The following is a 56,385-nucleotide window of genomic DNA, read 5'->3' as shown; positions in this document are numbered from 1 at the left end:
GCGATCAGCACCCAGCGCATGTCATAATCAGCAAACAGCCCGAAATTGACCCCCCGGTTCCAGGCCATGCGGAATTCGATGAAAGGCGGCCAGACCTCGATATATCCGGTGGGTTCGTTGATCAGGCCAAGCCAGTGAACGACGAAATATTTGCTGATCTGATCGATCAGAAAGACCCAGAATCCGGTCCAGAACATCAGGCGCATCGTGGTCCCCTTAATGCCGGAAATGGCGCATGCCGGTAAAGACCATGGCGATGCCGGCCTCATCCGCAGCCGCGATCACCTCGTCATCGCGCATCGACCCACCCGGCTGGATCACGCAAGTGGCCCCGGCGGCAGCGGCTTCCATCAAGCCGTCGGCGAATGGAAAGAAAGCGTCAGATGCCACGGCAGAGCCGATGGTCAGCGGCGCAGGCAGCCCCATCGCCTCGGCCATACGCTCGGCCTTTTTCGCCGCGATCAGGGCCGAGTCCAGACGCGACATCTGGCCTGCGCCGACACCCACGGTCGCGGCATCCTTCACATAGACAATCGCGTTGGATTTGACGTGTTTGGCGACTTTCCACGCGAACAGCAGGTCTTTCATCTGCGCCTCGGTCGGGGCTACCTTGGTCACGACCTTCAGATCGTCCAGACCGACATGGCCGGTGTCCTTGTCCTGCACCAACATGCCCCCCGCGACCTGCCGATAGGTGGTAATCGGTGCCTTCACATCCGGCAGGCCATCGGTGGTCAACAGGCGCAGGTTTTTCTTGCCCGCGAACACCGCCTTAGCCGCATCAGACGCACCGGGGGCAATCACGACTTCGGTGAAAATCTCGACAATCGCCTTGGCTGTCGCTTCATCGAGCGGTTGGTTCAGCGCGACGATCCCGCCAAAAGCGCTGGTGCGGTCGCAGTCAAAAGCATTCTGATAGGCCTCCAGTAATGTCGCACCCCGCGCCACACCGCAGGGGTTGGCATGTTTGATGATCGCGACGGCAGGGCCATCGGCCGGATCAAATTCCGCCACCAGTTCAAAGGCGGCATCGGTGTCGTTGATATTGTTATAGGACAATTCCTTGCCCTGATGCTGCAAAGCTGTCGCCACACCGGGGCGACCCGTGCCATCGGTATAAAACGTGGCCTTCTGATGGCTGTTTTCACCGTAACGCATCGTCTGCTTATAGGTGCCGCTGAATGACCGGCGGCGCGGGGTGTCTGCATTGATCGCCCCGGCCATCCATGTGCTGACCGCCGTGTCATAGGCCGCCGTGCGGGCATAGGCCGTCTGCGCCAACCGCTGCCGCAAGGCCAGCGTGGTCTGGCCATCATTGGCATCCATCTCGGCCAGCAACGCCTCATAATCCTGCACATCGGTCACGACCGAGACAAAGGCGTGATTCTTGGCGGCAGAGCGGATCATCGCAGGACCGCCGATATCGATATTCTCGATACAGGTGTCGAAATCGGCACCCTTGGCGACAGTCTCCTCGAACGGATACAAATTCACCACCAGCAGATCGATCGGCCCGATATTATGTTCCACCATCGCATCGCGGTGGCTTTCCAGATCGCGCCGCGCCAGCAAGCCGCCATGCACCACCGGATGCAGCGTCTTGACGCGGCCATCCATCATTTCGGGAAAGCCGGTGAAATCGGACACATCGCGCACCTCCAGCCCCGCCTCGCGCAAAGCCTTGGCAGTGCCGCCGGTAGATAACAACTCGACCCCGCGTGCGGCCAAGGCCTGCCCCAGGTCGATCAACCCGGTCTTGTCGGAAACAGAAAGCAGCGCGCGGCGCAGGGGGGCTTGGTCGGTCATCGCATTCCTCTAGGTCTGATCAGCTACGTCAAGCGGGTCCGCCCGGGCCAGATCACGCACCGCAAGCGGTGTATTCTCTGCCTTCGCCAGCGACCACCTGACGCGTGTCGCATAGGCCAAAGCGCTGCCGGATAAAACCACCTGTTGCGCGGCACGCGGCTTTAATTGACCGTTTTCAAGATAAACTGATGGGCTGACCGCCAGTTGCGCTGCCCCGTCATGCTGGAAAATCCAGATTTCCCCGGATTTCAGCCATAAGGTGACTGCCGTATGATCCAGCGTCGTTGCACAGGTGACGTCCGGATGCAGATGAAACCGGATCGCGAAACCGACACCGGCGCGCAGCGTCCGGTCAAAGACGCGGTCAAACTGCGCTTCATCCGCAGGGCCAAGCGTGGTCAGCAGATCCTCGCCCGTCAGACCGCGCCCATCGGCGGACAGATGCAGCAGTCGCGCATGGGTCAAGCCATGGCTGCGCTGATAACCGTTATGCGACAATTCAAGGCTGCGGCCTGTGTGATCCGCTGTCGCTTCGGCGCGCACAAGGCTTGGCACATCGCTCAGCCATTCGTCGGGTGTCTGGCCCAGATGGGACGATGACACACTTTCAAGGCCCAGTGTCGAATGGCTCGGCGTGGCGCGGCTGGCGCGCCGCCAATCATCACCGAATTGCGCGCCAGACCCGCAATTTACAATCAGGGGGCGACGGCCCGACGTCAATTCCAGCCCCAAGGTGCTGGCATGCGCATCGACAGAGGCACGCCCGACCGGCGGCGCAGCGGCATCGACAATCAGGCTGCTGCGCGCGGCAGTCAGCCGGACAAATCCCATTGCCATCGGGTGCGTCGCCGGGGTCTTGACCCCGGAAATGGACAGTGCTGCGTCAAGCGCGCCATCTGCCCCGCGCCCGCCGCCATGGAACCGGGGCAAACCGCCATCCGCATGGCGCAAGCCGCGCAAGACCGGCACGATACGGGCGATCGTTTCAGATATTTCGGCTGGCACGGTCCGCCCGGCCTCTGTCAATATGTGCTCACTATTGGTCAGATCCGTCAGAATGGCGAGCAAGGCAGCTGGGTTGCGCGACGGGACACAGCCCGTGGCGTCAATCTGCCGTTGACAGGTGGCGGCCAAGGCTTTGACCGCCGGATCAACCGGCCCTGCCATGCCGTCCAGTATCACGCCCGCATGGATCACACCTGCCAAAGTGGCGATGCTGTCTCGGTCGCGCGGCCAGCGCCGCCCGAGGAACAGCGCCTGCCGTGCAAGGCTTTGCATGAAAGCGGCAACTGCGCGTTTGCTCTGCCCGCGCAGCAAAAGGTCACTATGGCTGATCCAGGCGGACAGCCGCTGGGCCGTGACCGGCACCTGCCAGCCGGGGCCGTCGCCCGCGCCATAGCGTACGACCCAGTCAAAGACCCAGCTCTGCGCCTTGATCTGCGCAGGGCCAGTGCCAAGGGCGGCCAGATCATCCAGCCAGCCGCAGCCATGCAGCTCTGCCGTGGTCGCAGGATCATTTGCGCCGAGATCCCAGATTGACAGGCCAGGATCGCTGAACCGGCGACCAGCAAATAAAAACTCGCCCGCAATCAGCTGCTGCCCCTTGACCACCAGCCCGATTCCACGCGGCTCGGGCGGCATGGTAAAAGCGGTGGTCACAGTGGCACGCCCCGCACGACGTGCATGGCGGCGGTCGAAATACGCGGCCAGACGGTCCTGCCATGTCGTGGAATGTGCCATTGGTTGCGGCCTTGGGGTTGTGCCGGGTCGGCCCGGATTCCCGCGGACCATAGAAAAGCGCGCCCGCCCTGTCACGCGGCCTTTGTCAGCACGGCGATATAGAACCCGTCCATGCCACCCAGATCGGCCCAGTAATCAGGACGCAGGCGCAGCCCGCCTTCCTCAGTGATCCATGCCGGATCAAGGCCGGGCAGGGTGACGGGGGTGACGGTCAGCCCGTCATGGCGGGCGAGCGCCTCTTCCACCTGCACTTCGCCTTCATCGGGCAGCAGCGAACAAGTGCAATAGACCAGCCGCCCACCGGGGCGCAGCAGGGTCAGGGCGTGATCGATCAATGCCTCTTGTTGGTCGATCAAGGCGCCAAATTCCGACCCATCCTTGGCATAGGGCAGATCAGGATGCCGCCGGATCGTGCCGGTCGCCGAACAAGGCGCGTCCAGCAGCACCGCGTCAAAGCCACCCTCATGATAGTCAAAAGCATCGCTGACGATTGTCTTTGCCGTCAGCCCGGTCCGCGCCAGATTCTCGCCCAGCTTGACCATCCGTTTTTCGGACAGATCAACAGCCGTGACATCGGCCCCGCCAGCGGCCAGTTGCAAGGTCTTGCCACCCGGTGCGGCACATAGGTCCAGCACCCGCAGCCCTGTCACATCGCCCAGCAATTTCACCGGCAGCGCAGCAGCCGCATCTTGCACCCACCACGCCCCGGCATCATAGCCGGACAAGCCCGAAACCTGCCCCGCCTGCGCCAACCGGACCGAGCCTGTCGGCAGCACGACACCGCCCAAAGCATCTGCCAAAGCCTGCGGATCGCCCTTGGCGGTCAGATCGAGCGGCGCGCCAGCGAAATGCGCGGCCTCCATCCCTTCCACCGCGTCACGTCCCCAGGCGGCGACCAAAGGCTGGCGCAACCAGCCGGGTGTCAGCGGCACAGCGCGTTTATCCCAACCAGCGGGACCTTCATCGGCAATCCGGCGCAGCACGGCATTGGTCAGACCCTTCATCGTCTGGCTGCGCTTATGGCGCGCGACCAGTTCGACATAGGCATTCACAACGCCATGCGCGGCCTCGCCCTGCACCAATTCGATGACACCCAGCCGCAGCGCGTTCATCACATGATCGGTGGGCGGCTTTTTCAGATAGGGTTTCAGCATCCGGTCCGCCCGGTCCAGCCCGCGCAACGCATCCGTGGCCAGCCGCTGCGCGCGGGCGCGGTCATCCGGCGCAAGCTGCGCCAGCGCACCGCCTGCGATCAATTCGGCCATCAGGCGGCCTTCGGTCGTGATCTGCATCAGCAGATGATGGGCGCTGCGGCGCGGCAGCAAGCCGGATTGGTCCATGGGGTCACTCTTGAAGCTGGGTGGGGGTGGCGTATATTAATCCATGACCGCCGACAAGGAGAGCGCCATGCAAGATGATCACCCCAAAGATCTGCCGCCCGCCGCCCAGCGCGCCTTGGCCGAAGCTGCGGCACGGCGCAAGATCGCCAAGCCCGATCTGCCGCCCGAACTGGGCGGGCGCGACGGGCCTGAACCCGTGCGTTTCGGCGATTGGGAGAAAAAAGGCATCGCCATCGACTTCTAAGGCATGCCTCTGTCGCCCCCATTCAACTTTATGTTGCGCCGATATCACGTTGCTTAGCTTATGTTTTCATCGCTGTTGCGGTGAGCGGAAACTTCGGCTGTATTCGTGAAAAAAGTAGTGATCGGGCAGTGTAATGTTTCAACGTATGGTGGCCGCCGCGGCCTGCCTCTCCCTGATGGGATGCGGGTTGCCGCGTGGCGCAGGTTTCCAATCAGAGGTTTTGGCCGCGGCCAATACAAATATCGCGGCACGCGGTGAAACGCCTGCCTATGACTTTGCTATATATCCGGTGAATAGCGAGACATTGCCGATGCTGCGCAGCTGGCCCAGCCGGAACCTGCCTGCAACAAACTGGCTGACCGCCACTGAACAGCCTGCTTCCTTGCTGATCGCCCCCGGCGATCTGGTGCAACTGACAATCTGGGATGCCGAAGAAAACTCGCTGCTAGCAGGGGTCGGCCAACGCGCAACCGCCTTGCAAGAAGTGCAGGTCAGCGCCGGTGGCCAGATATTTGTGCCGTATATCGGCGATTTGCGTGTGGCCGGGATGTCTGCCGAAGCGGCACGCGCGCAGATCGAAGAACAACTGGTGCCCACGATCCCTTCGGCTCAGGTGCAATTGTTCGTTCAGCCCGGGCGCAACAATTCCGCCAATATCACCGGCGGCGTCGGCGCTTTGGGTCTGTATGAAATCCCTGACCGCAATTTCCGGATTCTGGACCTGCTGTCCAAGGCGGGCGGTGCCACTCCGACTTTTAACAACCCGCAGGTGCGGCTGACACGGGGCGGTCAGGTTTACAGCGTCCCGCTGCAACGCCTGCTGGACGAACCGCAGCTGGATATCGCCATGCGCGGTGGCGACCGGGTGCAGGTTGTGCCAGATGACCGCAGTTTCCTAGCCTTGGGTGCGACAGGGTCACAAGCCGTGGTCGATTTTACCACATCGGAACTATCGGCCTTGCAAGCGATGGCATTGCTCGGCGGGGTGTCTGCGGCCTCGGCCAACCCAAAGGGCGTATTGATCCTGCGCGAATATGACTGGGCCGAGGTGCGCGACGGTATCTCCGGCCCGCCGCAGCAACGGATCGTCTTCACGATGGATCTGACCACGGCAGATGGATTGTTTTCGGCGGGCAAATTCCTCGTCCAGGATGGCGATCTGGTCTATGGCACGGAAAGCCCATTGGGTGTCGCTCTGTCAGCCTTCCGCGTGGCAACGACATTACAATCGGTCGTAAATTAAGGTCAGAACAGCGCGATATCGTCACCGAAACTTGCATAATCGGTGACGCCTTCGACCCAGAGAATATCCCCGTTTCCGAAATCGAAGGTAACGCGCGATCCGTCCCAACTGCCATAGACAAACATCAGATCCGCGACAGAGGTCATGCCGGTCCAGACCTCTGCCCCGAAAACCAGCCGGTCGATGCCCTGCTCGTAGTCGACGATCACATCATGACCGCCCGCGAAGACAAAAGTATCGGCCCCGGCACCGCCGAACATGACATCATTGCCCGCGCCTCCCCGCAGCCAATCGTCGCCATCACCGCCGATCAGCAGATCGTCACCGTTACCACCGTCCAGCCGGTTGTTCCCATTGCCCGCAATCAGCAGATCATCGCCATTGCCACCGTCCATCCGGTCGTCACCATCACCACCGATCAAAATATCATGGCCATCGCCGCCACGCAGATGGTTGTTGCCGCCACCACCCAGGATGTAATCCGCCCCTGAACCTCCGACCAGCGTATCATCGCCCGCGCGCCCCAGCAGCAGATCATCGCCGCTCTGGCTGATCAGCATGTCATCGCGATCCGTCCCGATCAGTGCCCGGTCGTCGCCTGCAACCGGCACCGGCCTGCCGTGAAGGGCGCTACGCACATCCGCCAGATTCTCGGCCGCCAGCGCGCGGGTGATGGTCTGCATCGACACCAAACCGCCCTGATCGGGCGACGGCTCTGGTTCCGGCGGCAGCAGGGACGGCGGCGGCGTCGGCGGGCCGGGGGACCCCGGCACCAAAGCCACCGGCAGGCGCATACCGCCCAGCACATCGGCATTGGACAACATCCGGTAATCGATTGCTGCGCCATCGGCGCTATGGATCAGCAATTCCTCATCACCATAGACGATCCGAAATCCGGTCGGCGTGATATTCATGGTCAGCTGGGTGATGTCGCGCAACATCGGCCAGTTGGACAGATCAAGTCGGTCCTTGCCGAGTTCAAAATCGGTGATCATATCCGGCGCGCCATCAGGTGTCAGAATGAACAGATCCGCCCCCGCGCCGCCGGTCAGCATATCCGACCCCGGCCCGTCGCGCAGGATGTCATCGCCATCACCACCGCTGATCACGCTGTTCGTCCTACCCGCCATCAGAATGTCATTGCCCGCAGTGCCGGTGACGATATGACCCGCCACTGCCGGGGTGATGGTCGCACCGACAGGGCCGGGATCAAACCGCAATTGCGTGATCCCTGCTTCGCTGCTGCTGGCAACAAAGATATCGACGCCCGCGTCACGCCCGCGCGCGACGATGGCGCTGATGTTATCCAATCCGATGCTGGTGGTGTCCTCAAGATGCGCGAGCGCCTGCAATTGCCCGCCGGGCAGCAGCAGAAAGACAGAGATTCCGTCATCGGCCCCGCCCGCGATCACATAGCTGCGCCCGGATTCGGTCACGACATCAAGGGCAGTGACCCCGGCAAAACGCGTCTCGCGGGTGTCGAGCAGATGGTCGCGGATGATCAGATTGCCTGCAGGACCCACCTCCATCACGCTGAGGCTGCTGCTGCCAGCGGCGGCCAGGACCAGATAGGTAACGCCGTCCACCACGGCTGTCTTCAGCGCTGTCGGCGTGGCAATCCACAGCCCGTCCTCGGGCCCGACCCCGGCCACCTGTGCCAGCGTCCCATCTGGGCTGACCTGCCAGGCGGTCAGCGTATTGGCGCTGCTGTCGGCGGTAAAGACAAACCCGTCAGCGGCCGCCAGCGCGCTGATGGGGCCGCTGGTCGTTGTAGTCTGGCCGTGCTGCAAAAACTGCCCGGTGCCATCGAAATGCAGCGCCGCGATGCCGCCCGCCGTGGCAAAACCGCCATAAACGATTTGTACGCCACCCTCCTGCTGCCATGTGATCCCATGTTGAAACCCGGCTGGCACCGGCACATCGCCCGTCACCCGCACCCGTCCGTGGATCAGGCCGACCTGCTGGAACGTGCCGTCAGGCCCGCCGCCGATCAGCAGCACCGGATCTGTACCGGTCGCAAGCGTTGCAATCGTTGCCGTGACGCCCGGTGCAAGGGGGCCGTTCAGCACAAGGCCCGCACCGGGATTGATCTCGGGCCCGGCAATGGCCCAGCTTTGCACGGCGCCATCGAATTGTGTCAGACTGACCAGAGTCTCGGTTCCGCCGATCCGGACAATCTCCAGATCGGTGATCCGCGATCTAGCGGAATCGCGTGAACTGGTCAGATATCTGACCGGAAAAAATGCTGTCATCGTTCAATCCCCCCCAGGACCGATGCGGTGAGGGTCGAAAACAGCGCCGTCCGTCGCGCGGCGAAAATGCGGCGGGCTTGTGGCTCTTGCTGAAAAATTGCTTCAAACCTGTTGCTTTGCCTTGCAAGAACCTGGGCATTTGCGGCACCAAAGACACAACCATAAGGGGAGTTTAATGCCAGCAAAATTCGGCACCAGCGGGCTGCGCGGCCTTGTGACCGATCTGACCCGGGGCCTGATCGCGGATCATGTCAGGGCCTTTGCCGCCAGTTGCGATATGGGGGCGGGGCTGTTTATCGGCCGCGATCTGCGCGCTTCATCGCCAAAGATTGCGGCGGTCGTGGCGCAGGCCGGGCAGGCGGCAGGGCTTGCGGTCACAGATTGCGGCGCGGTGCCGACCCCGGCACTGGCCTTGGCCGCGATGCAGGCCGGGGCGGCGGCGATCATGGTAACCGGCAGCCATATCCCTGCGGACCGTAACGGGTTGAAATTCTACACACCAAAGGGCGAGATCACCAAAAACCAGGAGGCAGCGATCCTTATGGCTTTGGGGCAGGATTGGCCCGATCTGGCCGGTCCTAGTCCCCAGTCGCAGGACATCAGCACCCTCTATCATGCCCGCTATCTGACAGGATTCGGCCCGATCCTGCAGGGTCAACGCCTTGGCCTTTACGCCCATAGCGCCGTGGGGCGCGATCTGATGGCGGATCTGCTGACCGCATTGGGGGCCGAACTGGTCATGCTGGGCAGATCTGACAGGTTCACCCCGGTCGATACAGAAGCGGTCGACACAGCCACGCGCAAAACGCTCTCCGCCTGGGCCAAGGCCCATCAGCTTCGCGCCATCCTGTCCACCGATGGCGATGGCGACCGGCCTTTGATGACGGATGAACGCGGGCAATTGATCGCGGGCGATGTCATGGGCCAGATCACCGCCGCCTGTCTGGGTGCGTGCCATGTCGTGACGCCCGTCTCATCCAATACCGGGGCCGAGGCGCTGGGCGCCTTCGCAGAGGTCCTGCGCACCAGAATCGGATCACCGCATGTGATCGCCGGGATGCAGGCCATCAGCGGGCAGGTTGCCGGATATGAAGCGAATGGCGGCTTCCTGCTGGGTTTTGACGCCACCGGACCCGCAGGCCCGCTGCCCGCGCTGATGACCCGCGATGCGGTACTGCCGATGCTGGCGCTGCTGGCCGCCAGCGGCGACAGGCCGATGTCACAGCTGATCGCCGCGCAACCCGCGCGGTTCACCGCCAGCGACAGGCTGGTCGATGTGCCCACAGAGATGGCGCAAACACTGATCGCGGCGCTGACCGACGATGCGACCCTCTTTCTGGCCAACCTCAGCGCCCGCGCTGTGGCGATGAACCTGACAGATGGTCTGCGCCTGACCTGCCATGACGGGCGGATCGTGCATCTGCGCCCCTCTGGCAATGCGCCCGAACTGCGGATTTATGTCGAGGCGGAGAGCCCCGATCTGGCCGCATCCACGCTGCAGGCTGGCCTGAATGCGCTGCGCCATCGCATCTTCCGAGCATAAATATCCCCGTCGGAGACTGCGGCGCAGCCGCAAAGGGGCGCTGCCCCTCGCCCCGGATCAAGTCCGGGGCTCACCCCGGAGTATTTCCAGAAAAAAGAAGAGGCAGGCCGCGCCTTATGCGTCGTAGCCTTTGGGATTGGCCGATTGCCAGGCCCAGGTGCTCGCGGTCATTGCGTCAAGATCATGCGTCGCGCGCCAGCCCAGTTCCGCCTGCGCGCGGGCCGGGTTTGCCTGCATCGCCGCGATGTCCCCGGCGCGGCGCGGCGCTTGCTGTGTGGCGATCTGCTGGCCAGAGGCGCGTTCAAACGCGCGGACCATGTCGATCACGCTATAGCTTTGCCCGGTGCCGATATTGAACGGCCGCGCGCCGGGGGACGCGGCGGCATAGCCCAATGCGGCGACATGCGCGCGGGCCAGATCGACGACATGGATATAATCGCGCAGCCCGGTGCCATCGGGCGTGTCGTAATCATCGCCAAAGATCGTCAGCGCCGGACGCAGCCCAACTGCGACCTGCGCGATATAGGGCATCAGATTATTGGGAATATCCTTTGGGTCCTCACCGATCCGGGCCGAGCCATGCGCGCCGACCGGGTTGAAATAGCGCAGGATCACCGCACTGCGGCCCGCATCGGCTGCGGCCCAGTCGGTCAGCACCTGTTCCGCCATCAGCTTGGTGCGACCATAGACCGATGTGGGCCGTGTCGGATGCGCCTCGTCATAGGGCAGATAATCCGGTTCGCCGTAAACCGTGGCGGACGATGAAAAGATGATCTTGCCGCATCCCGCCCGGTCCATCGCATGCAGCAAGGCCAGCGTGCCGCTGACATTGACGTCATAATAGGCAAGCGGTTTTTGCTGGCTTTCCCCCACGGCCTTGAGCCCCGCGAAATGCACCACCGCTTCGGGCGCGAAATCGCGCATGATCTGGTCGAGAATCGCGGGGTCGCGCACATCGCCGCGATAATCGCGAACCTGCCCATTGGACAGCGCGCGGACCCGGCGCAAGACTTCGGGCGTGGCATTGGTGTAATTGTCGAGCACGCAAACCTCATGCCCCTCGGCCATCAGTTCGATCAATGTATGGCTGCCGATATATCCGGCCCCGCCAGTGACAAGCACGCGCATGGGATTTGTCCTTTGTTCCGCTTCTAGGCGCGGGCATAGACATCCTCATAGCGGATAATATCGTCCTCGCCCAGATAGCCGCCGGTTTGCACCTCGATCAGGACCATCGGCATTTTCCCCGGATTTTCAAGGCGGTGTTTGCTGCCCAGCGGGATATAGATCGATTCGTTTTCGGTCAGCAGGCGGATCTGATCACCGCAGGTCACCTGTGCTGTGCCTTGCACGACGATCCAATGTTCGGAGCGGTGGTGATGCGCCTGCAAGGACAGCGCGGCACCCGCATCCACCACGATGCGTTTGACCTGAAACCGCTCGCCTTTGGCAAGGCTTTCAAACCAGCCCCAAGGCCGGTGATCCTTGGGAAAAGCCGCAGCCTGATAGGAATTCGAGGTTTTCAGCAAAGCCACCGCCTGTTTCACATCCTGCGCGCGGCTTTTATGGCTGATCAGCACCGCATCGGGCGTGGCGATGGCGATGATATCGTGCAACCCGATCCCCATGATCACCTGCCCGTCATTTTCGGACCGCAGCAATGTCTCGCTGCAATCCATCGCATAGGCCGGGCCGGACAGGGCCTGCCCAGCGCTCTGCGTCTCGCGCCAGACGGCGGCCCAATCGCCCAGATCGGACCAGCGCCCGGCATAGGGCGCGACGCTCAGGTTCTCGGCGGCTTCCATCACCGCATAGTCAATCGACAGCGCAGGCGCGCGGGACCAATGTTTTGCCGCAAGCCGCACAAAGCCCAGATCAACACTCGCCTCATCCACCGCCGCCTGCACCGGCGCGACCATATCGGGCGCATGGGCCCTGTAGGCCGCCAGAATGCTGCGCGCGCTGAACAAAAACAGCCCCGCGTTCCACAGATAGCGCCCTGCGGCCAGCATCCGTGCCGCGTCCGGTGCACAGGGCTTTTCGATGAAACCCAACAGCGGCAGGATCGCCTGCCCCGGTTCTGGCGCCTGCGCGAGTTCCAGATAACCATAGCCGGTTTCCGCCCGATCCGGCGTGATGCCAAAGGTCACCAATTGCCCCGCCTGTGCCGCCGGGATCGCCGCAGCAACACTGCGCGCGAAAAGCGCCGCATCCGGGATCACATGATCAGACGGCGCAATCAGCAAAAGCGCATCCGGGTCGCTTTGCGCCAGATGCAGCGCGGCGGCCAGCACCGCAGGGCCGGTGTCGCGTGCGCCCGGTTCGATCAGGATCGCTTGGGGCGCAATGCCCGCCGCCTGCGCCTGTTGGCGCGCGATAAAGCGGAACTGATCCGCCGTCACGATCAGCGGGGCTGTGAAATCACCGCCCGACAACCGCCGCAGGCTGGCTTGAAACAGGCTTTCATCGCCGGTCAGGCTGGCGAATTGCTTGGGGTAGCTTTGCCGCGACAAGGGCCAGAGCCTTGTGCCCGACCCGCCGCAAAGAATAACCGGGATCACTTTTGTCATATGCCGCCCCTATGCGCAGCGCAGGGCAAGGCCCGCGCGATGTTGTGACAGATACCAATCAAACGTCTGGCGCAGCCCGTTCGGCAAAGCGATCTGGGGCCGCCAGCCCAGCCGCTGCATCCGCGCGGTATCGAGCAATTTGCGCGGCGTGCCACCCGGTTTGCTGGTGTCGTAAAGGATCTGCCCCCGAAACCCGGTCATCTCCGCGATCATCTGCGCCAGATCGCGGATGCTGATATCCTGCCCCCAGCCGATATTCAGATGGCTTCGCGTCGGCGTCGTTTCTGCCCGGTAAGCCACCGGGTCCAGCCGCATCACGAACAGCAGCGCTGCGGCCAGATCATCGACATGCAGAAATTCGCGCCGTGGCGCACCAGACCCCCAGATCGTCACCGCCTTCGCGCCGCTTTGCACCGCCTGATGAAACCGCGAAAGCAAAGCCGGCAGCACATGCGCATGAGCGGGGTGAAAATTATCGCCCGGTCCATAAAGGTTCGTTGGCATCAAAGACCGGTAATCATGGCCATGCTGAAGATTATAGCTTTCACACAGCTTGATCGCCGCGATCTTGGCGATGGCATAGGGCGCATTGGTCGGCTCCAAAGGGCCGGTGAGCAAAGCCTCCTCCGCCATCGGCTGGGCCGCATCGCGCGGATAGATGCAGGATGACCCAAGCTGCACCAGATGCCGCACGCCCGCGTCATGGGCGGCGTGGATCACATGGGTCGCGATCAGCAGATTATCGGTGATGAAATCCGCAGGCTGGGTCGCATTGGCCATGATCCCGCCGACCTTGGCGGCGGCAAGCACCACAGCATCCGGGCGCTGTGCCTGCATAAACGCGCGGACCTGCGCCTGATCGGTCAGGTCCAGATCGCACCGGTCGGCCGTGATCACCTGATGCACGCCTTCCGCCCGCAACAACCGCAGGATCGCCGACCCGACCATGCCCCCATGCCCGGCGATGAAAATCCGCATCCTCACGCCTGCAACGCCATGGGCAGATCCAGCCCGTAATCGCGCAGCACCGCATGGCGGCGCGCGGCGCGGTAATCCTCTGCCACCATCTCGGCGCACATCTCGCGGGCGGATGTTGTCGGCGTCCAGCCCAGCTGCGCCTTGGCCTTGGCCGGATTGCCCAGCAATGTCGCGACCTCTGCCGGGCGATAATAGCGCGGATCAATCCGCATTACTGTATCGCCGACGCGCACCTTGGGGGCCATGTCGCTGCGCACGGCGGTGACCACGGCCTTTTCCGCGACACCGCGCCCTTTGAACGCCAGGTCCAGCCCCAGTTCGGCGGCGGTCCAGACGATAAAATCACGCACCGAATGCTGCACGCCGGTGGCGATCACATAATCCTCTGGCTTATCTTGTTGCAGCATCAGCCATTGCATGCGGACATAATCGCGCGCATGGCCCCAGTCGCGCAAAGCGTCGATATTGCCCATATAAAGACAATCCTCGAACCCCAGTGCGATATTGGTTAACCCCCGCGTAATCTTGCGGGTGACAAAAGTCTCACCTCGCCTTGGGCTTTCGTGATTGAACAGAATGCCGTTGCAGGCAAAGATCCCGTAAGCCTCCCGGTAATTCACGCAGATCCAATAGGCGTATAGCTTTGCCACCGCATAGGGACTGCGGGGATGAAACGGCGTCAGTTCCGTCTGCGGCGATTGCGTGACCTGCCCGTAAAGTTCCGAAGTCGAGGCCTGATAGAACCGCGTCTTGCCTTCCAGCCCCAGAAACCGGATCGCCTCTAACAATCGCAATGTGCCCATCGCATCCACATCGGTGGTATATTCTGGCGCTTCAAAGCTGACCGCGACATGGCTTTGCGCGCCAAGGTTGTAAATCTCATCCGGCTGGACCTGTGCGATGATCCGGGTCAGATTGGCGCTGTCGGTCAGATCGCCGTAATGCAGCTTGAATCGCGCCTGATCCTTCTGCGGGTCCTGATAAAGGTGATCGACACGGGCCGTGTTGAACAGCGACGCGCGGCGCTTGATGCCATGCACCTCATAGCCTTGGGTCAGCAGGAATTCCGCCAGATAGGACCCGTCCTGCCCTGTGATCCCGGTGATCAGCGCGCGTTTGGTCATCTTTTATCCTGTCTGGCTGAACCATGCCTACCTGTTTTCGCTGATTATCCTTAAAGTTTGATTAACGACCGGCACGGTGCCTCAAGGCGATCTTAACCGCGCTGGGGTAGGGTGAGGCATCCCCAATTGAGCAAAGGTGCTTTTCCATGTCCGACCAATCCCCCAACCTGTCCTTGCCCTTCATCATGCCTGCCCAGGCGCAAAAGCATGTCACCCATAACGAGGCGATCGAATTGCTCGACCTGATCGTGCAACTGACGCTGGTGTCAGTCACGCAGACAGCACCACCCCCCGACCCGGCGGAAGGTGCCGCATGGGCCGTGCCTGCGGGGGCTGTCGGCGCCTGGGCCGGGCAGGCCGGGCTGATCGCGACATGGCGTGGCGGGGGGTGGCTTTTCGTCGCAGCGCGCGACGGTTGGACCGCTTTTGTCACGGATGCCGCCGCCCTGCACATCCGGATGGATGGCAAATGGTCCGCAAAAGGCCACCCGCCGGATTTGCAGAACCTGCCCGCAGTCGGCGTGAATGCCACGGCTGATGCGACGAACCGGCTGTCCCTGCGCGCCCCCGCAACGTTGTTTGACAACGAAGGGGCCGGGCATCAGATCAAGATCAACAAGGCCGCAGCGGGCGATACCGGGTCCCTGCTGTTCCAGACCGGCTATAGCGGCCGGGCCGAGATGGGCTTGGCCGGCAGCGATGATTTCACCATAAAAACCTCGCCCGATGGCACCTTATGGCGGCAGGCGCTGACGATTGCCGCCGCGACCGGACAGGTGCAGCTGTCGGGTGCCCTGCGGCTGACGCCGATCAGCCGACCGGCAACCGGGCAGGCGGGCGATCTTTACTTTGATTCTGCAACTGCAAAGCTTTGCTGTTTTGACGGGACGCTCTGGCATGACCTCTTCTAGCGGGAACCGTCAGGTCAGGGGCCGCGACCCACAGTCCGGACGGCATTTCGGCACTTATTTAACAGATAGATGACGGAAATTCAACCAAACCGCGGCAGGCAGGCCATATCGACGCAGGATCGGTGGATTCTTGCAGCATGGCGCTTGCGACACCATAGCACCTCTGCTATCTCGCGCAGGATTTTGACGCTTTCGTGTAAACGAAGGCCTAATGAGCTGCCCCTTTGCTGCCCACCTTCGGGCGTCGTAAAGCTGGGCCCAAGACATCGGAAGGGTGGACGTGTCCGAAACTGCTGGTATCTCCACAGGCATTGCTGCGCGCTATGCGACAGCCGTGTTTGACCTTGCCAAAGACGGCAAGGCCATCGACGCATTGCAAGACGACGTCGCGGCGCTGCAAGCCGCGATTGAAACAAGCGCCGATCTGCGCACTTTGCTGACATCGCCGCTCTATAACCGCGACGAACAAAGCGCGGCGATCACTGCCATTGCCAAACAGATGAACCTGTCAGCGACAACCAGCAATGTGCTGGCGCTGCTGGCCGCCAAACGCCGCCTGTTCGTGCTGCCGCATCTGCTGGCCGTGCTGCAGGACCGTCTGGCCGCAGAACGCGGTGAAGTGACCGCCGAGGTCACGACCGCAAAGTCGCTGACCAAGACCCAGACCGACAAACTGGCCGCGACGCTGAAGGCGCAGGCTGGCAAGACCGTAATTATCAAGCAAACCGTCGATGAAAGCATCATCGGCGGTCTTATCGTAAAAATGGGCTCCCGGATGATCGACACCTCGATCGCTTCCAAGCTCAATGCACTCCAGAACACTATGAAAGAGGTCGGATAATGGCGATCCAAGCGTCGGAAATCTCTGCGATCCTGAAGGACCAGATCAAGAACTTCGGTCAAGAAGCTGAAGTGGCCGAAGTGGGCCGTGTGCTCAGCGTCGGCGACGGGATCGCCCGCGTTTACGGGCTGGACAATGTGCAGGCCGGTGAAATGGTCGAATTCCCCGGTGGTATCCGCGGGATGGCACTGAACCTCGAAACCGACAATGTCGGCGTCGTGATCTTCGGCACCGACCGCGCGATCAAGGAAGGCGACCTTGTCAAGCGCACGAAATCCATCGTGGACGTGCCCGTGGGTGACGAATTGCTGGGCCGCGTCGTGGATGGTCTGGGCAACCCGCTGGACGGCAAAGGCCCGGTCAACACGACCAAGCGCGCCATCGCCGACAGCAAGGCCCCCGGCATCATCCCGCGCAAATCGGTGCATGAGCCGATGGCGACAGGTCTGAAATCCGTCGATGCGATGATCCCGATTGGCCGTGGCCAGCGCGAATTGATCATCGGTGACCGCCAGACCGGTAAAACCGCTGTGGCACTGGATACGATCCTGAACCAGAAATCGTATAACGACGCCGCCACCAACGAATATGACAAGCTTTACTGCATCTATGTCGCGATTGGCCAGAAACGCTCCACCGTCGCACAGCTGGTGAAAAAGCTCGAAGAATCCGGCGCGATTGAATACACCATCGTCGTCGCTGCGACCGCCTCCGACCCCGCACCAATGCAGTTCCTTGCACCCTACGCTGCAACTGCGATGGCCGAACATTTCCGCGACAATGGTCGTCACGCGCTGATTATCTATGACGATCTGTCCAAACAGGCCGTGGCCTACCGCCAGATGTCGCTGCTGCTGCGCCGCCCACCAGGACGTGAAGCTTACCCAGGCGACGTGTTCTACCTGCACTCACGCCTGCTGGAACGTTCCGCGAAACTGAACGAAGATAACGGGGCAGGCTCGCTGACCGCGCTGCCGATTATTGAGACCCAAGGCGGCGACGTGTCGGCCTTTATCCCGACCAACGTGATTTCGATCACCGACGGCCAGATATTCCTTGAAACCGACCTATTCTATCAGGGTATCCGCCCTGCGGTAAACACCGGTCTGTCGGTGTCGCGGGTTGGCTCCTCTGCCCAGACCAATGCGATGAAATCCGTCGCCGGTCCGGTCAAACTGGAACTGGCGCAGTACCGCGAAATGGCGGCCTTCGCCCAATTCGGCTCTGATCTGGATGCCGCGACCCAGCAATTGCTGAACCGTGGCGCGCGCCTGACCGAATTGATGAAGCAGCCGCAATATTCGCCGCTGACCAATGCGGAAATCGTCTGCGTGATCTATGCTGGCACCAAAGGCTATCTCGACAAGATCGCCGTCAAGGATGTTGGCCGGTTCGAGGCTGGTCTGCTGCAATATCTGCGCAGCACTGGCAAAGACGTGCTGGACATGATCACCCGCGAAGATCCCAAGATCAAAGGTGATGCAGAAGCCAAGATCAAAGCCGCTTTGGACGCCTACGCCGCCGATTTCGCGTGAACCTAAGATAAGGAGACGAGAACGTGCCTAATCTTAAGGACCTGAAAAACCGGATCGCGTCGGTCAAATCGACCCGCAAGATCACCAAGGCCATGCAAATGGTCGCGGCCGCAAAACTGCGCCGCGCCCAGGACGCAGCCGAGGCATCGCGCCCCTATACCGAACGTTTCAACGCCGTGATGGCGCAATTGGCGGCATCGGTGGGCGGGGCAGAAGGTGCGCCGAAATTGCTGTCCGGCACGGGCAGCGATCAGGTGCATCTGCTGGTCGTGATGACAGCCGAACGCGGGCTTTGCGGTGGTTTCAACAGCAACATTTCCCGGCTGGCGAAAATCCGTGCGCAGAAACTGCAATCCGAAGGCAAGACCGTCAAGATCCTGACCGTCGGCAAGAAAGGCCGCGATTCGCTGAAACGCGATTTCGGCAGCCTGTTTGTCGGCCATGTCGATCTGTCTGGCGTGAAACGGCTGGGCTATGTCAACGCGCAGGAAATTGCGCGCGATGTGCTGGCACGCTTTGACGCGGGCGAATTCGATGTCGCGACGATTTTCTTCGCACGCTTTGAAAACGTCGTGTCGCAGCATCCGACCGCCCAGCAGATCATCCCTGCCAAATTCGATCAGGCCGCTGATGCGGATGTGACGCTTTACGATTACGAACCCGGAGAGGAAGAAATCCTTGCCGATCTGTTGCCGCGCGGTGTGGCAACGGCGATTTTCAGCGCCCTGCTGGAAAATGCTGCCTCGGAACAGGGCGCGCGGATGTCCGCCATGGACAACGCCACCCGCAACGCAGGCGAGATGATCGACAAGCTGACCATCCAATACAACCGTTCGCGTCAGGCCGTCATCACGAATGAGCTGATTGAAATCATTTCGGGCGCGGAAGCGCTCTAGACCCCGGAGAAAACAACTATGGCAAATGCAAAAGGCAAGATCACGCAGGTCATCGGCGCGGTCGTTGACGTGCAGTTCACCGATCACCTGCCGGAAATTCTGAACGCGCTGATCACCGACAACAACGGCAAAAAGCTGGTGCTGGAAGTGGCGCAGCACCTTGGCGAAAACACCGTCCGCGCCATCGCGATGGACAGCACCGAAGGTCTGGTGCGCGGTCAGGAAGTCATTGACCAAGACGGCACGATCACCGTGCCCGTGGGCGATGCGACCCTTGGCCGGATCATGAACGTGGTCGGTGAACCGATCGACGAAAAAGGCCCGATTGGCGAGACCGAGCGCCGCTCGATCCACGCCGATGCGCCACCTTTTGAAGCACAATCCACCGCATCCGAAGTGCTGGTCACAGGCATCAAGGTTATCGACCTGCTGGCCCCCTACGCCAAAGGCGGCAAGATCGGCCTGTTCGGCGGTGCCGGTGTCGGCAAGACCGTTCTAATTCAGGAACTGATCAACAACATCGCCAAGGTGCACTCTGGCTATTCCGTGTTCGCGGGCGTCGGTGAACGGACCCGTGAAGGTAATGACCTTTACTACGAATTCATCGAATCCGGCGTTATCAACGCCGACGATCTGACCAAATCCAAAGTGGCGCTGGTCTATGGCCAGATGAACGAACCACCGGGTGCGCGTATGCGTGTGGCCCTGTCCGGCCTGACCATGGCGGAATCCTTCCGTGACCAATCGGGTTCTGACGTGTTGTTCTTCGTCGACAACATCTTCCGCTTTACCCAAGCCGGTTCGGAAGTGTCGGCACTGTTGGGCCGTATCCCGTCTGCCGTGGGCTATCAGCCGACGCTGGCGACTGACATGGGCCAGATGCAGGAACGGATCACCTCGACCAAGACCGGGTCAATCACATCGGTGCAGGCGATCTATGTGCCCGCCGACGACTTGACCGACCCTGCACCTGCGACATCCTTTGCGCACCTTGACGCGACAACCAACCTCAACCGTGCAATTTCCGAAAAAGGGATTTACCCGGCTGTTGACCCGCTCGATTCCACATCGCGTCTGCTGGACCCGAAAATCGTGGGTGACGAGCATTACAAGGTCGCCACCGATGTGCAGCAGATCCTGCAGCGCTACAAATCCTTGCAGGATATCATCGCAATCCTTGGCATGGACGAATTGTCTGAAGAGGACAAACTGACCGTGGCCCGCGCGCGCAAGATCGAACGCTTCCTGTCGCAGCCTTTCGACGTGGCCGAGGTGTTCACCGGGTCGCCCGGCGTTCAGGTGCCATTGGAAGACACGATTGCATCGTTCAAGGCTGTTGTCGCCGGCGAATATGACCACCTGCCCGAAGGCGCGTTCCTGATGGTCGGTGGCATCGAAGACGTGAAGGCCAAGGCCGCGAAAATGGCTGCGGCCGCCGCTTAAGGAGAGCTGCCGATATGGCAAATCTACAATTCGATCTCGTCTCGCCCGAGCGCCGCTTGGCCTCGGTCGTGGCGACCGAGGTGCGCATTCCCGCTGTCGAAGGTGACATGACAGCCATGGCGAACCATGTGCCCACGATCACAACCCTGCGCCCCGGCCTGTTGGCCGTGGTGCATGCGGGCGGGACTGACGAATATGTCGTGTCCGGCGGCTTTGCCGAAATCAACGCGGAATCGGTATCGGTTTTGGCTGAACAGGCCCTTCCCCGCGGGGAAGTTTCTCAGGAGATATTCGATCAGATGGTCGCCGATGCGCAGAATGCCCTGACCGCAGCACAGGCCGACACCGATGGTGACGGCAGCCGCGCGGTGGATGCTGCGAAAGTGCTGACCGATACACTCGCGATTGGCACGGCCATCGGGTTGACCGCAAAGGTCTGATCCGACCAGACAAACAAATAGGCCCCGGTTGTGACACCGGGGCCTTTTGCGTTTCAGCCGGTCCTATTCGGCGGCATAAAGCCCTTCGTAGATCGGACCCAGCGTCTTGTGATCGAACAGCGACGACACGGATGTGCCATTGGCGGTGTTCAGGATCGCCTGCGCGAACATCGGTGCGGTCGGCACGATGCGGATATTGGCGCAGCCCCGCACGGCGGCATTGGGCGCAATCGTGTCGGTGATCACGAGGCTTTTCATCACCGATTTGGAAATCCGGTCCACCGCCGGGCCGGACAGCACGCCGTGGGTGATATAGGAATGCACCTCTTTCGCGCCGTTTTCCATCAGGACTTCGGCGGCTTTGCAGAGCGTGCCCGCAGTATCGACGATATCATCGACAATCACGCAGACCTTGTCTTTCACCTCACCGATCACGGTCATTTCGGCCACTTCGCCGGGTTTGCCACGCCGTTTATCGACGATGGACAAAGGCGCGTCGATCCGCTGCGCCAGATCGCGGGCGCGGGCCACACCACCGACATCGGGGGAGACGATCATCACATCCTCCATCCGGTCGCGGAAATGGTGCTTCGCATCCAAAGCGTAGATCGGCGAGGCATAGAGGTTATCGACCGGAATATCGAAAAAACCCTGAATTTGCGTTGCATGCAAATCCAGGGTCAGGACACGTTCGATACCGGCTTCGACCAGCATATTGGCCACCAGTTTGGCGGTGATCGGCGTGCGCGCCTTGGACCGGCGATCCTGCCGCGCATAGCCGAAATAGGGGATCACGGCGGTGATGCGCGCGGCGGATGACCGGCGCAGCGCATCGGCAATGATCAGTAATTCCATCAGATTGTCATTGGCGGGGTTCGAGGTGGGCTGGATGATGAACATATCCTCGCCCCGGACGTTCTCAAACACTTCGACGAAGATTTCGCCATCGTTGAACCGTTCGACCCTTGCGTCGACAAGGCTGACGTCGCGGCCCCGGTGCATCGACATCCGGCGGGCGATGGCGGTGGCCAAAGGCAGATTGGCATTCCCGGATATCAGCTTGGGTTCCATAATTGTCGGCATGGGGGTGGGTCCTTTGGCAGCTGGGGACATGACGCCGGTGTAACAGATTCGCGGCGTTGACACCGCCTAGCACAGGCTTACCGTCGCGCCTAGATTTGCCAGACCGAAGGATGACCAAAATGCCGCATATTGATTACTACTTCGCGACGATGTCGCCCTATACCTACCTCTGCGGCCTGCGCCCGCAAGAGATTGCCCGCAGCCATGGCGCAACGCTTGCCTATCGCCCGTTGGATATCATGGCGCTGTTTGCCCGCACCGGCGGCCTGCCGCCCAAGGACCGGCACCCCAACCGGCAGGCATACCGTCTGCAGGATCTGCAGCGCCGCGCGGCTGTGGCGGGTTTCCCTTTGAACGTGAAGCCTGCCTTCTGGCCAACCAATCCGGCGCCATCGTCCTTTGCGATCATCGCAGCACAGAACAGCGGTGCCGATGTCGGCGACCTGGTTCATGCGATCACCCGCGCCTGCTGGGCGGAGGAGCGTGATATCAGTCAGGATGATGTGATCCGCGATTGTCTGCAATCGGTCGGCCTCGACCCTGCGCTGGTGGATCGCGATATGATGACCAGTGCGGATACCTATGCGCAGAATCTGGAACATGCGGTGCTGGCGGGGGCCTTTGGCGCGCCGTTCTTCATCACCGACTCCGATGCAAGGTTCTGGGGCGAGGATCGTTTGACCGATCTGGACCTGCATCTGTCCGGCAAGATCTGATGCATCAGGTGAGCGTGGGCCATGGCGCGCCGGTCGTCATGGTTCATTGCATGTTGGGGCGGCATGACAGCCTGCTGCCCTTGGTTGGCGCGATTGGCGGGCGTGCGACTTTGTTCGATCTGCCCGGCCATGGCCGCAGCCCGGATTGGGATGGCGCGCCCTATCAGGCGCAAGCCGCGGCGATGGCGGCAGATTGTTGCGATGGGCCGACCCACGTGATCGGGCATTCCTTTGGCGCGACGGTCGCCCTGCGGCTGGCGGTGGAACGTCCTGATTTGGTGAACCGGCTGACGCTGATTGAGCCGGTCTATTTCGCCGCCGCCCGTGGGACCGTGGAACATGACGCGCATGTGGCGGGGTTCCGGCCCTTTGTTGCGTCGATGGAGGCGGGGCGGCATGAAGACGCCGCCGCGCTGTTTAACGACCTTTGGGGCGCGCAGCCGTGGGGCAAAATCCCGCCACGCACGCAGGTCTATCTGGTGGACCGCATTCCTTTGGTCGCGGCCAGTGGACCTGAGATTGAGGACGATCCGGCAGACATCACCTCTGCCCCGCTGGATATTCCGGTGGCGCTGATCAGGGGCGCGGACAGCCCGCCGGTGATCGGTGCGATTCATGCGGGGCTGATGCGGCATATGACGCAAGCCACGGATCATGTGGTGCCCGGGGCAGGGCATATGCTACCCCTGACCCATACAGATCAGGTTGCGGCGATTATCCGTGCAGCAGGGTCAGGAATTGGCTAACGCCATCTGCCGTCATCGACCAATCGGTGACAAGGCGGGCGGTCAGCATTTCATCCGGATCGCCTGCGTCAGGATCGCCGGACATCACGTAATAGACCGCACCTGATGCCAGCATCCGTTGGTGTTCGCGGCGTGGCATGTCGAAGAAGATGATATTGGCCTGTGGGTCGAACAGCATCTGCGCCGCATTATGGACGCGTAACCCTTCCGCCAGTTGCGCTGTGCGGGCATTGGCCTTGCGTGCCAGATCCAGCCAGAGATCATCGGCAAGATAGGCCTGCATCTGGGCGGACAGATAGCGGTGTTTCGACAACAGATGCCCGCCGCGTTTGCGCCGGTATTCGAATTCCTGCGCCAGTTTCGGGTCGAAGATCACACAAGCCTCGACCCCGACAGCGCCGTTCTTGGTGCCGCCAAAACTGACCGCGTCGATGCCGGATTTCCAAGTCATCTCGGCAGGTGTGCAATCCAGTGCGACCAGCGCATTGGCGAAACGTGCGCCGTCCAGATGGGTGGCGAGGTTGAATTCACGCGCGACCTCGGTCAGCGATTTGATCTCATCCAGCGTATAGAGGGTGCCTTTTTCCGTCACCTGTGTCAGTGACACAGGCCCCCTTTGTGGCCCATGCACACCGCGGGTTTCTTCGCCGCTGATCTTGCTGCGCAGGGCGGCGGCGGTCATTTTGCCTGCCTCGGCGGGGACGAGGGTCAGCTTGGCTTGGGTGTAGAATTCGGGCGCGTTGCATTCGTCTTCGTGGATATGCGCGACATCGGTGCAGAAAATCGTTTGCCACGGCTGGCACATTGTCGCGAGTAGCAGCGAATTGGCAGAGGTGCCGTTGATCACCAGAAAGACGGCGGCATCCGGTGCCTCGAACACATCGCGGATTTGCTGGCGGACCTCTGCCATGATCGGATCAGCGCCATAGCCCATGGCATAGCCAGCATTGGCTTTCACCAAAGCGTCCATGATCGCGGGATGGGCGGGGCCGGCGTTGTCAGAGGCGAAATACATTTAAAGTGGTTCCTCGATTATGTAATCTTCCCAATCGTCTTCGTCGATCTCGAATTCCGGGACGGTCATGCCTTGGACGGACACGCCCGCGCGGTGCACGGATTGCGGATCGCCCGACACCAGCGGGTGCCAGTGAAACAGATCGCGGCCTTCGGCGACGAGGCGATAGGCGCAGGTCTGCGGCAGCCAATACATATTCTCAGCCAAGGTCTTGGGCGTCAGGACGATACATTCGGGGACGAATTGATGCCGGATCGCGTAATTGGCGCAAAGGCAGCTTTCATTGTCCAGCAACCGGCAGGCGACGCGGGTCATCGCGACCTCGCCGGTGTCTTCATCCTCCAGCTTGTTCAGGCAGCATTTGCCGCAGCCGTCACACAGCGCCTCCCATTCGCGCTTGTTCAGCTTGTCCATGGGTTTGTTGGCCCAGAAGCGGGGGGGCAGGCCGTCGCGGGCGATCGGGTCAGACATGGGTCAGGATGTCCCGCGCCGTGGCGCAATCGGCGTCCATCTGGGTGATCAGCGCGTCGAGGCTGTCGAATTTCAATTCGGGCCGCAGGTAATCGACCAAAGCGACGGAAAGATGCGCGCCGTAAAGGTCGCCTTTGAAATCAAAGATAAAAGTTTCGCAATTCGGGACGTTTTCACCGAACATCGGGCGGACACCGATGGAGGCGGCACCGATATATTGCCCGCGATGCGCGCCGTCGAGCACGTTGACCTTGACCGCATAGACTCCGAATTTCGGCGGATGCAGCCCGGTGATCGACATATTAGCGGTGGGATAGCCCAGTTCGCGCCCGCGCTGGTCGCCGCGGATGACTGCGCCCTCGATCCGGTGCCAATGGCCCAGCATCGCGGCGGCGTCGCGGGGGCGGCCATCGGTCAAGGCGGCGCGGATCGCGGTGGAGGAAATGTTGTCGCCCGCGATGGCCATCAATGGGGCAATTGTGACGCCGAAACCCATTTCTGCGCCGAAGGCCTGCAGATCGGCGACGGTGCCTTTGCGGTCCTTGCCGAAGCAGAAATCAGCGCCGACGACGACGTGGACCAGCCCCAGTTGGTCATGGATGACCTTTTGCGCGAATGCGCGGGGTGTCAGGCTGGCAAGGGCTTCGTTGAAGGGGACTTCATACAGTTTATCCACGCCCAGTTTTGCCAGACGGTTGGCGCGCGCTTCGGCATTCATCAGGCGGAAAGGGCCGGTGTCGCGGCCAAAATAGCTGCGCGGATGCGGCTCAAAGGTCATGATTCCAAGCGGTGCGCCAATCGCCGTGGCGGCCTCGCGCGCAAGGTCAATCACCGCGCGGTGGCCCAGATGCACACCGTCGAAATTGCCGATGGCGGCGGCGGCGCCACGGTCGGCTGGGTCAATGAAAACGCTGTCGCGGATGATCTGCATGGGCTTGCGTAACCTGCCCGTCCGGGGGGTGCAAGATCAGTCGAACTTGCGTGACGGGGCCAGCACGACGGCATCGCCGGTCAGCACCTTTTTGTCATTCACGATGCAGCGGGTGTTCATCGTCACGCGGCGGCGGGAATGGTCGATCTCGGTCACTTCAACCTCTGCCAACACCAGATCGCCGGGGCGGACGGGGGCGAGGAATTTCAGGCTTTGCCCCAGATAGACCGTTCCGTGGCCGGGCAATTGTTCGCCGATCACGGCAGAAACCAGCCCCGCCGTCAGCATCCCATGCGCGATGCGCCCGCCAAAGATCGTGTCCTGCGCGTAATCTTCGTCCAGATGGACAGGGTTACGGTCGGTCGATACCTCGGCGAACATCTCGATATCGCGGTCGGTGATCACCTTGGACAGGGACCGGACCATGCCGATTTCGATATCTTCGATACAGATCGTGCCGCGCGGTGCATTGTCCAACATTTCCAGCCCTTCAGGTAACAAAAAATCAGGTATCGGAGTTATATTGAAATTTAATTACTTTGCGGGCGCAGAAAAATCAAGGGGTTTAGCGTAAAAACCCAATCGCATAGGTCGCGGTGGTCTGCGCCTTGGTCAGGAATTGCTCCAGCGCCGCAGGCTCGGGTTGGTCTGTGGTGCGTGTTTCAGCCGCAGCCAGACCGCCGGTGATGAACAGAACATCGATCTGTTCCTGCACGCCACCCAGCACATCGGTGTTCACCCCGTCGCCGATGGCGATGATCCGAGGATCTTCGGGCAGATCGTCCAGCTTTTCCATGCGGCGCCGTGCCAGATCATAGATCGGCGGATGCGGTTTGCCGAAATAGAGGCTTTCGCCGCCCATTTCAGTATAAAGTGCGGCCAAAGCCCCGGCGCACCATTCCCGCACCTCGCCCCGGTCCACGACGATATCGGGATTGGCGCAGAGCAGTTTGAGGCCCTTTTGCTTGGCATAAAGGAAATCGGCACGGTTCACGGCGATATCGGCCAAGGGGTCGAAGGGGCCGCAGCAGACGATGCCTTCGGCCTGATCCAATGGCACGGTCTGGATGTTCACCGGGTTGTCGATAACCCGCAGCGGCGTGAAGAATTCGTCATCGCGCGGGCTTTCGCCCATGAAATAGACCTTTTCCCCGACGATGCCGCGAAACATCGCCGCGCGCGCACTGTCGCCTGACGTGGCGATGGCATCCCAGCAATCCTCGGAAACGCCCATGTCGAAAATCTGCCGCGCGACCGATTCCCAAGGGCGGGGGGAATTGGTGACAAGCACCACCTTACCCCCCTGCGCGCGGAAGGATTGCATGGCGGCGACGGCCTCGGGGAAGGCCGCGATCCCGTTGTGCATACAGCCCCAGAGATCGACAAAGGCCACGTCATATTGATCCGCAATCGCGGCGAAATTGTCGATGATCTGGGTCATGTCAGGCTTTCAGAGTTTCAGGCCGGGAATGATCTGCAATTTGCGGCTCATCACGCCGGGCAGGACGACGCTGTCGCCGGTGACGGTCGCGTCAAAGGATTTTTCCGCCAGCGTTTTGGTCAGGTCGTTGGGGATCAGCATGGTGGCTTCTTCGTTCAGGATATCGACGATGAAGAGCAGGACCTGATCGACGCCATCTTCGGCAGCCACGGCGGGCATGGCGGCCATCAGCGCCTCTTTCCGGTCGAGGACCACTTTGGGCGATGTGGTTTCCAGAACAGAGACGCGGAATTTGGTGTCGCCGACGGCATATTCCTTGCTGTCCATGCGCAGAAGTTCCGCGTCAGAGAAGGCGGAAACATCGGATTTTGCGGCGAACATTTCATCCGCATAGGCATTCAGGTCCAGACCGAGGTCCTTGGCCAATGTTTCGGCCAGTTCCTTGTCCACCGGCGTTGTGGTGGGCGAGCGGAAGGCAAGCGTGTCGGACAGGATGCAGGACAGCATCAGACCCTTGATCGCTTCGGGCATATGCCCCGCATGTTCGCCCATCATCTGATGCATGATCGTCGCGGTGCAAGCGAGCGGGCGGATGGTGATGTTGATCGGGGTTTTGGTTTCCAGACCGCCGACCAGTTTGTGGTGGTCAATGATTGCCACGATATCGGCACTGTTGATCCCGGCGGGCAGTTCGGCGGGGTTGTTGGTGTCAACGATCACGCATTTCTGGTCAGCGGCGACATCGCTGATGACTTCTGGCAGATCGAAACCCCAGCGTTTGGCGGCGAAGGCAGCCTCTGTATTGGGCTGGCCGAGCAGGACCGCCTTGGCGCTGATACCGGTATGGTTCAGGAACCATTCCCAGATCAGTGGTGATCCGGTGCTGTCGGTATCGGGGGATTTGTGGCCAAAAACGAGCGTTGTCATATAAGCGACTTTCATTGGATGCAGATTTGGCCCGTATATAGAAGCCATGGCAGGCCCTGTCACCCCATGCAATCTTTGTTATATTCGCGTTTCATGACACCAGCGCAGGTTTCCGCCATGCCCCTAACCCCCGAACCCCGCCTGCGCGAAGCGGATATGTATCCGCCCATCAAAGCCTATCTGCAACGGCAGGGCTATGATGTGAAAGGTGAGGTGGGTGCGGCAGATATCGTCGCCCGGCGCGGCGATGATCTGCTGGTGGTGGAGCTGAAACTGGGGTTTTCGCTGACCTTGTTGCAGCAGGCGGTGGACAGGCTGGCGCTGACCGATCTGGTCTATGTCGCCGTGCCTGCGGGTGGCAGGGCCAAGGCGATGGCGGCGAATGTGAAACTGGCCCGTAGGATCGGGTTTGGCGTGATCACTGTCCGGTTGCGTGACGGGTTTGTCGAGGTTTTGGCCGATCCCGGCCCCTATGCGGCGAAACAATCCAAGCCCAAACGCGCGCGGCTGTTGCGCGCGTTTGAGCGGTTGCAGGGTGATCCCAATGCGGGCGGTGCCACGCGTCACGGCATTGTCACCGGCTACCGACAGGACGCCCTGCGCTGCGCGCGGTTTCTGGCGGTGCATGGTCCGTCGCAAGGCGCGAAGGTGAAACAATGGGCCGAGGTGCCGCAGGCAACGCGGATCATGGCGGATGATCATTATGGCTGGTTTTGCCGGGTGGCGCGCGGGGTGTATGATTTGACCCCGGCGGGTCGGAAAGGGTTGGCGGATTTCGGGGATGAGGGTGCGGGATAGAAAAGATTTTAGCCTCCGGCGGGGATATTTATGCTCGGAAGATGCGGTTCAGTAGCGTCTTTGCAGCTCCCAACCGTCATTTTCCAGAAACTGCAGCACGCCTTCTTCGCCGATCAGATGGGCTGCGCCAAAGGCGGCGACGATGGTGTCGTGGTCCGTCATCGCCTCGGCGATCACGGGCATCCAGTCGCGGTTGCGTTGGTAAAGTAGCGCCTCGGCCATATCTGCAAAGGCTGTGGCACCCAGTTCCGGGTCAAGGCCGGGGGTGTCGCTGGCCGCGATCCGGGACATTTCCCACAGCTGCCCGATCTGACCGCTGAAATAGCTGTCGAGCATGGCGACAAACATCTGTTCCTGCATGTCCGGGCTGATCAGGCTGAGCCGCAGCATGTCGATCTGATCGTCCATGGAGAGGGTCTGAAAGATGTCGAACAATGTGGTCATCGGTTCGAGCGCCTGCATCGGCACATCATTTTCCTGCGCCAATGTGCTGATCATCCCGTCCAGCCCGTCAACCCCGCTGGTCAGCCCTGCCATTGCGCAGGGCGGGATGGCGAGGATGATCGACAGATACCAAGGCTGCATCTGTGCTGCCATGAAACCCGGCACGCCGCGATCGGTGGAGGCGGCAGAAAGCAGCGCCCATGTGTCGTTGTCGAGCAGCTCGGGCAGGGTCGGCCCGTTGGTGATCAGGACCATATCGGGCTGATCGGCCAGCAATATTTCCAACGCGCGCTGGTCGTCGGGGGTCGCTTCGAGCAGGACCAGATCGGCGGCGCTGATGTCCTGACTGATCATATCGTAGACGGGCACCAGCCGCGGGTCAAAGATATGCATCGTGCCGACAAGCGTGATCGCCTGTCCATCACGGGTGGCGTCCCAGATCAGCCCTTCGGCAAAGGGCATGTCGGCAGTCGCCTGGTCAAGCTCTGCCCGCTGGTCGTCGCGCAACAGGTCAAGATAGCTTGTGCCGGTGCATTGCGCCGCGGCATGGCTGGCGGTCAGAAACAGGGCGGCAGTGGTCATCGCGCGCAGCAGCATCGGCATATCCTTTGGGTCTGGTGATGCGACCTTACGCGCTGACAGAGCGGGGTCAATTGTCACGCAGGCGATGATGCGCGCTATTCAGACCAGCAGTTCCGCCATCGCATCGGGATCGACAATCTCGATCCGCTGGCGCGCGGCGCTGATCACGCCCTGGCGTGACAGGCGGCTGATCGAGCGGCTGACCATTTCCCGGCTTGTCCCGATGTAGCCGGCAATTTCGGCATGGGTCGGGGCAGGGTCCAGCATCGTGCCGGGCGAGGCTGCACCTTGTCCCGCAGCCAGACGCAGGATGTAGGCGCAGACTCTTTGTTCGACGCTTAGCGTGGCCATTTCGACATTGCGTTCGGTCAGGGACCTGATCCGTGCCGCCAGCCCGCCCGCCACCTTGCGGCGGATCGCTGGTACCGCGTCAAACAGTGCCAGAAAGGTGGTGCGCTGCATCGCCAGCAGGGTCGCATCGGTCTTTGCCAGAACCGCGAGCGAGCGTGGCAACCCGTCGATTGCGGCAAGCTCGCCAAAATATTCGCCGGTAGAAAAGCGCGAAATCACGATCTCGCGCCCGTCGGGGGTGTGCAGCACCGCAAGCAGGCGGCCCGAAAGCAGGAAGTACAGACCAAAGGACCGGTCCTGCTGGTCAAAGATCGTCTGCCATGCCTGCACACGCTGTTCTGTCACGGCCAGCGGGATATTCGCGAGATCAGTTGAGGACAGGCCATCGAACAGCGGCAGCTGATATGACAAAAGCTGTTCTGGAGTCATATGGGGACCATCGTGCGGCACGCCATTGGCGTGTCATGTCGCACGCCTTTGGCGGGTAAGGGCTGGGGTAGCCAGTGCATATGGTGGGGGTCTCCTCCGTGCAACTATAGACAGGATACGCGGAGTTCCAAGTCAGCATCCTCCAATCCATCCTCGGACTGTAGCGGGTTGGCCGGTTGACGTGACCAGGGCGCGGCGACGTTGACTGACAAAACCGGCGGATTGCCGGCCCGGGCGGTCAGGCCGATCTGGCCGTGCAGGGTCATCCCCGGAGGGGCCGGATGGGTCTGTTGCAGCAAGGCTGCATAGCCCCGCATGCGACGGCCACCGCAGGCCATGACTCGCTGAAAAGATTTGTCATCATTGCCAAAAAGCTCTTTCGCGGCAAGAAAGACAGTCAGTTCTGGCGGCTGACCCGGCGTCTTGGCGGCAAAGCTGAAGCCGAGGTTGGTCGCCGGAAATGGGTCTTTTGTGCCTATCTCTGCCAACCCGTCAATCGCCATCGCGAGCCAGTCGGGGGCCACACCCGAAATATCCGCCAGTGGCGGCAGATGGTGCCTTGTCGCGCCAAAGATGGTACCATGCAGGCTCAGCGCACCGCTTTTGCCATCATAGCTGAGCATGGTCAGGTGCAACGGCTGGTCGATCAGCGCCAGACCTGCACCGACTTCCGGCATCAGATGTCTGGCAAGGCCAGCCCCTTGGGCGGGCAGTTCAACCAATAATACCGTGTCGCATCTGTCGCCGGTGTGGGTGATCTGCAGCCGGGCGCCATAGGTCAGCGGACCTCTGGCTTGCGCCAAGGCGATAATGTCGCACAGAATTGGGTCGGGCGGCGTGCCGCCCAATGCTGCCATCGCAGCACAGGCTTTGTTCAATCGTCTTGTTGGGGCGGTGGCCGGATCATCAACCTCGACGGTCACGCGAAGCGCGTTTTGGCCTGCGCGAAACATTATTTCGGCGGGGGAGCCCGTGTTGGTCAGCGGGCTGGGCTGCCAATCCGCCCAACCAGAATAATCCATGGCGCCAACGTTATGCAGAATGCGTTCGACGGCGTCGCCCGCTCTGCCTTCACCTCGTAAGAACCAGCACCAAAGAGCGTCCTCACTTGGCAGGACAGGATCGAAAAAATTTCTCATAATACAACGCGAAACAATAAATTAACTGCTGAACACTATTCCGTGATTGTGGTTTTTCTTTGTGCGTTTTGACACAAAGTAAAATATTTTCAAAAGTCGGCTTTCGTATAATTGTTTTGTAAAACGTTTACGGTGCCTCAATCCCAATTGCATTTTCCAATTCCCGGATTAGACGGTTTTCCTCTTCAGCCTTTGGTTTGGAGAATCCTGCCAGCAGCAGATAGGCAACCGGCGTCAGGTAGAGAGTCGAGAGCGTCGCAAGCCCCAGCCCACCGACAATGACCCAGCCCAAAGCCTCGCGCGCTTCGGCGCCCGCGCCAAAGGACAGAATCAGCGGCACGCCGCCCAGCACGGTTGAGATCATGGTCATCATCACCGGCCGCAGACGCACATTGCTGGCGTTCTGGATCGCATCGCGGATCGTTTCGCCGCGGTCGCGCAGTTGATTGGCGAATTCGACGATCAGGATACCGTTCTTGGCCATGATCCCGATCAGCATGACCAGCCCGATCTGGCTGTAAAGGTTCAGGCTCAGATCCGTGAGGACCAGCGCAATCATCGCGCAGGCGATGCCCAAAGGCACCGTGGCCATGACGACGATGGCTGAGATAAAGCTTTCAAACTGTGCCGAAAGCACCAGAAACACGACTAAAAGTGCAAATCCGAAGGTCAGGAGCAAGCCTGATGATGTTTCGTCCAAAGTCGCCGCCTCGGCCAGCGGCACGATCTGGTTTTGCGGTTCCAGCACATCATCCGCGATGCGCTGTGCTTCGGCCAAAGCGGCACCAAGCGCTATGTCAGATGTCAGGCCGGCGGAAATTTCGACCGACCGGTTCTGCCCTTCACGTTCCAACTCAGGCGCGACGGCGCGTTCTTCGAGGCTGACAAAGGTGGACAGCGGCACCATCTGGCCGTCCTGTGCCTGCACAAAGACGTTTTCGAGGTCACCTGGATCATTCACCGGTGTCGTCGTGGCCAGCATCTGAATGTCATAGCTGGTGTCGTCGATGAACACCGTGCCAACGCTGCGCCCGTCTAGTACGGCGCGCAAAGCATCACCAAGGCCGGTGATATCAATCCCCAGATCGGATGCGCGGGTGCGGTCTATTTCGATAAAAAGCTGCGGTTGCGTGGTTTCATATTCCAGCCGGACCTGCCCGAAATCGGGGTTTTCCTGCATTTGCGCGACCAATTCTTCGGCCACAGTCTGCAATTGGTCATAATCATTGCCTGTCACCGCAAAGGTCAGCCCGCGCCCGGCGCCGCGAATACCCAGTGAATTGGGCTGAATCGCGAAAGCGCGCACGCCAATCACATTGCGCAAAGCGCTGTTGATGTCGGCCACGATTTCTTGCTGGCTGCGGTCGCGGTCGTTCCAATCGGCCAGCGACATGACCATGAAGCCCCGCGAGCCCGAGCCGGTGCCAGAGATGGAAAACAGGTTCACGATCTCACCGCTGTCGCGTAGAGGTTGGATCAGATCCTCGATCTCGCGCATTTTGGCGGCAGTATATTCCAGTGATACGCCTTGCGGGGCTGAAATGCTCAGAAGGGCGGTTGCGCGGTCTTCGGGTGGGGTCAGTTCCTGGCGGATGCCGGTGGCCATCATCGCGGCGGTTGCGGCAAAGAGGACCGCGACGATGACGATGACGACAGGGTAATTCAGCGCCCCACGCAGGGTGGTGGCATAAAACGCCGCCAGCTTATCCCCGATCCAGCCGAACAAGCCGCCACTTTTGCCGGGATCACCCATATCTTCGCGCAGCAACCGGCTGGCCAGCACCGGGCAAAGGCTGAGCGCGACGATGGAGGACAGGCCGACCGCAAAGGCCAGCGTAAAGCCGAATTCGCGGAACAGCCCGCCCGCCTGACCCGGCAGAAAGGACAGCGGGATGAACACGGCGGCCAATGTGGCGGTGGTTGTGACAACGGCAAAGAACACCTCTTGCGTGCCCAAAACCGCAGCGGCGCGGGGGCCCATGCCTTCGCCCCGGCGGCGCACGATGTTTTCCAACACGACGATGGCGTCATCCACGACCATGCCGGTCGCCAGCACCAGCGCCAGCAGCGTCAGGATATTGACCGAAAAACCGACCATATAGATCGCGGCGATTGTCCCGATGAGCGCGACCGGAATGGTCAGCACCGGGATCAGCGTGGCGCGAAAATCGCGCAGGAAGATGAAGATCACCACAACCACAATGGCAACGGCCATCAGCAGCGTTTTCAACACTTCCTCAATCGAGCCGCTGATGAAAATGGCATCGTCCGAAGTAATAAAGATACTCACATCGTCAGGCAGGGTCTGACGCAGGTTTTCAACCGCTTCCTGCACCCCTGCGGAAATCGCAAGCGTGTTGCTGGTCGCCTGCCGCACGACGCCAAGGCCCAGCCCGGTTTCGCCATTCGCCCGCAGGATCGATTCATTCGGGGCAGGGCCCAAGGTCACCTGCGCCACATCGCCGACGCGGACATTCTCGGCGATCACCAGATCCTCGAACGCTTCGGGCGTGCCGACGGCGGCGGTGGTGCGGACGTTGATGGACTGGCGGTCGCCGGACAAATCGCCCGCAGGGGCATCATAGGCGACATTCGCCAAAGTGTTGCGCAGATCGGCCAAGGTTAGGCCCCGGCTGGCAAGTTCCATCAGGTTGATATCGATACGAAAAATCGGCGTCCGCTCGCCATAGACTTGCAGATCGGCGACCCCGTCGATGGAGATCAGCTGGTCTTCCACCTCTTCATTGACGAGCCTTGTCAGGTCCTGCGCGCTGCGGGTGGAGGAGGTGACAGCGATCCGCACGACAGGCTGGGCGTCAGCATCGGCCTTGACGATGCGCGGCGTTTCTGCCCCGTCGGGCAGGCTGTTGGTGATCCGGGCGACGGCATCGCGCACATCCGTCGCGGCGACGTCGATGTCGGCATCGCTGGCGAATTCCAGCGTGACCCGGCTGCTGCCGAACCGCGAGGTGGAGGAGATTGATTGCACACCGGCGACGCGACCGACCGCCCCTTCGATCCGGCCGGTGACCTCCTGATCCACGGTTTCAGGCGAGGCGCCGGCAAAATCGGTCGAGACGGAAATAACCGGACGGTCGACATTGGGCAATTCACGGACCTCGACCCCGACAAGGCTGGCCAGACCCGCGATGATGATCAACGCGCTGAGAACGAAAGCAAGGATCGGTCGGCGGACGAACAGCGCTGTGCCTGAATATCCGGCTTTTTCGGCAGTCTGCTGTTTCATCAGTGGCTTCCTTTCAGGCGATCAAAGTTCGCGCAACGCGCCGTTCTGTGCTGTTGACCCGGTCTGCACGGCAGTATCGGTGACGATGTCGACGGGCGCGCCGGGGCGCAGGTTCTGCACCCCTTCGATGATCACCAGATCGCCGGGGGACAGATCACCTTCGACAACGACGCTGTCGCTGTTGCGTTGACGGATGGTCACGGGGACACGGCGGGCCTCATCCTCTTCGGCGACCCAGATGTAAGACCCGTCGCCTGCCCATTGGATCGCCAGCGGATCGACGGCGGGCAGGTCTTCGCCCGGAAAAGACAGGCTGACGGAAAAGGCCTGACCAGCACGCAAACGATCATCTTCGTTGTCCAGTCTGCCTTGCACACGCAGCGTCCGGCTGGCGCGGTCGACCACGTTATCAAGCGCTGCAATTTCGCCCTGCATCACCTGATCAGGGCGCGATAGCGGGGTCACATCAATGACCATGCCGATGGACAGATCGTTGATATAGCGTTCCGGCACGCGGAAATCGATTTGCAGGCTGGACCGGTCGGTGATCACGGCAATCGGTTCTTGTGCGCCGATCCGGTCGCCCTGACCTGCATCCAACAGCCCGACCCAGCCGCTGATCGGGGCGGTGATGCGCCGCTGTTGCAGATCAAATTCGGCTTGTTCAACTTCCAGTTCGGCTGTGCGCAGCGCGAGTTCGGCGGCACGGATGCTTGCCCCCGCGACAGTGCCGGATGATCCAAGCTGGCTGATGCGGTCAAATTCATCAGTCACATCGGTCAGCATCAGCCGCGCCCGTTCGACGGCAATCTGTTCGGCGGCATCATCCATCTGGGCGACCAGTGCGCCTTGTTCGACATAGCTGCCGGGGGCGATAGGCAGATCGCTGATGATACCCGTGGTGACCGACCGGATCGTCACGGTCTGCGCCGCACGCCCATCGCCGATGGCCGACACACGGGCATTGACCTGACCGGCGGTGGCTGGGGCCACAACGACTTGCGTTGCGCCGTCACCAAAGCCGCGCGCCTGATCCTCTTCCACTGCGGGTGGGTCTATCCCGATCAGGTTGTAAAATCCGATCCGGTCCAGATAGGGGGCGGCGGATGGCACGTAAATTGCCCATATGGCAAAGGTGACGACAATGGCGAGGCCGCCTAGAACAAGCTGTTTCACCAAATTCATGCCAATTCCCGTTAGGTCAAGATGAGAGAAAAATCGTCGTCGTCCCAGCGATATAGCGCCCGGTTTCGGGAACCCAAGCAAAAAACCGTGAACGCGGCGTATCGGGCCGCAGATGGGGGCATTTGCAGCGCGCCTGCCTAGCCTTGCATCAGTTTCGGCAGATCGCCGCTCAGCCCCGCCGCTTGCCGCATGAAGCCGCGCCGCAGCCTAGGCGCGCCGTTGATCAGGCCCATGCCGATATCGCGCGCGGCGCGGAGCAGCGGGTTGTCGTTGGAAAACAGCCGGTTGAATGTGTCGGTGGCGAGCGCCAGCGTTGCTGTGTCGAGCCGCCGCCATGCCTGATAGCGCGCGAGCGTCTGGCCGCTGCCGATATCCTCGCCCCGGCTGCGCGCTGTGGTCAGCACATCGGCGAGGGCGGCGACATCGCGCAGGCCCGCGTTCAGGCCCTGCCCGGCAATCGGGTGGATGCCATGTGCGGCATCGCCGATCAGCGCGATACGATCCGCGATCAGGCTGTTGGCCAGCGTCAGGTTCAAAGGATAGCTGAATCGCGCGCCGGTCAGGCTGATCTGGCCGAGGAAACTGCCGAAGGCGGGTTTCAATGCGTCAAGGAAATCCGCATTGTTCAAGGCCATCAGGGTCTTGGCGCGGGCGGTTTTTTCGCTCCACACAATCGAACTGCGGTTTTCGGTCAGCGGCAGGATCGCTAAAGGGCCCGCGGGCATGAAGAATTGATGCGCGATGCCATGATGCGGTTTGTCATGCGCCACGGCGCAGACAACGGCGGTCTGCCCATAATCCCAGCCGGTGCGCTTGATCCCGGCACGTTCGGCAGTGCCGCTTTTGCGGCCGTCTGATCCGATCAGCAATGTGGCTTCGCGTGTTTCGCCGGACGCCAGCGTGACGGTCACACCGCCGGGTGTCACCGTTTGGCCGACCACGGTTTCACCGGCCAGATGCGTGATCCTTTCGTCCGTTGCCATCGCGTCAAGAAAAGCACGGCGCAGGTGCCGGTCCTCGACGAGATAGCCCATCGGGCCTTCCTCGATCTCGGCATGGTCGAAATGCATCATCCAGGGGCTGGGGCCTTCGCCCACGCGACCGTCGGTGACCTTGATTTCCAGCATCGGCTGGGCTTTGGCGGCGATCACCGGCCAGATGCCGATGCCGCGCAACAGCCGCATCGAGGTCAGCGCCAGCGCGTAACTGCGCCCGTCAAAATCGGGGTCTTTGTGGACCGGGACCGGCAGGCTGTCGATCACTGTCACGGTGAAACCGGCCTGTGCTGCTGCCAATGCCAAGGCGGGTCCGTTCAACCCGCCGCCCACGATGATGATATCATTCTTCATGCGGTTCAATATGCGCCCCCACGCGGGATTGTCCATGCGCCTTTGCGCCGCTAGGGTCCCGCCAAACAGGAGTATGAATATGCAAGACTGGCGCTGGCAGACTGCCGCCGATCTGGGACGGGGCATTGCCACAGGAACAATTGATCCCGTCGCATTGACCGAGGCCTATCTGGACGCCATCGACGCCCATGAATACCGCGACCGCATTTATGCCCGCGTCACGCATGACCGCGCGCGGGCCGAGGCGAAAGCCGCCTCAGAGCGGGCCGCATCCGGGTTCCGCCGCGGGCCTCTGGATGGTGTGCCGGTGTCGTGGAAAGACCTGTTCGACAGCGCCGGGATCGGGACCGAGGCGGGGACCGCGCTGATGGCGGGCCGTGTGCCGGAGCGTGATGCCGTGGTGTTGGAACATGCGACAGCGGCGGGGCTGGTCTGTCTGGGCAAGACGCATATGTCCGAGATCGCCTTTTCCGGTCTCGGCCTGAACCCGATCACCGCGACCTCGCCCTGTGTGAATGACGTGAATGCCGTGGCGGGGGGATCATCCTCGGGGGCAGCTGCCTCGGTCGCGTTCGGCCTCGCAGCGGCGGGGATCGGCACGGATACCGGCGGGTCGGTGCGGATACCGGCGGCGTGGAATGATCTGGTCGGGTTGAAAACCAGCCACGGGCTTTTGTCGCTGGAAGGTGTCGTGCCCTTGTGTCTGACCTTCGATACGGTCGGGCCTTTGTGCCGGTCGGTCGAGGATGCGGCTTTGTTGTTGGCGGCTTTGGCAGGGGCAAAGCCTGTTGATCTGGCTGGCGTCGAGCTGCGCGGTGTGCGGCTGATGGTGCTGGATACGATCGCGCCCGATGATGTGCGCGACGTGCCGCGCGCGGCGTTTGAAGGCGCGGTGGCGCGGTTGAAGGCCGCTGGCGCGCAGATCGAGCACCGCTATTTTTCGCAATTGTTTGATGCGTTCAACGTCGCGGGCAATCTTTATGCCGCCGAAAGCTATGGCTGGTGGCGCGATTTGGTCGAGGCGCATCCTGAAAAGATGTTCCCGCAGATATTGGAACGCGTGCGGGGTGGCAAAACCGTGTCCGGCCCGGATTTCGTGGCGGGCTGGAATGTCTTGCGCGGCATCCGCAAGGAATACGCCGCCGAGACCGCGCAATTCGACGCGGTGATCATGCCGACCGCGCCGCTGTTGCCGCCGAATGCAGAACGGTTGTTGACGGATGACGCCTATTACAAATCCGAGAATTTGCTGGCCTTGCGCAATACAAGGGTAGCGAATTTGCTGGATGTCTGTTCGATCACCTTGCCGGTGGGTGTGCCGTCCTGTGGGATCACGTTCAACGGGCAGAACGGGTCAGAGGCGCAGTTGCTGCGTTTGGCGGCAGCGGCGGCGCGGGTTTTGGGGTAAGCACCCAAAAAGATTTTATGCCTCCGGCGGGGATATTTAGGCTCGGACGATGGGCAGGAATGGTCTGAAAAGCCACAAATTCCCGCCAAAGCGTGGCGGGTGCTGGACACAAGCGCCTTGGCTGCGTTAGTTTGCAATCAAAGCGGGGCGAAATGATCCCGCGAATTGAGGCAGTTATGGATTTTCCCGCGCGGTTTTCGGACCTTCCGGTTGCGACTTGGCCACGCCTGCGTGCGCTTTTGGACGTGCCGACCACAGCCCCTGACGTCATCAACATGACGATCGGCGAGCCGCGCCATGCCTTTCCCGCCTTTGTTGGTCCGCTGCTGGAGGCGCATCTGGCGGGCTTCAATTCCTATCCCAGCAATGAAGGGCAGGCCGATTTACTGGCCGCAATGGCGGGGTTTTTGCAGCGCCGCTATGGGCTTGAGGTCTCAACTGATCAAATCATCGCGCTGAATGGCACGCGTGAAGGGCTTTATAATGCCGCGATGGCGTTGTGCCCTGAGACGAAGAATGGCCCGCGCCCGGTCGTGCTGACGCCCAATCCGTTTTATCCGGTTTATGGCGTCGCTGCTTTGTCGGTGGGGGCAGAGCCGGTTTATGTGGCGGCCACTGCCGAGACCGGGCATCTGCCTGATTTTGCCAGCCTGCCGGTGGATGTTTTGCGCCGCACGGCGATTGCCTATGTCTGTTCGCCCGCCAATCCGCAGGGCGCTGTGGCGTCAGAAGGTTATTGGCGCGATCTGATCACCTTGGCCGAAGAGCATGATTTCATGATCTTCGCTGATGAATGCTATTCCGAGATTTACCGCGAAGCTCCGCCCCCCGGTGCGCTGGAAATTGCTACCAAGATGGGTGCTGACCCGGACCGTGTGCTGATTTTTCAATCCTTGTCGAAACGGTCAAACCTGCCGGGCTTGCGGTGCGGTTTCGCTGCCGGTGGGCTGAAGTCGGTGGCGCGCCTGCGCCAGCTACGTGCCTTTGCCGGCGCGCCTTTGCCGGGGCCGCTGCAATCGGTCGCTGCTGCCGTCTGGGCGGATGAAGGCCATGTGGTGGAAAACCGCGCGCTTTATCACCGTAAGTATGAGATCGCCGATGAGATCCTTGGGCATGTGCCCGGCTATCAGTCGCCGCAGGCGGGGTTTTTCCTGTGGCTGGCGGTAGATGATGGCGAGGCGGCGGCGGTCAAGCTGTGGCAGGAGACCGGCGTGCGGGTGCTGCCGGGCGCGTATCTGAGCCGTGATGTCGCGGGTGAAAACCCCGGTGCAGGCTATATCCGGGTCGCCCTGGTGGCACCGACACAGGAAATGCAGCGCGGTCTGACTTTGATCCGCGATTGTTTGTATTAAGAGGGGACACGACATGGCGTCATATCAGTCACGGCAGCGCGATCCGCTTTTTGACAGCAATACGCAGGCCGCACTGGAAAAGCGCAGCCGCGAATTGGTTGGCATCGCGCTGATCATTGCGGGTGCGCTTTTTGCCGTGGTGATCGGGACCTATTCGCCGGATGACCCCAGCTGGATTTCCGCGACCGATGCGCCGGTGCAGAACTGGCTGGGCCATTTCGGCGCGTCGATGGCTGCCCCGTTGATGATGGTGATCGGACTCGGGGCCTGGGTCATTGCCGCGACGCTGATTGCGGCGGGCGGGCGGTTTGTGTTCCATTACGGGCAAGAACGCGTGATCGGGCGGGCGATGTTCGCGCCGGTCGGCGTTGTCGTCGCGTCAATCTATGCCGCGACGGTCACACCCGGCGCGGATTGGCCTGCCAATTTCGGCATGGGGGGGCTGTTTGGCGATACCGTGCTGGGCGTGTTGCTGACGATCCTGCCCTTTGGCACGGTCTTCGGGGTGAAGCTGCTGTCCTTCCTCGCCGCTGTCCTGCTGGTGGTGTTGATGACGTTCCTTTTGGGCTTTACCCGGCCTGAACTGCGCAAAGGGTTGCGCTTTGCCATGCTTGGCACGGTGTTGATCTATGATTTCATGTTGCGGCTGGTGGGCAAGGGCGCTGTCCTGTCCGCCCAAGGCGCGCAGGCGGCCACCGCTGCGGTGCAGGCGCGGCGCAATCAAGCCAAGGCGTTTCATGATCCCTATGCCAGTGATGTGCCGGTCGAGCGGCCCAAGCCTTTGACCTCGCCCGATTTTGAAAGCCGCTTGCGGGCGGCGGCTGTTGTGAGGCCGCAGCCCACATTCTATGGTGAAGAACCGCAGATGACACCGGCGGCTATTCCCGCAGCACCACCGCCTTTGGCGGCACCCGCACGCCATACACCGGCAGAGCCTGCGCCCAGCAGTGGCGGGTTCCTGTCTGGCTTGTTGCGCCGCAATGAGCCGATGCCGGAACCGGAACTGGTCACGCGCGAGCCACGGCTGACCGCCGATGAACCGGCCCCCGATACCGCCCGCGTCTCTGCCCGCATCGCCGATGCGATCCGCAGCCGTGCTGTGCCGCCATCGCCGACTGGTGTGCGGATCGAACCGTCGCTGACGGCTGGGCGTGGCCCGAAACCCTTGGTCTATGCGCCTTATCCGCCGCTGGTGACGCCGGAGCCGGACGAGGATGAGGCGGTGTTCGAGGATGATATCGCCTTTGAGGATGACATCCCATTCGAAGACGACGACGCGCCGCGCATGGCCACGCCCCATGTGCCGATCCCGCCGGCGCATATCCCCGCGGCACCGCCGATGATGGAACCGCGCAATGTGGTCCAGCATCCGGTCAAACGCCCGGTGCAGCCATCGCGACAGGCCGTGGCCGAGGCGCAGCCAGCGTTGAAATTCGAAGACCCCTATGCCGATTATGAACGCCCGCCCTTGTCGCTTCTGACCAACCCGGCAGAGATCACCCGCCTGCATCTGAGCGACGAGTCGCTCAGCGAAAACGCCCGGATGCTGGAAAGCGTGCTGGATGATTACGGCGTGAAGGGCGAGATTGTCGCCGTCCGCCCCGGCCCTGTCGTGACGATGTATGAACTCGAACCCGCGCCGGGCCTGAAAGCCAGCCGCGTCATCGGCCTTGCCGATGATATCGCGCGGTCGATGTCCGCGCTGTCGGCGCGTGTGTCCACCGTGCCGGGCCGGTCGGTCATCGGGATCGAATTGCCCAATGAGGTGCGCGAAAAGGTCGTGCTCCGCGAAATCCTGTCGCATCGCGATTTCGGTGACAGCAACCAGAAACTGCCGCTTGCCTTGGGCAAAGATATCGGTGGGGAACCGATCATCGCCAATCTGGCGAAAATGCCGCACCTGTTGATCGCGGGGACCACCGGGTCGGGTAAATCCGTGGCCATCAACACGATGATCCTGTCGCTGCTCTATAAGCTGACGCCGCAGGAATGCCGGATGATCATGATCGACCCCAAGATGCTGGAACTGTCCGTCTATGACGGCATCCCGCATCTGTTGTCGCCTGTCGTGACCGACCCGAAAAAGGCGGTCGTTGCCTTGAAATGGGTCGTTGGCGAGATGGAAGAACGCTATCGCAAGATGTCCAAGATGGGCGTGCGCAATATCGACGGCTTTAACGGCCGCGTGAAAGACGCGCTGGATAAAGGCGAGATGTTCAGCCGCACCGTCCAGACCGGATTTGATGACGAGACCGGCGATCCGATTTTCGAGACCGAGGAATTCCAGCCCGAAGTCCTGCCCTATATCGTGGTCATCGTGGACGAGATGGCCGATCTGATGATGGTCGCGGGCAAGGAAATCGAGGCTTGCATTCAGCGCCTTGCACAGATGGCGCGGGCCTCGGGTATCCACCTGATCATGGCGACGCAGCGGCCTTCTGTCGATGTCATTACCGGCACGATCAAGGCGAACTTTCCCACAAGGATTTCGTTTCAGGTGACGTCGAAAATCGACAGCCGCACGATCCTCGGGGAAATGGGCGCCGAACAACTGCTGGGCATGGGCGATATGCTGTATATGGCGGGCGGGTCGAAGATCATGCGCGTCCATGGCCCCTTTGTCAGCGATGAAGAGGTTGAAGAGATCGTGAATCACCTCAAAGGCTTCGGTCCGCCGGAATATATGTCCGGGGTGGTCGAAGGCCCGTCAGACGATCAGGAAAGCAGCATCGATCTGGTGCTGGGTCTGGGCGACGGGTCCGATCTGGAAAACGCGCTGTATGACACGGCAGTGGCTATTGTGATCAAGGACCGCAAATGTTCCACCAGCTATATCCAGCGCAAACTGGCAATCGGCTATAACAAAGCCGCCCGTCTGGTCGAGCAGATGGAAGATGAAGGCGTGGTCAGCTCCGCGAACCATGTGGGCAAGCGCGAGATTTTGGTGCCGGAGCAGCATTGAGAGGGAGCGGGTGGGCCAACGCGTTTTTAGTTGACGACTGCTAAGAGCCCATATTGCAATTTGTTTGCCGCGCAGCGAAAGCCGGGTTTTCTCAAGGGGCAAGCCGATGTTTGGGATGCAAAAGAAGTTGAAGTTCGAAGAAGAGTTGCGAAAGTCACTCCCTGAAGGCTTCGAATTGCCAAACGAGGTTTGGACTCTCATTCAATGGTTGGAAGACAAGAAACAGGTTTTCCAATATCGGAATACCAACTCGTTGTTCATGCCAACCATGCCAGTAGAAAGCATAGACCATATTTGGTCACACTTGGCCTTTGTCATTGAGCCTGAATTGGTTCGCCGTTGGTTCGGAAAAAGTGGGCTAGAAGATTTCCTTGTGCCTTTGGTCAAATGCGGAGCGGATGGCAGCCACTTTGCTGTTTGGAGGAACGCCGAAGATGCCACGTTCGTGTTCTTGGGTTCCGAAGGCGAAGCTTTCAAGGTAACAAATAGCGCCTCTGAATTCATAGTTCTCATCACCATGGGTTATTTCAGTTTGGAGAATCGGCATGCGCTGGCGTCTACGCCTTCCAACAACTATGCAGAGTATTTCGACGGCAGATGGCCTGATCCTGTTGATGTCAAGCAGCATGTTCAATCGACGCTCGGCGTCACATATCCTGCTTCAGCCGGCAATCTCATCTCCGGCAATGGAGATGATCAGTTTGTGAAATGGGTTGAGCAAGTGCTGAAACATCCCTAGCTCACTGTGGTCGTTGGTGCGACCGCAGCAAAGGTCCGCTTCGTCCCGCAAAGCTGCCCTCCGCAACTTCTAAGCTATCCACTGGCCGCCCACAGCAGACTATGCACCCCCCAACAAAAAACCCCCGTTGCTTGCGCAATCGGGGGTCAATCGTTTCAACAATCGGGGATGCTTTACAGCATGCCTTCGCGTTGCAGCTTTTTCCGGGCCAGCTTGCGCTGACGGCGGATTGCTTCGGCCTTTTCACGGGCTTTGCGGATCGACGGCTTTTCGAAATGTTGCTTGAGCTTCATTTCACGAAATACGCCTTCACGCTGAAGTTTTTTCTTCAGAGCACGCAACGCCTGATCGACGTTGTTATCACGAACACTTACCTGCATGTGGTTTTCACCACCTCTCTAAGTTGGATTTGCAAAATTGCAGGAGTTGGCCAGATAGCAAAGATGGGCTAGTTTGTCCAGTATCGACAGGACAGGAGCCCAGATCATGTCACCAACCCTCATCGACCCCGTCAAACAGCAATTGCTGGATGCCATCGTGCCGCATGTGGCCTTTGACGGTTGGGCGCCTGTCGCCTTCGACGCGGCGATTGCAGATGCGGGCGTGGACCCGGCACTGGCGCGCACGATCTGTCCGCGCGGCGCGATTGATCTGGCGATTGCCTTTCACGAACAAGGTGATGCGGCGATGGTAGCGGCGTTGGAGGGTGCAGACCTGACCGGCATGCGGTTTCGCGACAAGGTCGCCCATGCGATCCGCCTGCGCATTGACGCGGTGCCGGATAAAGAGGCGGTGCGCCGTGGCACGGCCCTGTTCGCGCTGCCGCACATGGCGGCGGATGGCACGCGGCTGATCTGGGGCACGGCGGATGCGATCTGGACAGCGCTGGGTGACACGTCGGATGATGTGAACTGGTACACCAAGCGGCTGACGCTGTCGGGGGTCTATGCTGCGGTCGTGCTCTATTGGCTGGGCGACGATTCGCTGGGCGGGCAGGCGACGGATGCCTTTATCGACCGGCGGATTGACGACGTGATGCAGGTGGAAAAGGTGAAGGCGCGGGTCCGCGACAATGCCTTGCTGAAGCCGCTGACGGGCGTTGTGGATCGGCTGATGTCGGGGATCAAGGCACCCCGGCGCGAGATTGATCCTGACCTGCCAGGCGTCTGGCGTGACCCGACATGATGCAGGCGGTCGAGATTACGCAGCCGGGTGGGCCAGAGGTTTTGGCGCTGACTCAGCGACCGATGCCGAAACCAGCGCATGATCAGGTGGTGATCAAAGTCGCCTATGCCGGGGTCAACCGGCCTGACGCCTTGCAGCGCGCGGGGTTGTATAACCCGCCAGCGGGGGCAAGCGATTTGCCGGGGCTTGATTGCGCGGGCGAGGTTGTGGCGATGGGCGCAGGTGTCACCGACTGGCAGATCGGCGATCAGGTCTGCGCCCTGCTGCCCGGTGGTGGCTATGCTGAATATGTTGCGACCCCTGCCGCGCATTGTTTGCCTGTGCCGAATGGTCTGACATTGGCGCAGGCGGCCTGTCTGCCAGAGACGTTTTTCACGGTCTGGTCCAATGTCTTCATGCGTGGTGGGCTACAGGCGGGGGAGAGGTTCCTCGTCCATGGCGGATCATCGGGGATCGGGACAACGGCCATCCAGCTTGCCCATGCTTTTGGTGCGCGGGTCTTTGCCACAGCAGGGTCGGATGATAAATGCACCGCCTGCGTGGAGCTGGGGGCAGAGGCTGCGTTCAATTACCGCGATACCGATTACGTGGCGCAGATGAAGGATCGCGGCGGTGCCGATCTGATCCTCGATATGGTCGGTGGGTCCTATATCCAGCGTAATATCAACGCTTTGGCCGATGATGGCAGGCTGGTGCAGATCGCCTTTCTGCAAGGGCCAAAGGTGGAATTGAACCTTGTGCAGATGATGACGCGACGGTTGACGCTGACCGGATCAACCCTGCGCCCCCAGTCGGATCTGGCCAAGGCGCGGATTGCGAAAGATTTGCGGGCGAAGGTCTGGCCGTTGATCGCGGCAGGCAAGGTAACGCCAGTGATGGACCAGGAATTTGCGCTGCGCGATGCCGCAGCGGCGCATGCGCGGATGGAAAGCTCGGCGCATATCGGGAAGATTGTGCTGAAGGTTTAATTATTGCCGTGGCGGATAGGCTTTGTAGACGCTCAGTTTCCAGCCGAACAGCAAACTGCCCGCGCGCAAAGCAAAGGTAACGCCTGCACAGATGATCAAGGCCAGCGGCACAGGCAGACCCAGCGCCTGTGCCAGCAGGGCGGACACCCCGCCCGCCAGCGCGCAGGTGACATAAAGCTCACCTTGTTTCAGGACCAGCGGCACTTCGTTGCAGACCACGTCGCGCATCAGCCCGCCGAAACAGCCGGTCGTGATGCCCATGATCACGACGATGGCATAAGGCTGGTTGAGCGCAAGTGCCACGGCGACACCCGCAGGGACTGCGAAGGCCAGCGCGCAGGCATCAAGCCAGAGAATCGTGCGATAGCGGCTTTCCAGCAGATGGGCTGTCCAGAAAACCAAGATCGCGGCAGCGGCGGCAACGCCGATATAGGTCGGATTGGCGACCCAGAACACAGTGTCACGGTTCAGGATCACATCGCGGATCGTGCCGCCGCCAACCGCCGTCAGGCTGGCGATAAACACAAAGCCCACGATATCCAGCTGCGCGCGGCTTGCCACCAACGCGCCGGTCAGGGCAAAAACAAAGACCGCCGCGTAATCAAGGACCATCAGCAAAGTCATCGCTTGAACGGGGCCATGCCGGCGCGGGCGAGTTCATCGGCGCGTTCGTTTTCGACATGACCCGCGTGGCCCTTGACCCATTCCCAGCGAACCTTGTGCTGTGCGACGGCGGTATCCAGACGCCGCCAGAGGTCTTCGTTCTTGACGGGCTTATTCGCGGCGGTCTTCCAGCCGCGTTTCTTCCAGCCGTGAATCCAGCTAGTGATCCCGTCTTTGACATAGGCGCTGTCGGTGAAAATCGTGATCTCGGTTGCGCGGCCCAAAGTTTCCAAGGCTGATATCGCGGCGAGTAGTTCCATGCGGTTATTCGTGGTCTGCGCCTCGCCGCCCTTAAGCTCGCGTTCCTTGACAACGGCATCACCGTCCCGTGCGATCAGCAGCGCGCCCCAGCCGCCGGGGCCGGGATTGCCCGAACAGGCCCCATCGGTATAAGCGTAAACATCAGCCATCACAGCACCAGCGGCAGGAAAGACAGCACGACCAGCGCTGTCAGCAGGCCGCGCAGATGCATCCACCATTTGGGTGCCAGACCCATCTGCCAGAAATGCCAGTCCAGCAGCAGTAAGCCGACAAAGCCCGCAATCAGGTTGATCGCCGCCCCGGTCGGCCCGCCGCCGGTCATGAAAAACGCCCAGAGAGCGGGGATCACTGACAGGATATAGCCTGACGTCGCGGCGCGTCCGCTCGCCTTGGTCGCGAATCCCCAAAGCACGCCGGACATGAATGACAGGATGACAGCCCCATAGAAAAGCTGCACATAGGGTCCGATAAAGCGCGGCCCGACAGTGGCCGCACCCCATTGCCCCAGATCAGGTCGCAGCACGGTCAAAGCACCCCAGAAAAATGGGATCAGCCCGGCGAGGCCCAGCAGAAGCGCGGAAGCTGGAATGCGGTTCATGTTCCGGCCACCTCTGTGACAAGGGCCGCGATGCGTCTGAGACGTGTTGTTTCAGACTTTGCACTGTCCACTTTGTATATCATGCCCCGCCTTCTTCCTGCTGTCATAGCCTCCCATTTGCCGGACAATCCGGCAGCGGCCAAAGCAACCTCGAGATCATCGGGTGTCTCTACCGCATCTGACGGGGCGGGCCTCAGGCGAACCTCGAAGATTTCGCCGGGTTCAAGGCCGGTACGGTCCATCAGGCTGCGCCCGGCATAAAGAAATGCGCCGTCCACTGGCGGTGCGCGTGTGATGGCAAGGTTCACCGGGTGGTCGCCAAACTCACCTTCGACCCGTCTTGCGCCTTGGGCGAGGAGCGCCTCCTCTACCTCTCGCGGCAGGCGCAGGATCGTATAGGTTTTGTCGCCCCAAACCAAAGGTTCTATCTGCCCGTCAAAGGTGACCCAGTCTGTCATGCCGGTTCCCGCAACACGCGCGGCACTTTGAATTCAACGTTTTCTATTGCGGTCTCCACCATCTCGACCGTCACGTCATAGCGGTCGCGGAACGCGTCGATCACTTCGTCGATCAGCACTTCGGGGGCCGATGCCCCTGCGGTGATCCCCATCGATGTGATCCCGTCCAAGGCGCGCCAGTCGATATCTGCCGCCCGCTGCACCAGTTGAGAATAGGCGCAGCCTGCGCGCGCGCCGACTTCAACCAGCCGTCTGGAGTTGGATGAATTGGGCGCGCCGACCACCAGCATCGCGTCGCATTTCGGGGCCATCGCCTTGACCGCCTCTTGCCGGTTGGTAGTGGCGTAGCAGATGTCTTCTTTATGCGGGCCGATGATCGCGGGGAAACGGGCGTGCAGGGCGGCGACGATATCGGCGGTGTCATCGACGGACAAAGTCGTCTGGGTGACAAAGGCAAGGCGCGCGGGATCGCGCACGATGACATGGGCGACATCATCGACGGTTTCGACCAGCAGCACGTCACCTTCGGGCAATTGCCCCATCGTGCCGATGGTTTCGGGGTGACCAGCATGGCCGATCATGATCATCTGTAGGCCGTTGTCGGCATGGCGCTGTGCTTCGATATGGACCTTACTGACAAGCGGGCAGGTGGCATCGACATAGATCATCTCGCGCTTTGCCGCTGCTGCAGGTACGGCTTTGGGCACGCCATGCGCGGAAAAGATGACGGGACGGTCGTCGGGGCATTCGTCCAACTCCTCGACAAAGACAGCACCCTGATCGCGCAGCGCATCGACCACGAATTTATTATGCACGATCTCGTGCCGGACATAGACCGGCGCGCCCCATTTCTGGATCGCCATTTCCACGATCTTGATCGCGCGGTCGACACCGGCGCAAAAGCCGCGCGGCGCGGCAAGATAAAGGGTAAGTGGCGGCTTGGTCATCGCATTCTCCTGCATAGGGCAGAGGTAAAGCCTGACAGCGCGCGGGTCCAGCCCCTGATCAATGCTTTGGCGCGGTCAGACGCCAGAACCGGACGGGCAACACCAAAGCGACGACGCCGATCCCGATGCCGTAGCCTGCCCAGACACCCAGCGGCCCGAAGCCAGCCCAAAACCCCAATGCGGCGGCCAATGGCAAGGCGAACAGCCAATAGCAGGCCAAGGTGAACCGCGTTGGCCAGACGAAATCCATCATCCCACGCAAAGCGCCAAGGCCGGTGGATTGCACCCCGTCGATCACCTGAATCATGGCGACGATGATGAACATCGCAGTGGCCAGTGCGATCACCTCTGCATCGTCCGAGAGCAAGCTGGCCAGCCAGCCACCCGACAGGATCAGCGCGATGGTGACAGTGACCATCCAGAAGGTCACCACACCAATGGCCGCCACAGCGATTGGGCGCAGGCGGGCTGGGTTTGCCGCACCGCTGGCCTGTCCGATCCTGATCGCGACAGCGGCAGCAAGGCCAAGCGGCAGCATGTAAAGCACACCACCCACGGCTTGGACGATCTGGTTCGCGGCTAGCGCCGTGGCGCCAAAGATCCCCAGCATGATGCCGACCAAAGCATAGGCCGCACCTTCGCCGGTATAGCCGATGGCCAGCGGGACACCGCCCAAAGCCAGCCGCTTGCGCAGCATTTTATTCCCGGCAGGCCGCAGCAGACCTTTGCGCCAAAGCCAGATGAAAGCGACCAGCAGGGCCAGTGTTTCTGACGCGACACTGGCCAGACCCGCGCCCAGCAGGCCGAGGCCGGGCCAATCGCCGATGCCCCAGATGAACAGATAGTTCATCGGCACGTTGACCACGACACCGACAAAGGCAAAGCCAGCGGCGGTCCAAGGCCGGTCCATGGCGTTCAGCACTTGCGAAATCACCATCAATACGGCCAGCGGCACCAGCAGCATGGCCATCGCCAGCCAATAGGGCGTCAGGATCGCCAGCACATCGGCAGGCTGGTTCAACAGCGGCAGGGCGACGAGGCCCAGCAGCATCAGACCGGCACAGGTCAGCCCGGCGATGATCGCCAGCCGCAGCCCGGCCCAAAGCGCCTCTGCCACGCCTTTTGTATCGCCCGCGCCGTGGCGCTGGGCCGCTTCGATTCCGATGGCGGAGACAAACCCATAGATCGCGGAATAGAAGATGATCAGCGTCGCTGTCGTCAGTGAGGCTGCCGCCAGCGGCAAAGTGCCCAAAGGTGCGATCATCACCGTATCCACGACACCGATCAAGGTCGACGCCCCAAGCCCTGCCACAATCGGGAAGGCGAGTTTCAACAAGGGCGCGACTTCGGCGCGGATCGTCGGGGTGGGGTGGGTTGTCGTAGACATATTGCACTCGGGGTTCAGGAAACATACATTGTGTATGTGAGCGATCTAGTAACATACAAAGTGCATGTCAATGACAGAACCCAACGCCCGTCGTAGTCGTGAGCAGATGCGTGCCGATACCATTGCGCGACTGGTCAGCGCCGCGCGCCGTGCGTTTGCAGCAGATGGCTATGCCGGATCTGCAATGGAGGCGATCTGCGCCGATGCCGGGGTGACGCGGGGTGCGCTTTATCATCATTTTGGCGGGAAAGAGGGGCTGTTAGAGGCGGTTGTGCTGCAGATCGACGCAGAAATCGCAGAGCGGCTGGAGGTTGAACATCAGCGTCATGCCGACCCTTGGGACGCGTTTCGCGCCTGCAATCTGCTGTGGTTGGAGCAAGCGCGCGACCCAGAAATCCAGCGGGTGTTCCTGCGTGATGCCGCGTCGGTTCTCGGGCAGCGGATGCGCGAGCTTGATCAGCAAACCTCGATCGTGAGCATTCGCGATTCGCTGGCGGCGTTGATGCAGGCAGGGCGGATCAGGCAGGCCGATCCAGAGGCGCTGGCGCAGCTGATCAACGGCGCATTGGTGGATGCGGCGCTGTGGGTCGCGGCATCATCAGATCAGCATGCAGCATTGGAGCGCGCACTGAAGGCGACGGATATGTTGCTGGACGGGCTGGAACACCGTGGTTCAACCCGGCCCTAGATATCAGTCATCAAGCGGGCTCTGGTCGGGCATATCCGGCCGCGGTTCACGGGTGGGTCTGCCAATCACGTCGCGTAACTCATCCAGTTCGATGAAATTATCGGCTTGCCGACGCAGCTCGTCAGCAATCATCGGCGGCTGGCTGCGGATCGTGGAGACAACTGATACGCGCACACCTTTGCGTTGCAAGGCTTCGATCAACGGGCGGAAATCGCCGTCGCCAGAGAAGATTACGGCGTGGTCCAGATAGGGTGCCAGTTCCATCGCATCGACGGCCAGTTCGATGTCCATATTGCCCTTGACCTTGCGCCGGCCCATGCTGTCGGTGAATTCCTTGGCCGGTTTGGTGACCATGGAATAGCCGTTGTAATGCAGCCAGTCGACCAGCGGACGGATCGGCGAATATTCATCGTTTTCCAGCAGGGCGGTATAGTAGAACGCGCGTACAAGCTTGCCACGGCGCATGAATTCCTGCCGTAACAATTTGTAATCAATATCAAATCCTAATGAGCGTGCTGCTGCGTAAAGATTTGAACCATCAATGAACAGCGCCAGACGCTCATCCCGATAAAACATAAAAGACCTTTCGACGATATAGTCTTGACCGCCGTTGCGGAGTGAGTGGAGTGTCGGTCAAGTAGCGCCGACCAATAAAGCGTTATCAGCACGAGACAAGGGGTTCGATGCGTTATGTTAGGCCAGATGGCGCTTATTTCACTGGGAAGCAACAAAAAGTCGGCAATCGGTGATGCTGCGGCAACAATCGTTTACGGTCTTCGGGAATTGTTGCCTTTGGTACGGGGTGAGATGCGAATCAGTTCCTTTTATGCAACACCCGCTTTCCCATTGGGTGCGGGCCCCGATTTCGTGAATGCGGCGGTTGCGTTCGACACCGATCTGACTGCGGCAGAGATTCTGGCGGCCTTGCACCGGATCGAGGCTGCTGCGGATCGCACCCGCGACATCCGGTGGGGGCAGCGCACGTTGGATCTTGATCTGGTCGCTTTGGGCGATCAAGTGCTACCCGATGCCGATGTGCAGTTGCACTGGCGCGATCTGCCGCCGGTTGCGCAGGCCCGCCTTGCCCCGGATCAATTGATCCTGCCGCATCCGCGTGTGCAGGACCGCAGCTTTGTGCTGGTGCCGCTGGCTGATGTAGCGCCGGATTGGCTGCATCCTCTATTGGGGTTGAGTGTGGCGCAGATGCTGAACAATTTGTCGGCAGAGGATCGGGCGAGTGTCGTGCCGCTGCCGCGTCCAGCTGACATCCCTTAGTCGCCACGCCACCCGTTGCCAGCAGGCCCTTGTCAATCCCTGATGAACGCTCTAGGGATGCAGCTTCCAAAGCTTCCTGTCTGGAGATCTGTCATGGCCCGCGTTACCGTCGAAGATTGCGTCGATAAAGTTCCCAACCGGTTTGAACTGGTGATGCTCGCTGCGCATCGCGCCCGTGAAATCACCGCCGGGTCGCCGATCACCGTGCCGCGTGACAATGACAAGAACCCTGTCGTTTCCCTGCGTGAAATCGCCGAAGAAACCCAGTTGGCCGATGACCTGCGTGAACGCATGATCGAAGCGAACCAGACCCAGATCGAAGTCGATGAACCCGAAGAGGACAGCATGTCCCTTCTGATGGGTGGCGAGGCTGATCGCCCGGTCGAAGACGATATGTCCGAAGAAAAACTGCTGCGTGCGCTGATGGAAGCGCAGGGGCAGCGATAGGGCCGCCTGACCGGCCTGATATATATGGGCGCGGAACCAGATGACGAATGCTGATAGTCTGATCTCTCTGGTCCGCGCTTATAACCCCAAGACAAACCAAGCCTTGCTGCGCGATGCCTTTGCCTTTGGCGCCGACATGCACGAAGGCCAGTTCCGCCATTCGGGCGAACCCTATTTCACCCATCCTGTCGCCGTTGCTCATATCCTTGCCTTGCAGCAGATGGATGATGCGACGCTGGTCACTGCTTTGTTGCATGACACGATCGAAGACACCAAAGCCTCGTTTTCGATGGTCGAGACCCGATTCGGGCGCGAGATTGCGGAGCTGGTCGATGGCGTGACCAAGCTGACCAATCTGCAACTGACCTCGACCCAGACCAAACAGGCCGAGAATTTCCGCAAATTGTTCATGGCGACCAGCCGTGATCTGCGCGTGACTTTGGTAAAGCTCGCTGACCGTCTGCACAATATGCGCACGATCAAATCCATGCGGCCTGAAAAGCAGGCCCAGAAAGCCCGCGAAACGATGGAGATTTTTGCCCCCCTTGCCGGTCGCATGGGGATGCAATGGATGCGCGAGGAATTGGAGGATCTGTCCTTCCGCGTCCTGAACCCCGAGGCGCGCAATTCCATCATCCGCCGCTTCATCACGCTTCAGCGTGAAACCGGCGATGTGGTGCAAAAGATCACCGCCGATATGCGGGTCGAGCTGGAAAAGGCAAATATTCTTGCCGATGTCGTCGGCCGCGCCAAGAAACCCTATTCGATCTGGCGCAAGATGCAGGAAAAGGATCAGGGCTTTAGCCGCTTGTCCGATATCTATGGGTTCCGCGTGATCGTCGCGACCGAAGGCGATTGTTACCGTGTGCTGGGCACGATTCATCAGCGTTGGCGCGCGGTGCCGGGGCGGTTCAAGGATTATATCAGCCAGCCGAAATCCAACGGCTATCGGTCTATTCATACCACCGTGTCGGGGCGTGACGGCAAAAGGGTCGAGGTGCAGATCCGCACCCGCGAAATGCATGAAGTCGCCGAAACCGGTGTCGCGGCGCATTGGTCCTATAAGAACGGTGAACGGGTCGAGAACCGCTTTGCTGTCGACCCGGTGCGCTGGATCGCTTCGCTGACGGACCGGCTGGACGATGACCAGAACCACGAGGAATTCCTCGAAGCCGTCAAGCTTGAGATGTATCAGGATCAAGTGTTCTGCTTCACGCCGAAGGGCGAGGTGATCAAGCTGCCGCGCGGGGCGACGCCGATTGATTTCGCCTACGCGATCCATACGCGCATCGGTTCGGCCTGTGTCGGGGCCAAGGTCGACGGGTTGCGCGTGCCGTTGTGGACAAGGCTGAAGAACGGCCAATCGGTGGAGATCATCACAGCCGAAGGCCAGACACCGCAGGCGACATGGATTGATATTGCCGTCACCGGTCGGGCCAAGACCGCGATCCGCCGGTCCTTGCGTGAAGAAGACCGGGGGCGTTACGTCAGGCTGGGCCGTGAACTGGCGCGGGTGGCGTTTGAAAACGTGCGCAAACGGTCCACCGAAAAGGCGTTGCGCACGGCGGCCAAGGCTTTGGCAATCGACGGTGTCGATGAATTGCTGGCGCGGCTCGGCAGTGCGGAATTGACCGGCAGCGAAGTTGTCCGCGCGATCTATCCTGAACTGGCCCATACCAAGGGTGACGAGGTGGATCAGGGCCGCGCTGTTGTCGGCCTTGCCCCCGATCAGGTGCATAAACGCGGCGCTTGCTGTCAGCCGGTGCCGGGCGAACGTATTCTGGGCATCAGTTTCCGTGGCCAGGGCGTGACGGTTCATGCCATCGATTGCGCCGCTTTGGCCGATTACGAAGAACAGCCGGAACGCTGGATCGACCTGCAATGGCAGGACGGCACCCATGCTGCTGTCAACACTGTGACCTTTGACGCGACGATTGCGAATGATACCGGCGTGCTGGGACGTATTTGCACATTGATTGGCGAGCAGAACGCCAATATCTCTGACCTGAAGTTCATTGACCGCAAACCGGATTATTTCCGCCTGCTGATTGACGTCGATCTGCGCGATGCCGAACATATGCACCGCGTGATGACTGCGTTGGAGGCCGAAAGCAACGTGTCGTCCATCGTGCGGCACCGCGATCCGGGTCTGGCGGGAACAATGCGCGGCTGAAGGGCCAGAGAGGTAAGAGTTAGTGGTGTTCAAGCGCAGGGACAGGCGGCCGATCTGGAAGATCGTGCTGGATTTCCTCTACCCGCGCGGTGGCTGGGGGCGGGCGTTCGGCTATGTCAAACACCGCCTGCGGCGGTTGCCGGATACGCCAGAAAAAATCTCGCGCGGGATTGCGGCGGGCGTGTTCACCGCTTTCACGCCGTTCTATGGGCTGCATTTCGTGATTGCCGTGCTGCTGGCGCGGGTGATGCGGGGCAATATGCTCGCCGCTCTTTTGGGTACGTTCTTTGGCAATCCGCTGACCTATGTGCCGATTGGCATTGCCGCATTGGGCAGTGGCTATTGGATCATGGGGCGACCATTCAACGCAGCATTGTTCGGCCTTGGCCGCAATGTCAGCGACGATTATTGCACGATTGTCTGCCAGTTTCAGAATGCTTTTTACGATATCGGCCATAACTTTATAGCTGCATTCACACCTGAACGCGCTGACTGGACCGGATTGATTGCATTTTACCACGAGGTCTTCGTGCCCTATCTGATCGGTGGGCTTGCCCCGGGGATCGTCTGTGCAGCGATCTGTTACTACCTCTTTGTGCCGATCGTTGCCGCTTATCAAAAACGGCGGCGCAAGCTGTTGCAGGCCAAGCTGGATAAGTTGAAAGTGAAACCTGATGCAATGAATGGCGTCGGAAAGGGAAAATGATGGCAAAGAACAGGCTCCGTCTGGGTGTGAACATCGACCATGTCGCGACCATCCGCAACGCGCGTGGTGGCGCGGTTCCTGATCCTGTGCGCGCGGCGCTCTTGGCGGCCGAGGCCGGGGCCGATGGCATCACCGCCCATCTGCGCGAGGATCGTCGCCATATCATCGACAGCGATATCGACCGGTTGATGGCGGCTTTGACCGTGCCTTTGAATTTCGAGATGGCCGCGACGCCGGACATGCAGGCGATTGCGTTGCGCCATAAACCACATGCGGTCTGTCTTGTGCCGGAAAAACGTGAAGAACGCACCACCGAGGGCGGCCTTGATGTCGCAGGAAATGACAACGCCCTTGCTGCCTATATCGCCCCCTTGCGCGACGCCGGGTCCCGCGTGTCGCTCTTCATCG

General features: G+C 60.9%; 54 protein-coding genes (2 of these 54 only partly in view). 24 read left to right on the top strand and 30 right to left on the bottom strand.

Annotation, left to right across the window (positions count from 1 at the left end; all coding sequences use genetic code 11):
• From lspA to VOY09_RS11745, 4 genes are all read right to left on the bottom strand, one after another.
• Positions 1-206 carry the 5' end (the start) of a signal peptidase II gene (lspA, locus tag VOY09_RS11760; RefSeq protein ID WP_322895003.1) on the bottom strand. It extends 268 nt beyond the left edge of the window, so only the first 206 of its 474 coding nucleotides appear in the window; the start codon lies at positions 204-206; its stop codon lies beyond the left edge, outside the window.
• A 10-nt stretch (positions 207-216) separates the two neighbouring features.
• The gene (gene purH, locus VOY09_RS11755) at positions 217-1,806 is read right to left on the bottom strand and encodes a bifunctional phosphoribosylaminoimidazolecarboxamide formyltransferase/IMP cyclohydrolase (RefSeq protein ID WP_322895002.1); all 1,590 of its coding nucleotides are present in this window, start codon (positions 1,804-1,806) and stop codon (positions 217-219) included.
• Between the two features lie 9 nt (positions 1,807-1,815).
• Entirely contained in the window at positions 1,816-3,546 is a 1,731-nt protein-coding gene (locus VOY09_RS11750; protein WP_322895001.1) for a heparinase II/III family protein, read from the bottom strand.
• Between the two features lie 71 nt (positions 3,547-3,617).
• Positions 3,618-4,886, bottom strand: a complete 1,269-nt coding sequence (locus VOY09_RS11745; protein WP_322895000.1) for an RsmB/NOP family class I SAM-dependent RNA methyltransferase — start codon at positions 4,884-4,886, stop codon at positions 3,618-3,620.
• 67 nt (positions 4,887-4,953) lie between these two features.
• Here VOY09_RS11745 and VOY09_RS11740 point away from each other — a divergent pair, with 67 nt between their 5' ends.
• Positions 4,954-5,130, top strand: coding sequence for a DUF1674 domain-containing protein (locus tag VOY09_RS11740; RefSeq protein ID WP_322894999.1), 177 nt, complete (start codon positions 4,954-4,956; stop codon positions 5,128-5,130).
• 133 nt (positions 5,131-5,263) lie between these two features.
• Positions 5,264-6,373, top strand: coding sequence for a polysaccharide biosynthesis/export family protein (locus VOY09_RS11735; protein ID WP_322894998.1), 1,110 nt, complete (start codon positions 5,264-5,266; stop codon positions 6,371-6,373).
• 2 nt (positions 6,374-6,375) lie between these two features.
• Here VOY09_RS11735 and VOY09_RS11730 read toward each other — a convergent pair whose 3' ends face one another.
• Positions 6,376-8,625, bottom strand: a complete 2,250-nt coding sequence (locus tag VOY09_RS11730; RefSeq protein WP_322894997.1) for a calcium-binding protein — start codon at positions 8,623-8,625, stop codon at positions 6,376-6,378.
• 175 nt (positions 8,626-8,800) lie between these two features.
• On the opposite strand from VOY09_RS11730, the gene VOY09_RS11725 reads away from it, so the two are divergent.
• On the top strand, positions 8,801-10,168 hold the full coding sequence (locus VOY09_RS11725; RefSeq protein ID WP_322894996.1) for a phosphomannomutase: 1,368 nt from the start codon (positions 8,801-8,803) through the stop codon (positions 10,166-10,168).
• Between the two features lie 114 nt (positions 10,169-10,282).
• Here the strand turns inward: VOY09_RS11725 and galE are convergent, their stop codons facing one another.
• The 4 genes from galE to gmd are packed head-to-tail and all read right to left on the bottom strand — an operon-like array spanning position 10,283 to position 14,840.
• Positions 10,283-11,296 (bottom strand): UDP-glucose 4-epimerase GalE, encoded by a 1,014-nt coding sequence (galE, locus tag VOY09_RS11720; RefSeq protein ID WP_322894995.1) that lies wholly within the window; start codon positions 11,294-11,296, stop codon positions 10,283-10,285.
• A 23-nt stretch (positions 11,297-11,319) separates the two neighbouring features.
• The gene (locus VOY09_RS11715; protein WP_322894994.1) at positions 11,320-12,738 is read right to left on the bottom strand and encodes a mannose-1-phosphate guanylyltransferase/mannose-6-phosphate isomerase; all 1,419 of its coding nucleotides are present in this window, start codon (positions 12,736-12,738) and stop codon (positions 11,320-11,322) included.
• Between the two features lie 9 nt (positions 12,739-12,747).
• Positions 12,748-13,716: a GDP-L-fucose synthase gene (locus VOY09_RS11710; protein WP_322894993.1), complete on the bottom strand. Its 969-nt coding sequence runs from the start codon at positions 13,714-13,716 to the stop codon at positions 12,748-12,750.
• Positions 13,717-13,718: 2 nt separating this feature from the next.
• Complete coding sequence (gmd, locus tag VOY09_RS11705; protein ID WP_322894992.1) at positions 13,719-14,840, bottom strand: GDP-mannose 4,6-dehydratase; 1,122 nt, start codon at positions 14,838-14,840, stop codon at positions 13,719-13,721.
• Between the two features lie 146 nt (positions 14,841-14,986).
• Between gmd and VOY09_RS11700 the strand changes: the two genes are divergently transcribed.
• The 6 genes from VOY09_RS11700 to VOY09_RS11675 all read left to right on the top strand — a co-directional run bounded on the left by VOY09_RS11700 (position 14,987) and on the right by VOY09_RS11675 (position 20,906).
• Positions 14,987-15,751 (top strand): DUF2793 domain-containing protein, encoded by a 765-nt coding sequence (locus VOY09_RS11700; protein WP_322894991.1) that lies wholly within the window; start codon positions 14,987-14,989, stop codon positions 15,749-15,751.
• A gap of 280 nt (positions 15,752-16,031) precedes the next feature.
• A complete protein-coding gene (locus VOY09_RS11695; protein ID WP_322894990.1) occupies positions 16,032-16,592 on the top strand; it encodes a F0F1 ATP synthase subunit delta in 561 nt (186 codons plus the stop codon).
• On the top strand, positions 16,592-18,127 hold the full coding sequence (gene atpA, locus VOY09_RS11690) for a F0F1 ATP synthase subunit alpha (RefSeq protein WP_322894989.1): 1,536 nt from the start codon (positions 16,592-16,594) through the stop codon (positions 18,125-18,127). Before VOY09_RS11695 ends, atpA begins: the two co-directional genes overlap by 1 nt.
• A gap of 23 nt (positions 18,128-18,150) precedes the next feature.
• Complete coding sequence (locus VOY09_RS11685; protein ID WP_322894988.1) at positions 18,151-19,023, top strand: F0F1 ATP synthase subunit gamma; 873 nt, start codon at positions 18,151-18,153, stop codon at positions 19,021-19,023.
• Positions 19,024-19,041: 18 nt separating this feature from the next.
• Positions 19,042-20,466, top strand: a complete 1,425-nt coding sequence (gene atpD / locus VOY09_RS11680) for a F0F1 ATP synthase subunit beta (RefSeq protein WP_322894987.1) — start codon at positions 19,042-19,044, stop codon at positions 20,464-20,466.
• A gap of 14 nt (positions 20,467-20,480) precedes the next feature.
• Complete coding sequence (locus VOY09_RS11675) at positions 20,481-20,906, top strand: F0F1 ATP synthase subunit epsilon (RefSeq protein WP_322894986.1); 426 nt, start codon at positions 20,481-20,483, stop codon at positions 20,904-20,906.
• A gap of 63 nt (positions 20,907-20,969) precedes the next feature.
• On the opposite strand, the gene VOY09_RS11670 is transcribed toward VOY09_RS11675, so the two are convergent.
• Positions 20,970-21,989, bottom strand: a complete 1,020-nt coding sequence (locus VOY09_RS11670) for a ribose-phosphate pyrophosphokinase (RefSeq protein ID WP_322894985.1) — start codon at positions 21,987-21,989, stop codon at positions 20,970-20,972.
• 119 nt (positions 21,990-22,108) lie between these two features.
• On the opposite strand from VOY09_RS11670, the gene VOY09_RS11665 reads away from it, so the two are divergent.
• Entirely contained in the window at positions 22,109-22,705 is a 597-nt protein-coding gene (locus VOY09_RS11665; protein ID WP_322894984.1) for a 2-hydroxychromene-2-carboxylate isomerase, read from the top strand.
• Positions 22,705-23,451 carry an alpha/beta hydrolase gene (locus tag VOY09_RS11660; protein ID WP_322894983.1) on the top strand — a complete coding sequence of 249 codons (747 nt, stop codon included), beginning with the start codon at positions 22,705-22,707 and terminating at the stop codon, positions 23,449-23,451. The genes VOY09_RS11665 and VOY09_RS11660 overlap by 1 nt, the downstream gene beginning before the upstream one ends.
• On the opposite strand, the gene VOY09_RS11655 is transcribed toward VOY09_RS11660, so the two are convergent.
• The 6 genes from VOY09_RS11655 to VOY09_RS11630 all read right to left on the bottom strand — a co-directional run bounded on the left by VOY09_RS11655 (position 23,420) and on the right by VOY09_RS11630 (position 28,236).
• Entirely contained in the window at positions 23,420-24,466 is a 1,047-nt protein-coding gene (locus VOY09_RS11655; RefSeq protein ID WP_322894982.1) for a threonine aldolase family protein, read from the bottom strand. The genes VOY09_RS11660 and VOY09_RS11655 overlap by 32 nt on opposite strands.
• Positions 24,467-24,937, bottom strand: a complete 471-nt coding sequence (locus VOY09_RS11650; RefSeq protein WP_322894981.1) for a YcgN family cysteine cluster protein — start codon at positions 24,935-24,937, stop codon at positions 24,467-24,469.
• Positions 24,930-25,868: a bifunctional riboflavin kinase/FAD synthetase gene (locus VOY09_RS11645; RefSeq protein WP_322894980.1), complete on the bottom strand. Its 939-nt coding sequence runs from the start codon at positions 25,866-25,868 to the stop codon at positions 24,930-24,932. Before VOY09_RS11645 ends, VOY09_RS11650 begins: the two co-directional genes overlap by 8 nt.
• Positions 25,869-25,904: 36 nt before the next feature.
• Positions 25,905-26,348: a MaoC family dehydratase gene (locus VOY09_RS11640; RefSeq protein WP_322894979.1), complete on the bottom strand. Its 444-nt coding sequence runs from the start codon at positions 26,346-26,348 to the stop codon at positions 25,905-25,907.
• An 85-nt stretch (positions 26,349-26,433) separates the two neighbouring features.
• Positions 26,434-27,309, bottom strand: a complete 876-nt coding sequence (locus tag VOY09_RS11635; RefSeq protein WP_322894978.1) for a TIGR01459 family HAD-type hydrolase — start codon at positions 27,307-27,309, stop codon at positions 26,434-26,436.
• Positions 27,310-27,318: 9 nt separating this feature from the next.
• Positions 27,319-28,236 carry a manganese-dependent inorganic pyrophosphatase gene (locus VOY09_RS11630; RefSeq protein ID WP_322894977.1) on the bottom strand — a complete coding sequence of 306 codons (918 nt, stop codon included), beginning with the start codon at positions 28,234-28,236 and terminating at the stop codon, positions 27,319-27,321.
• A 117-nt stretch (positions 28,237-28,353) separates the two neighbouring features.
• Between VOY09_RS11630 and VOY09_RS11625 the strand changes: the two genes are divergently transcribed.
• The gene (locus VOY09_RS11625) at positions 28,354-29,034 is read left to right on the top strand and encodes a DUF2161 domain-containing phosphodiesterase (RefSeq protein ID WP_322894976.1); all 681 of its coding nucleotides are present in this window, start codon (positions 28,354-28,356) and stop codon (positions 29,032-29,034) included.
• Between the two features lie 48 nt (positions 29,035-29,082).
• Here the strand turns inward: VOY09_RS11625 and VOY09_RS11620 are convergent, their stop codons facing one another.
• From VOY09_RS11620 to VOY09_RS11595, 6 genes are all read right to left on the bottom strand, one after another.
• Complete coding sequence (locus VOY09_RS11620) at positions 29,083-30,075, bottom strand: TraB/GumN family protein (RefSeq protein WP_322894975.1); 993 nt, start codon at positions 30,073-30,075, stop codon at positions 29,083-29,085.
• Positions 30,076-30,159: 84 nt separating this feature from the next.
• The gene (locus VOY09_RS11615; RefSeq protein WP_322894974.1) at positions 30,160-30,840 is read right to left on the bottom strand and encodes a Crp/Fnr family transcriptional regulator; all 681 of its coding nucleotides are present in this window, start codon (positions 30,838-30,840) and stop codon (positions 30,160-30,162) included.
• A 104-nt stretch (positions 30,841-30,944) separates the two neighbouring features.
• Positions 30,945-31,862 carry a hypothetical protein gene (locus tag VOY09_RS11610; RefSeq protein WP_322894973.1) on the bottom strand — a complete coding sequence of 306 codons (918 nt, stop codon included), beginning with the start codon at positions 31,860-31,862 and terminating at the stop codon, positions 30,945-30,947.
• A gap of 244 nt (positions 31,863-32,106) precedes the next feature.
• The gene (locus tag VOY09_RS11605) at positions 32,107-35,226 is read right to left on the bottom strand and encodes an efflux RND transporter permease subunit (RefSeq protein ID WP_322894972.1); all 3,120 of its coding nucleotides are present in this window, start codon (positions 35,224-35,226) and stop codon (positions 32,107-32,109) included.
• Positions 35,227-35,247: 21 nt separating this feature from the next.
• Complete coding sequence (locus VOY09_RS11600) at positions 35,248-36,411, bottom strand: efflux RND transporter periplasmic adaptor subunit (RefSeq protein WP_322894971.1); 1,164 nt, start codon at positions 36,409-36,411, stop codon at positions 35,248-35,250.
• A gap of 137 nt (positions 36,412-36,548) precedes the next feature.
• Entirely contained in the window at positions 36,549-37,796 is a 1,248-nt protein-coding gene (locus tag VOY09_RS11595; RefSeq protein ID WP_322894970.1) for a UbiH/UbiF/VisC/COQ6 family ubiquinone biosynthesis hydroxylase, read from the bottom strand.
• A 43-nt stretch (positions 37,797-37,839) separates the two neighbouring features.
• Here VOY09_RS11595 and VOY09_RS11590 point away from each other — a divergent pair, with 43 nt between their 5' ends.
• From VOY09_RS11590 to VOY09_RS11575, 4 genes are all read left to right on the top strand, one after another.
• Complete coding sequence (locus VOY09_RS11590; RefSeq protein ID WP_322894969.1) at positions 37,840-39,168, top strand: amidase; 1,329 nt, start codon at positions 37,840-37,842, stop codon at positions 39,166-39,168.
• Between the two features lie 176 nt (positions 39,169-39,344).
• Entirely contained in the window at positions 39,345-40,520 is a 1,176-nt protein-coding gene (locus VOY09_RS11585; protein ID WP_322895068.1) for an aminotransferase class I/II-fold pyridoxal phosphate-dependent enzyme, read from the top strand.
• A 13-nt stretch (positions 40,521-40,533) separates the two neighbouring features.
• Positions 40,534-43,482 (top strand): DNA translocase FtsK, encoded by a 2,949-nt coding sequence (locus VOY09_RS11580; RefSeq protein WP_322894968.1) that lies wholly within the window; start codon positions 40,534-40,536, stop codon positions 43,480-43,482.
• A gap of 106 nt (positions 43,483-43,588) precedes the next feature.
• On the top strand, positions 43,589-44,221 hold the full coding sequence (locus VOY09_RS11575) for a hypothetical protein (protein ID WP_322894967.1): 633 nt from the start codon (positions 43,589-43,591) through the stop codon (positions 44,219-44,221).
• Positions 44,222-44,394: 173 nt separating this feature from the next.
• On the opposite strand, the gene rpsU is transcribed toward VOY09_RS11575, so the two are convergent.
• Positions 44,395-44,601, bottom strand: coding sequence for a 30S ribosomal protein S21 (gene rpsU / locus VOY09_RS11570; protein ID WP_007206547.1), 207 nt, complete (start codon positions 44,599-44,601; stop codon positions 44,395-44,397).
• A gap of 106 nt (positions 44,602-44,707) precedes the next feature.
• Between rpsU and VOY09_RS11565 the strand changes: the two genes are divergently transcribed.
• Together VOY09_RS11565 and VOY09_RS11560 are read left to right on the top strand one after the other, a co-directional pair.
• Positions 44,708-45,406: a COQ9 family protein gene (locus VOY09_RS11565; protein WP_322894966.1), complete on the top strand. Its 699-nt coding sequence runs from the start codon at positions 44,708-44,710 to the stop codon at positions 45,404-45,406.
• On the top strand, positions 45,403-46,374 hold the full coding sequence (locus VOY09_RS11560; RefSeq protein WP_322894965.1) for an NAD(P)H-quinone oxidoreductase: 972 nt from the start codon (positions 45,403-45,405) through the stop codon (positions 46,372-46,374). Before VOY09_RS11565 ends, VOY09_RS11560 begins: the two co-directional genes overlap by 4 nt.
• Here VOY09_RS11560 and VOY09_RS11555 read toward each other — a convergent pair whose 3' ends face one another.
• From VOY09_RS11555 to VOY09_RS11530, 6 genes are read right to left on the bottom strand one after another with little or no spacing between them, the layout of a single operon-like run.
• On the bottom strand, positions 46,375-46,998 hold the full coding sequence (locus tag VOY09_RS11555; RefSeq protein ID WP_322894964.1) for a trimeric intracellular cation channel family protein: 624 nt from the start codon (positions 46,996-46,998) through the stop codon (positions 46,375-46,377).
• Entirely contained in the window at positions 46,995-47,447 is a 453-nt protein-coding gene (rnhA, locus tag VOY09_RS11550; protein WP_322894963.1) for a ribonuclease HI, read from the bottom strand. Before rnhA ends, VOY09_RS11555 begins: the two co-directional genes overlap by 4 nt.
• Positions 47,447-47,896 carry a DUF3429 domain-containing protein gene (locus VOY09_RS11545; protein ID WP_322894962.1) on the bottom strand — a complete coding sequence of 150 codons (450 nt, stop codon included), beginning with the start codon at positions 47,894-47,896 and terminating at the stop codon, positions 47,447-47,449. Before VOY09_RS11545 ends, rnhA begins: the two co-directional genes overlap by 1 nt.
• Positions 47,893-48,354, bottom strand: coding sequence for a YdeI/OmpD-associated family protein (locus tag VOY09_RS11540; RefSeq protein ID WP_322894961.1), 462 nt, complete (start codon positions 48,352-48,354; stop codon positions 47,893-47,895). The genes VOY09_RS11545 and VOY09_RS11540 overlap by 4 nt, the downstream gene beginning before the upstream one ends.
• Positions 48,351-49,301: a 4-hydroxy-3-methylbut-2-enyl diphosphate reductase gene (gene ispH, locus VOY09_RS11535; RefSeq protein WP_322894960.1), complete on the bottom strand. Its 951-nt coding sequence runs from the start codon at positions 49,299-49,301 to the stop codon at positions 48,351-48,353. Before ispH ends, VOY09_RS11540 begins: the two co-directional genes overlap by 4 nt.
• Positions 49,302-49,359: 58 nt before the next feature.
• The gene (locus VOY09_RS11530) at positions 49,360-50,688 is read right to left on the bottom strand and encodes an MATE family efflux transporter (RefSeq protein ID WP_322894959.1); all 1,329 of its coding nucleotides are present in this window, start codon (positions 50,686-50,688) and stop codon (positions 49,360-49,362) included.
• Between the two features lie 70 nt (positions 50,689-50,758).
• On the opposite strand from VOY09_RS11530, the gene VOY09_RS11525 reads away from it, so the two are divergent.
• Positions 50,759-51,376 (top strand): helix-turn-helix domain-containing protein, encoded by a 618-nt coding sequence (locus VOY09_RS11525; RefSeq protein WP_322894958.1) that lies wholly within the window; start codon positions 50,759-50,761, stop codon positions 51,374-51,376.
• Between the two features lie 3 nt (positions 51,377-51,379).
• Here VOY09_RS11525 and VOY09_RS11520 read toward each other — a convergent pair whose 3' ends face one another.
• The gene (locus VOY09_RS11520) at positions 51,380-51,952 is read right to left on the bottom strand and encodes an NYN domain-containing protein (protein ID WP_322894957.1); all 573 of its coding nucleotides are present in this window, start codon (positions 51,950-51,952) and stop codon (positions 51,380-51,382) included.
• Positions 51,953-52,066: 114 nt separating this feature from the next.
• On the opposite strand from VOY09_RS11520, the gene folK reads away from it, so the two are divergent.
• The 5 genes from folK to VOY09_RS11495 form a co-directional block, all read left to right on the top strand.
• Entirely contained in the window at positions 52,067-52,651 is a 585-nt protein-coding gene (gene folK / locus VOY09_RS11515) for a 2-amino-4-hydroxy-6-hydroxymethyldihydropteridine diphosphokinase (RefSeq protein WP_322894956.1), read from the top strand.
• A 93-nt stretch (positions 52,652-52,744) separates the two neighbouring features.
• Positions 52,745-53,098 carry a DNA-directed RNA polymerase subunit omega gene (gene rpoZ, locus VOY09_RS11510; protein WP_322894955.1) on the top strand — a complete coding sequence of 118 codons (354 nt, stop codon included), beginning with the start codon at positions 52,745-52,747 and terminating at the stop codon, positions 53,096-53,098.
• A gap of 40 nt (positions 53,099-53,138) precedes the next feature.
• Entirely contained in the window at positions 53,139-55,271 is a 2,133-nt protein-coding gene (locus VOY09_RS11505) for a bifunctional (p)ppGpp synthetase/guanosine-3',5'-bis(diphosphate) 3'-pyrophosphohydrolase (protein WP_322894954.1), read from the top strand.
• Between the two features lie 22 nt (positions 55,272-55,293).
• Positions 55,294-55,977 (top strand): DUF2062 domain-containing protein, encoded by a 684-nt coding sequence (locus tag VOY09_RS11500; protein ID WP_322894953.1) that lies wholly within the window; start codon positions 55,294-55,296, stop codon positions 55,975-55,977.
• Positions 55,977-56,385 carry the 5' portion of a pyridoxine 5'-phosphate synthase gene (locus VOY09_RS11495; RefSeq protein ID WP_322894952.1) on the top strand. Its footprint extends 338 nt past the window's final position, so only the first 409 of its 747 coding nucleotides appear in the window; it begins with the start codon at positions 55,977-55,979; its stop codon lies off the right edge, out of view. Before VOY09_RS11500 ends, VOY09_RS11495 begins: the two co-directional genes overlap by 1 nt.

This window comes from Yoonia sp. 67-2, assembly GCF_035117555.1.
Taxonomy (GTDB): Bacteria; Pseudomonadota; Alphaproteobacteria; order Rhodobacterales; family Rhodobacteraceae; genus Yoonia.
Note: the sequence above shows the minus strand (reverse complement) of the source record. Positions and strands in the feature narration are given on the sequence as shown.

What these genes read in the sequence shown, in the direction of transcription:
- VOY09_RS11665 (WP_322894984.1), top strand. Translation starts at nt 22,109, where the DNA reads ATGCCGCATATTGATTACTACTTCGCGACGATGTCGCCCTATACCTAC.
- VOY09_RS11505 (WP_322894954.1), top strand. Translation starts at nt 53,139, where the DNA reads ATGACGAATGCTGATAGTCTGATCTCTCTGGTCCGCGCTTATAACCCC.
- ispH (WP_322894960.1), bottom strand. Translation starts at nt 49,301, where the DNA reads ATGACCAAGCCGCCACTTACCCTTTATCTTGCCGCGCCGCGCGGCTTT.
- VOY09_RS11730 (WP_322894997.1), bottom strand. Translation starts at nt 8,625, where the DNA reads ATGACAGCATTTTTTCCGGTCAGATATCTGACCAGTTCACGCGATTCC.
- VOY09_RS11565 (WP_322894966.1), top strand. Translation starts at nt 44,708, where the DNA reads ATGTCACCAACCCTCATCGACCCCGTCAAACAGCAATTGCTGGATGCC.
- VOY09_RS11600 (WP_322894971.1), bottom strand. Translation starts at nt 36,411, where the DNA reads ATGAATTTGGTGAAACAGCTTGTTCTAGGCGGCCTCGCCATTGTCGTC.
- VOY09_RS11715 (WP_322894994.1), bottom strand. Translation starts at nt 12,738, where the DNA reads ATGACAAAAGTGATCCCGGTTATTCTTTGCGGCGGGTCGGGCACAAGG.
- gmd (WP_322894992.1), bottom strand. Translation starts at nt 14,840, where the DNA reads ATGACCAAACGCGCGCTGATCACCGGGATCACAGGGCAGGACGGGTCC.
- VOY09_RS11595 (WP_322894970.1), bottom strand. Translation starts at nt 37,796, where the DNA reads ATGGACAATCCCGCGTGGGGGCGCATATTGAACCGCATGAAGAATGAT.
- rpsU (WP_007206547.1), bottom strand. Translation starts at nt 44,601, where the DNA reads ATGCAGGTAAGTGTTCGTGATAACAACGTCGATCAGGCGTTGCGTGCT.
- VOY09_RS11650 (WP_322894981.1), bottom strand. Translation starts at nt 24,937, where the DNA reads ATGTCTGACCCGATCGCCCGCGACGGCCTGCCCCCCCGCTTCTGGGCC.
- VOY09_RS11660 (WP_322894983.1), top strand. Translation starts at nt 22,705, where the DNA reads ATGCATCAGGTGAGCGTGGGCCATGGCGCGCCGGTCGTCATGGTTCAT.
- VOY09_RS11635 (WP_322894978.1), bottom strand. Translation starts at nt 27,309, where the DNA reads ATGACCCAGATCATCGACAATTTCGCCGCGATTGCGGATCAATATGAC.
- VOY09_RS11645 (WP_322894980.1), bottom strand. Translation starts at nt 25,868, where the DNA reads ATGCAGATCATCCGCGACAGCGTTTTCATTGACCCAGCCGACCGTGGC.
- purH (WP_322895002.1), bottom strand. Translation starts at nt 1,806, where the DNA reads ATGACCGACCAAGCCCCCCTGCGCCGCGCGCTGCTTTCTGTTTCCGAC.
- galE (WP_322894995.1), bottom strand. Translation starts at nt 11,296, where the DNA reads ATGCGCGTGCTTGTCACTGGCGGGGCCGGATATATCGGCAGCCATACA.
- VOY09_RS11745 (WP_322895000.1), bottom strand. Translation starts at nt 4,886, where the DNA reads ATGGACCAATCCGGCTTGCTGCCGCGCCGCAGCGCCCATCATCTGCTG.
- rpoZ (WP_322894955.1), top strand. Translation starts at nt 52,745, where the DNA reads ATGGCCCGCGTTACCGTCGAAGATTGCGTCGATAAAGTTCCCAACCGG.
- VOY09_RS11560 (WP_322894965.1), top strand. Translation starts at nt 45,403, where the DNA reads ATGATGCAGGCGGTCGAGATTACGCAGCCGGGTGGGCCAGAGGTTTTG.
- rnhA (WP_322894963.1), bottom strand. Translation starts at nt 47,447, where the DNA reads ATGGCTGATGTTTACGCTTATACCGATGGGGCCTGTTCGGGCAATCCC.
- VOY09_RS11555 (WP_322894964.1), bottom strand. Translation starts at nt 46,998, where the DNA reads ATGACTTTGCTGATGGTCCTTGATTACGCGGCGGTCTTTGTTTTTGCC.
- VOY09_RS11670 (WP_322894985.1), bottom strand. Translation starts at nt 21,989, where the DNA reads ATGCCGACAATTATGGAACCCAAGCTGATATCCGGGAATGCCAATCTG.
- VOY09_RS11615 (WP_322894974.1), bottom strand. Translation starts at nt 30,840, where the DNA reads ATGACTCCAGAACAGCTTTTGTCATATCAGCTGCCGCTGTTCGATGGC.
- VOY09_RS11750 (WP_322895001.1), bottom strand. Translation starts at nt 3,546, where the DNA reads ATGGCACATTCCACGACATGGCAGGACCGTCTGGCCGCGTATTTCGAC.
- VOY09_RS11605 (WP_322894972.1), bottom strand. Translation starts at nt 35,226, where the DNA reads ATGAAACAGCAGACTGCCGAAAAAGCCGGATATTCAGGCACAGCGCTG.
- VOY09_RS11620 (WP_322894975.1), bottom strand. Translation starts at nt 30,075, where the DNA reads ATGCTGCTGCGCGCGATGACCACTGCCGCCCTGTTTCTGACCGCCAGC.
- VOY09_RS11575 (WP_322894967.1), top strand. Translation starts at nt 43,589, where the DNA reads ATGTTTGGGATGCAAAAGAAGTTGAAGTTCGAAGAAGAGTTGCGAAAG.
- VOY09_RS11585 (WP_322895068.1), top strand. Translation starts at nt 39,345, where the DNA reads ATGGATTTTCCCGCGCGGTTTTCGGACCTTCCGGTTGCGACTTGGCCA.
- VOY09_RS11640 (WP_322894979.1), bottom strand. Translation starts at nt 26,348, where the DNA reads ATGTTGGACAATGCACCGCGCGGCACGATCTGTATCGAAGATATCGAA.
- VOY09_RS11735 (WP_322894998.1), top strand. Translation starts at nt 5,264, where the DNA reads ATGTTTCAACGTATGGTGGCCGCCGCGGCCTGCCTCTCCCTGATGGGA.
- VOY09_RS11625 (WP_322894976.1), top strand. Translation starts at nt 28,354, where the DNA reads ATGCCCCTAACCCCCGAACCCCGCCTGCGCGAAGCGGATATGTATCCG.
- VOY09_RS11610 (WP_322894973.1), bottom strand. Translation starts at nt 31,862, where the DNA reads ATGGATTATTCTGGTTGGGCGGATTGGCAGCCCAGCCCGCTGACCAAC.
- VOY09_RS11725 (WP_322894996.1), top strand. Translation starts at nt 8,801, where the DNA reads ATGCCAGCAAAATTCGGCACCAGCGGGCTGCGCGGCCTTGTGACCGAT.
- VOY09_RS11540 (WP_322894961.1), bottom strand. Translation starts at nt 48,354, where the DNA reads ATGACAGACTGGGTCACCTTTGACGGGCAGATAGAACCTTTGGTTTGG.
- VOY09_RS11520 (WP_322894957.1), bottom strand. Translation starts at nt 51,952, where the DNA reads ATGTTTTATCGGGATGAGCGTCTGGCGCTGTTCATTGATGGTTCAAAT.
- VOY09_RS11740 (WP_322894999.1), top strand. Translation starts at nt 4,954, where the DNA reads ATGCAAGATGATCACCCCAAAGATCTGCCGCCCGCCGCCCAGCGCGCC.
- VOY09_RS11525 (WP_322894958.1), top strand. Translation starts at nt 50,759, where the DNA reads ATGACAGAACCCAACGCCCGTCGTAGTCGTGAGCAGATGCGTGCCGAT.
- VOY09_RS11710 (WP_322894993.1), bottom strand. Translation starts at nt 13,716, where the DNA reads ATGCGGATTTTCATCGCCGGGCATGGGGGCATGGTCGGGTCGGCGATC.
- atpD (WP_322894987.1), top strand. Translation starts at nt 19,042, where the DNA reads ATGGCAAATGCAAAAGGCAAGATCACGCAGGTCATCGGCGCGGTCGTT.
- VOY09_RS11675 (WP_322894986.1), top strand. Translation starts at nt 20,481, where the DNA reads ATGGCAAATCTACAATTCGATCTCGTCTCGCCCGAGCGCCGCTTGGCC.
- folK (WP_322894956.1), top strand. Translation starts at nt 52,067, where the DNA reads ATGTTAGGCCAGATGGCGCTTATTTCACTGGGAAGCAACAAAAAGTCG.
- VOY09_RS11700 (WP_322894991.1), top strand. Translation starts at nt 14,987, where the DNA reads ATGTCCGACCAATCCCCCAACCTGTCCTTGCCCTTCATCATGCCTGCC.
- VOY09_RS11580 (WP_322894968.1), top strand. Translation starts at nt 40,534, where the DNA reads ATGGCGTCATATCAGTCACGGCAGCGCGATCCGCTTTTTGACAGCAAT.
- VOY09_RS11655 (WP_322894982.1), bottom strand. Translation starts at nt 24,466, where the DNA reads ATGTATTTCGCCTCTGACAACGCCGGCCCCGCCCATCCCGCGATCATG.
- atpA (WP_322894989.1), top strand. Translation starts at nt 16,592, where the DNA reads ATGGCGATCCAAGCGTCGGAAATCTCTGCGATCCTGAAGGACCAGATC.
- VOY09_RS11530 (WP_322894959.1), bottom strand. Translation starts at nt 50,688, where the DNA reads ATGTCTACGACAACCCACCCCACCCCGACGATCCGCGCCGAAGTCGCG.
- VOY09_RS11630 (WP_322894977.1), bottom strand. Translation starts at nt 28,236, where the DNA reads ATGACAACGCTCGTTTTTGGCCACAAATCCCCCGATACCGACAGCACC.
- VOY09_RS11545 (WP_322894962.1), bottom strand. Translation starts at nt 47,896, where the DNA reads ATGAACCGCATTCCAGCTTCCGCGCTTCTGCTGGGCCTCGCCGGGCTG.
- VOY09_RS11590 (WP_322894969.1), top strand. Translation starts at nt 37,840, where the DNA reads ATGCAAGACTGGCGCTGGCAGACTGCCGCCGATCTGGGACGGGGCATT.